55 protein-coding genes (2 of these 55 cut by a window edge) are annotated in these 57671 nt (G+C 45.3%); 22 read left to right on the forward strand and 33 right to left on the reverse strand.

The window, feature by feature from the left end:
- The 4 genes from BLQ53_RS03550 to BLQ53_RS03565 all read right to left on the reverse strand — a co-directional run.
- Positions 1 to 379: the 5' portion of a DUF1796 family putative cysteine peptidase gene (locus tag BLQ53_RS03550; protein WP_093725926.1), read on the reverse strand. Its footprint begins 245 nt before the window's first position; 379 of the gene's 624 nt are visible here — the first part of the coding sequence; its start codon is at positions 377 to 379; its stop codon lies off the left edge, out of view.
- 90 nt (positions 380 to 469) lie between these two features.
- A complete protein-coding gene (locus BLQ53_RS03555) occupies positions 470 to 1375 on the reverse strand; it encodes an NAD-dependent epimerase/dehydratase family protein (protein WP_342005073.1) in 906 nt (301 codons plus the stop codon).
- Between the two features lie 12 nt (positions 1376 to 1387).
- Entirely contained in the window at positions 1388 to 2599 is a 1212-nt protein-coding gene (locus BLQ53_RS03560; RefSeq protein WP_093725928.1) for a glycosyltransferase family 4 protein, read from the reverse strand.
- A 116-nt stretch (positions 2600 to 2715) separates the two neighbouring features.
- Entirely contained in the window at positions 2716 to 3360 is a 645-nt protein-coding gene (locus tag BLQ53_RS03565; RefSeq protein ID WP_139180839.1) for a hypothetical protein, read from the reverse strand.
- 169 nt (positions 3361 to 3529) lie between these two features.
- Here BLQ53_RS03565 and wecB point away from each other — a divergent pair, with 169 nt between their 5' ends.
- The 3 genes from wecB to BLQ53_RS03580 are packed head-to-tail and all read left to right on the forward strand — an operon-like array spanning position 3530 to position 6427.
- Positions 3530 to 4618, forward strand: coding sequence for a non-hydrolyzing UDP-N-acetylglucosamine 2-epimerase (wecB, locus tag BLQ53_RS03570; RefSeq protein WP_093725930.1), 1089 nt, complete (start codon positions 3530 to 3532; stop codon positions 4616 to 4618).
- The gene (locus BLQ53_RS03575; protein ID WP_093725931.1) at positions 4611 to 5597 is read left to right on the forward strand and encodes a polysaccharide biosynthesis protein; all 987 of its coding nucleotides are present in this window, start codon (positions 4611 to 4613) and stop codon (positions 5595 to 5597) included. The genes wecB and BLQ53_RS03575 overlap by 8 nt, the downstream gene beginning before the upstream one ends.
- On the forward strand, positions 5597 to 6427 hold the full coding sequence (locus BLQ53_RS03580; protein WP_093725932.1) for a dTDP-4-dehydrorhamnose reductase family protein: 831 nt from the start codon (positions 5597 to 5599) through the stop codon (positions 6425 to 6427). The genes BLQ53_RS03575 and BLQ53_RS03580 overlap by 1 nt, the downstream gene beginning before the upstream one ends.
- Here BLQ53_RS03580 and BLQ53_RS03585 read toward each other — a convergent pair.
- A complete protein-coding gene (locus tag BLQ53_RS03585) occupies positions 6406 to 7494 on the reverse strand; it encodes a glycosyltransferase family 4 protein (RefSeq protein ID WP_093725933.1) in 1089 nt (362 codons plus the stop codon). The genes BLQ53_RS03580 and BLQ53_RS03585 overlap by 22 nt on opposite strands.
- Positions 7495 to 7580: 86 nt before the next feature.
- Between BLQ53_RS03585 and BLQ53_RS03590 the strand changes: the two genes are divergently transcribed.
- The 4 genes from BLQ53_RS03590 (at position 7581) to BLQ53_RS03610 (ending at position 10918) form a co-directional block, all read left to right on the forward strand.
- Positions 7581 to 8309, forward strand: a complete 729-nt coding sequence (locus BLQ53_RS03590) for a glycosyltransferase (protein ID WP_093725934.1) — start codon at positions 7581 to 7583, stop codon at positions 8307 to 8309.
- Positions 8310 to 8442: 133 nt separating this feature from the next.
- Positions 8443 to 9669, forward strand: coding sequence for a glycosyltransferase family 4 protein (locus BLQ53_RS03595; RefSeq protein WP_093725935.1), 1227 nt, complete (start codon positions 8443 to 8445; stop codon positions 9667 to 9669).
- 86 nt (positions 9670 to 9755) lie between these two features.
- A complete protein-coding gene (locus BLQ53_RS03600; RefSeq protein WP_093725936.1) occupies positions 9756 to 10187 on the forward strand; it encodes a hypothetical protein in 432 nt (143 codons plus the stop codon).
- 404 nt (positions 10188 to 10591) lie between these two features.
- Positions 10592 to 10918: a four-helix bundle copper-binding protein gene (locus BLQ53_RS03610; RefSeq protein WP_093725938.1), complete on the forward strand. Its 327-nt coding sequence runs from the start codon at positions 10592 to 10594 to the stop codon at positions 10916 to 10918.
- A 51-nt stretch (positions 10919 to 10969) separates the two neighbouring features.
- On the opposite strand, the gene BLQ53_RS03615 is transcribed toward BLQ53_RS03610, so the two are convergent.
- On the reverse strand, positions 10970 to 11269 hold the full coding sequence (locus BLQ53_RS03615; protein ID WP_244499234.1) for a hypothetical protein: 300 nt from the start codon (positions 11267 to 11269) through the stop codon (positions 10970 to 10972).
- A gap of 166 nt (positions 11270 to 11435) precedes the next feature.
- Here BLQ53_RS03615 and BLQ53_RS03620 point away from each other — a divergent pair, with 166 nt between their 5' ends.
- Genes BLQ53_RS03620 through BLQ53_RS03635 form a run of 4 tightly spaced genes read left to right on the forward strand, consistent with a single transcriptional unit; the run spans position 11436 to position 15195 of the window.
- Entirely contained in the window at positions 11436 to 12533 is a 1098-nt protein-coding gene (locus BLQ53_RS03620) for an ABC transporter ATP-binding protein (RefSeq protein WP_093725939.1), read from the forward strand.
- Entirely contained in the window at positions 12523 to 13332 is an 810-nt protein-coding gene (locus BLQ53_RS03625) for an ABC transporter permease (protein WP_093725940.1), read from the forward strand. The genes BLQ53_RS03620 and BLQ53_RS03625 overlap by 11 nt, the downstream gene beginning before the upstream one ends.
- The gene (locus BLQ53_RS03630) at positions 13325 to 14131 is read left to right on the forward strand and encodes an ABC transporter permease (RefSeq protein ID WP_093725941.1); all 807 of its coding nucleotides are present in this window, start codon (positions 13325 to 13327) and stop codon (positions 14129 to 14131) included. The genes BLQ53_RS03625 and BLQ53_RS03630 overlap by 8 nt, the downstream gene beginning before the upstream one ends.
- On the forward strand, positions 14128 to 15195 hold the full coding sequence (locus BLQ53_RS03635; protein WP_093725942.1) for an ABC transporter substrate-binding protein: 1068 nt from the start codon (positions 14128 to 14130) through the stop codon (positions 15193 to 15195). Before BLQ53_RS03630 ends, BLQ53_RS03635 begins: the two co-directional genes overlap by 4 nt.
- A gap of 43 nt (positions 15196 to 15238) precedes the next feature.
- Here the strand turns inward: BLQ53_RS03635 and BLQ53_RS03640 are convergent, their stop codons facing one another.
- Both BLQ53_RS03640 and BLQ53_RS03645 read right to left on the reverse strand, forming a co-directional pair.
- Positions 15239 to 16678, reverse strand: a complete 1440-nt coding sequence (locus BLQ53_RS03640; protein WP_093725943.1) for a glycoside hydrolase family 1 protein — start codon at positions 16676 to 16678, stop codon at positions 15239 to 15241.
- Positions 16679 to 16700: 22 nt separating this feature from the next.
- A complete protein-coding gene (locus BLQ53_RS03645; RefSeq protein WP_093725944.1) occupies positions 16701 to 18596 on the reverse strand; it encodes a beta-glucoside-specific PTS transporter subunit IIABC in 1896 nt (631 codons plus the stop codon).
- A gap of 422 nt (positions 18597 to 19018) precedes the next feature.
- On the opposite strand from BLQ53_RS03645, the gene BLQ53_RS03650 reads away from it, so the two are divergent.
- A complete protein-coding gene (locus BLQ53_RS03650) occupies positions 19019 to 20431 on the forward strand; it encodes a hypothetical protein (RefSeq protein WP_244499235.1) in 1413 nt (470 codons plus the stop codon).
- A gap of 170 nt (positions 20432 to 20601) precedes the next feature.
- Here BLQ53_RS03650 and BLQ53_RS03655 read toward each other — a convergent pair whose 3' ends face one another.
- A complete protein-coding gene (locus tag BLQ53_RS03655) occupies positions 20602 to 21525 on the reverse strand; it encodes an alpha/beta hydrolase (protein WP_093725945.1) in 924 nt (307 codons plus the stop codon).
- Positions 21526 to 21653: 128 nt separating this feature from the next.
- Here BLQ53_RS03655 and BLQ53_RS03660 point away from each other — a divergent pair, with 128 nt between their 5' ends.
- A complete protein-coding gene (locus BLQ53_RS03660) occupies positions 21654 to 22835 on the forward strand; it encodes an MFS transporter (RefSeq protein ID WP_244499236.1) in 1182 nt (393 codons plus the stop codon).
- Positions 22836 to 23070: 235 nt separating this feature from the next.
- On the opposite strand, the gene BLQ53_RS03665 is transcribed toward BLQ53_RS03660, so the two are convergent.
- The 11 genes from BLQ53_RS03665 to BLQ53_RS03715 all read right to left on the reverse strand — a co-directional run bounded on the left by BLQ53_RS03665 (position 23071) and on the right by BLQ53_RS03715 (position 37203).
- Complete coding sequence (locus BLQ53_RS03665; protein ID WP_093725947.1) at positions 23071 to 23781, reverse strand: FadR/GntR family transcriptional regulator; 711 nt, start codon at positions 23779 to 23781, stop codon at positions 23071 to 23073.
- A gap of 107 nt (positions 23782 to 23888) precedes the next feature.
- Positions 23889 to 25253, reverse strand: coding sequence for a glucarate dehydratase (gudD, locus tag BLQ53_RS03670; RefSeq protein ID WP_170829567.1), 1365 nt, complete (start codon positions 25251 to 25253; stop codon positions 23889 to 23891).
- Positions 25254 to 25270: 17 nt separating this feature from the next.
- Positions 25271 to 26590 (reverse strand): MFS transporter, encoded by a 1320-nt coding sequence (locus tag BLQ53_RS03675; protein ID WP_093726382.1) that lies wholly within the window; start codon positions 26588 to 26590, stop codon positions 25271 to 25273.
- A 109-nt stretch (positions 26591 to 26699) separates the two neighbouring features.
- Positions 26700 to 28166 (reverse strand): alpha-ketoglutaric semialdehyde dehydrogenase GucD, encoded by a 1467-nt coding sequence (gene gucD / locus BLQ53_RS03680; RefSeq protein WP_093725948.1) that lies wholly within the window; start codon positions 28164 to 28166, stop codon positions 26700 to 26702.
- Between the two features lie 14 nt (positions 28167 to 28180).
- On the reverse strand, positions 28181 to 29110 hold the full coding sequence (gene kdgD, locus BLQ53_RS03685; protein WP_093725949.1) for a 5-dehydro-4-deoxyglucarate dehydratase: 930 nt from the start codon (positions 29108 to 29110) through the stop codon (positions 28181 to 28183).
- A 510-nt stretch (positions 29111 to 29620) separates the two neighbouring features.
- Positions 29621 to 30487 (reverse strand): SDR family oxidoreductase, encoded by an 867-nt coding sequence (locus BLQ53_RS03690; RefSeq protein ID WP_093725950.1) that lies wholly within the window; start codon positions 30485 to 30487, stop codon positions 29621 to 29623.
- 87 nt (positions 30488 to 30574) lie between these two features.
- Positions 30575 to 32629, reverse strand: coding sequence for a beta-galactosidase (locus BLQ53_RS03695; protein WP_093725951.1), 2055 nt, complete (start codon positions 32627 to 32629; stop codon positions 30575 to 30577).
- Positions 32630 to 32650: 21 nt separating this feature from the next.
- Complete coding sequence (ganQ, locus tag BLQ53_RS03700) at positions 32651 to 33493, reverse strand: galactooligosaccharide ABC transporter permease GanQ (RefSeq protein WP_093725952.1); 843 nt, start codon at positions 33491 to 33493, stop codon at positions 32651 to 32653.
- 3 nt (positions 33494 to 33496) lie between these two features.
- Positions 33497 to 34753 carry a carbohydrate ABC transporter permease gene (gene ganP / locus BLQ53_RS03705; RefSeq protein WP_093725953.1) on the reverse strand — a complete coding sequence of 419 codons (1257 nt, stop codon included), beginning with the start codon at positions 34751 to 34753 and terminating at the stop codon, positions 33497 to 33499.
- A 57-nt stretch (positions 34754 to 34810) separates the two neighbouring features.
- Complete coding sequence (ganS, locus tag BLQ53_RS03710) at positions 34811 to 36079, reverse strand: galactooligosaccharide ABC transporter substrate-binding protein GanS (RefSeq protein ID WP_483162412.1); 1269 nt, start codon at positions 36077 to 36079, stop codon at positions 34811 to 34813.
- 119 nt (positions 36080 to 36198) lie between these two features.
- Positions 36199 to 37203, reverse strand: coding sequence for a LacI family DNA-binding transcriptional regulator (locus BLQ53_RS03715; protein WP_093725954.1), 1005 nt, complete (start codon positions 37201 to 37203; stop codon positions 36199 to 36201).
- A gap of 177 nt (positions 37204 to 37380) precedes the next feature.
- Here BLQ53_RS03715 and BLQ53_RS03720 point away from each other — a divergent pair, with 177 nt between their 5' ends.
- Genes BLQ53_RS03720 through BLQ53_RS03730 form a run of 3 tightly spaced genes read left to right on the forward strand, consistent with a single transcriptional unit; the run spans position 37381 to position 41089 of the window.
- Complete coding sequence (locus tag BLQ53_RS03720; RefSeq protein ID WP_093725955.1) at positions 37381 to 38553, forward strand: galactokinase; 1173 nt, start codon at positions 37381 to 37383, stop codon at positions 38551 to 38553.
- A gap of 14 nt (positions 38554 to 38567) precedes the next feature.
- On the forward strand, positions 38568 to 40061 hold the full coding sequence (gene galT / locus BLQ53_RS03725) for a UDP-glucose--hexose-1-phosphate uridylyltransferase (protein ID WP_093725956.1): 1494 nt from the start codon (positions 38568 to 38570) through the stop codon (positions 40059 to 40061).
- Positions 40058 to 41089 carry an aldose epimerase family protein gene (locus BLQ53_RS03730; protein ID WP_093725957.1) on the forward strand — a complete coding sequence of 344 codons (1032 nt, stop codon included), beginning with the start codon at positions 40058 to 40060 and terminating at the stop codon, positions 41087 to 41089. The genes galT and BLQ53_RS03730 overlap by 4 nt, the downstream gene beginning before the upstream one ends.
- Before the next feature lie 38 nt (positions 41090 to 41127).
- On the opposite strand, the gene BLQ53_RS03735 is transcribed toward BLQ53_RS03730, so the two are convergent.
- From BLQ53_RS03735 to maa, 5 genes are all read right to left on the reverse strand, one after another.
- A complete protein-coding gene (locus tag BLQ53_RS03735) occupies positions 41128 to 42267 on the reverse strand; it encodes an ROK family transcriptional regulator (protein ID WP_093725958.1) in 1140 nt (379 codons plus the stop codon).
- A 42-nt stretch (positions 42268 to 42309) separates the two neighbouring features.
- The gene (locus BLQ53_RS03740) at positions 42310 to 43017 is read right to left on the reverse strand and encodes a DUF1266 domain-containing protein (protein ID WP_093725959.1); all 708 of its coding nucleotides are present in this window, start codon (positions 43015 to 43017) and stop codon (positions 42310 to 42312) included.
- Positions 43014 to 44378 carry a tetratricopeptide repeat protein gene (locus BLQ53_RS03745; RefSeq protein WP_093725960.1) on the reverse strand — a complete coding sequence of 455 codons (1365 nt, stop codon included), beginning with the start codon at positions 44376 to 44378 and terminating at the stop codon, positions 43014 to 43016. Before BLQ53_RS03745 ends, BLQ53_RS03740 begins: the two co-directional genes overlap by 4 nt.
- Entirely contained in the window at positions 44375 to 46075 is a 1701-nt protein-coding gene (locus BLQ53_RS03750) for a molecular chaperone HscC (protein WP_093725961.1), read from the reverse strand. Before BLQ53_RS03750 ends, BLQ53_RS03745 begins: the two co-directional genes overlap by 4 nt.
- A gap of 167 nt (positions 46076 to 46242) precedes the next feature.
- Positions 46243 to 46803, reverse strand: a complete 561-nt coding sequence (maa, locus tag BLQ53_RS03755) for a maltose O-acetyltransferase (protein WP_093725962.1) — start codon at positions 46801 to 46803, stop codon at positions 46243 to 46245.
- Positions 46804 to 46907: 104 nt separating this feature from the next.
- Between maa and BLQ53_RS03760 the strand changes: the two genes are divergently transcribed.
- Together BLQ53_RS03760 and BLQ53_RS03765 are read left to right on the forward strand one after the other, a co-directional pair.
- Positions 46908 to 47756 (forward strand): N-acetylmuramoyl-L-alanine amidase, encoded by an 849-nt coding sequence (locus tag BLQ53_RS03760; protein WP_093725963.1) that lies wholly within the window; start codon positions 46908 to 46910, stop codon positions 47754 to 47756.
- A 95-nt stretch (positions 47757 to 47851) separates the two neighbouring features.
- Positions 47852 to 48199 (forward strand): hypothetical protein, encoded by a 348-nt coding sequence (locus BLQ53_RS03765; RefSeq protein WP_093725964.1) that lies wholly within the window; start codon positions 47852 to 47854, stop codon positions 48197 to 48199.
- Positions 48200 to 48265: 66 nt separating this feature from the next.
- On the opposite strand, the gene BLQ53_RS03770 is transcribed toward BLQ53_RS03765, so the two are convergent.
- Together BLQ53_RS03770 and BLQ53_RS03775 are read right to left on the reverse strand one after the other, a co-directional pair.
- Positions 48266 to 49318, reverse strand: a complete 1053-nt coding sequence (locus BLQ53_RS03770; RefSeq protein ID WP_093725965.1) for a tetratricopeptide repeat protein — start codon at positions 49316 to 49318, stop codon at positions 48266 to 48268.
- A 156-nt stretch (positions 49319 to 49474) separates the two neighbouring features.
- Positions 49475 to 49864: a YfmQ family protein gene (locus BLQ53_RS03775; protein ID WP_093725966.1), complete on the reverse strand. Its 390-nt coding sequence runs from the start codon at positions 49862 to 49864 to the stop codon at positions 49475 to 49477.
- 155 nt (positions 49865 to 50019) lie between these two features.
- Here BLQ53_RS03775 and BLQ53_RS18840 point away from each other — a divergent pair, with 155 nt between their 5' ends.
- The gene (locus BLQ53_RS18840; RefSeq protein WP_170829568.1) at positions 50020 to 50166 is read left to right on the forward strand and encodes a hypothetical protein; all 147 of its coding nucleotides are present in this window, start codon (positions 50020 to 50022) and stop codon (positions 50164 to 50166) included.
- A 35-nt stretch (positions 50167 to 50201) separates the two neighbouring features.
- Positions 50202 to 50426, forward strand: a complete 225-nt coding sequence (locus BLQ53_RS03780; RefSeq protein WP_093725967.1) for a hypothetical protein — start codon at positions 50202 to 50204, stop codon at positions 50424 to 50426.
- A gap of 28 nt (positions 50427 to 50454) precedes the next feature.
- On the opposite strand, the gene brnQ is transcribed toward BLQ53_RS03780, so the two are convergent.
- Entirely contained in the window at positions 50455 to 51771 is a 1317-nt protein-coding gene (gene brnQ, locus BLQ53_RS03785; RefSeq protein WP_093725968.1) for a branched-chain amino acid transport system II carrier protein, read from the reverse strand.
- Between the two features lie 261 nt (positions 51772 to 52032).
- Here brnQ and BLQ53_RS03790 point away from each other — a divergent pair, with 261 nt between their 5' ends.
- Positions 52033 to 52320 (forward strand): hypothetical protein, encoded by a 288-nt coding sequence (locus tag BLQ53_RS03790; RefSeq protein ID WP_093725969.1) that lies wholly within the window; start codon positions 52033 to 52035, stop codon positions 52318 to 52320.
- 32 nt (positions 52321 to 52352) lie between these two features.
- On the opposite strand, the gene BLQ53_RS03795 is transcribed toward BLQ53_RS03790, so the two are convergent.
- The gene (locus BLQ53_RS03795) at positions 52353 to 52967 is read right to left on the reverse strand and encodes a LysE/ArgO family amino acid transporter (RefSeq protein WP_093725970.1); all 615 of its coding nucleotides are present in this window, start codon (positions 52965 to 52967) and stop codon (positions 52353 to 52355) included.
- A gap of 112 nt (positions 52968 to 53079) precedes the next feature.
- On the opposite strand from BLQ53_RS03795, the gene BLQ53_RS03800 reads away from it, so the two are divergent.
- Positions 53080 to 54519 (forward strand): aminotransferase-like domain-containing protein, encoded by a 1440-nt coding sequence (locus BLQ53_RS03800; RefSeq protein ID WP_093725971.1) that lies wholly within the window; start codon positions 53080 to 53082, stop codon positions 54517 to 54519.
- 13 nt (positions 54520 to 54532) lie between these two features.
- On the opposite strand, the gene BLQ53_RS03805 is transcribed toward BLQ53_RS03800, so the two are convergent.
- The 4 genes in view from BLQ53_RS03805 to BLQ53_RS03820 are tightly spaced (at most 5 nt apart) and all read right to left on the reverse strand, a layout consistent with a single transcriptional unit that may run on beyond the window.
- Positions 54533 to 55756 carry a M20 family metallopeptidase gene (locus BLQ53_RS03805; protein ID WP_093725972.1) on the reverse strand — a complete coding sequence of 408 codons (1224 nt, stop codon included), beginning with the start codon at positions 55754 to 55756 and terminating at the stop codon, positions 54533 to 54535.
- A gap of 3 nt (positions 55757 to 55759) precedes the next feature.
- Positions 55760 to 56626, reverse strand: a complete 867-nt coding sequence (locus tag BLQ53_RS03810; RefSeq protein ID WP_093725973.1) for a MetQ/NlpA family ABC transporter substrate-binding protein — start codon at positions 56624 to 56626, stop codon at positions 55760 to 55762.
- Between the two features lie 5 nt (positions 56627 to 56631).
- Entirely contained in the window at positions 56632 to 57294 is a 663-nt protein-coding gene (locus BLQ53_RS03815; protein ID WP_093725974.1) for a methionine ABC transporter permease, read from the reverse strand.
- A protein-coding gene (locus BLQ53_RS03820) for a methionine ABC transporter ATP-binding protein (protein WP_093725975.1) crosses the window boundary here: on the reverse strand, positions 57285 to 57671 show its end. Its footprint extends 639 nt past the window's final position; only the last 387 of its 1026 coding nucleotides appear in the window; the start codon falls outside the window, past its right edge; the stop codon is at positions 57285 to 57287. The genes BLQ53_RS03815 and BLQ53_RS03820 overlap by 10 nt, the downstream gene beginning before the upstream one ends.

A 57671-nucleotide genomic window follows, 5' to 3' on the forward strand; every position in this document is an offset into this window, starting at 1 on the left:
GAGCTGTAATCAGTTTTTCCAACAGCCGATCCACTCGGCGATCCAGCCTCTCCTTCACGCTGGGATACGTGGTAAGCTGGTTCAAACTATTATTAGCCGTATCAAAGTCATGATTTGACATGATAAGGTTCCGATCATCCGAGACAAGCAGCATTTCATCTGTAGCGTATCCAACAATGCGTAGATTTTCCAGCAGCATGAAATCGGCGAATCGCTTTTCAAATAGTTGGATAACGCTTGTAAGCAAAGGAGATCCCATCCAATCAATCGGGCCCGAAAATGGCCGGAGATTGTTCTTTTTCATTTGGATCGCCCCAAGACACAAATCCCCCAGACTGAATACTGCATCATATCCGCCTTTAATTAAATCATTTCCCACAACTACAACCCCTTTCGCAATCTCCCCTATTCTTATATAGATTCATTTGCCATTCATTTTGAAAGAGCAAACAGTCTAATTGAAGGAAAATCACGATCGATACCATGTTTTTCGGATACCATCCGAAAGATTGATGAATGGCTTCCAATTTAAATGGTTGATTGCTTTTTCATTGCAAAGACAGCTGTGGGTGATATCTCCACTCCTGCTTGTTGTGAATTGATGAACCAAAGAGGGCTCTAACTGTCTGAAACATTCTACAAGATCCAAGATGGAATTGCTGGTGCCCGTACTTGCATGATAGATGCCGCTCTCCTTTTGATTCATAGCAGCGATATTCACAGACACGATGTCTTCTACAAAAATAAAGTCTCTGGATTGGGTGCCATCTCCGTGAATCATGATTGGTTCTTTGCGCATCAACTTTTCCAAGAAAACTGCCACAACACCACCCTCACCCTTTGGCTTCTGACCGGGACCGTACACATTCCCATAACGAAGGATGGTATAAGGGAGCTTATAAAATTGGTGGAATAGCTGGATGTATTTCTCGGCTGAAAATTTGGACAATCCATAGTAAGAGATGGGGGCAGGTACATCCTCTTCTTTAACGATGTACTTCTGGATATCGCCGTAGACAGCGGAGGTCGACGCGAAAATGAATCTTTTAACACCAGATGTCCGGCTTGCTTCCAGCATATTTATCGTACCACCGATATTTACATCTGCATCCTGTACCGGAGCAAGAATGCTTTTTGTCACATCTGCTTGAGCAGCAAGATGAAATATAACATCCGGCATCTCTTCTATGACTACTCGATATGCATCCGCACTTTTGACATCAAACTGATACAGCTTCACTCCCTGCGGCAAATCAAGTTCATCACCAGCAGAAAGATCATCCAAAACCACTGCCTCATGCCCTTCTTGCACTAACTTTTTTACAAGATGGGAACCAATGAATCCTGCTCCCCCTGTTACCATCACTTTCATCATAGACCTCCCCCATCAGCTGTCCGGTACAAATCGTTTATAGATTTCCAAAAGTCGGTCTACGCCTGCTTCCATCGACCAGTGCTGCATCCCCCATTCTCTTGCCTGCTCTCCCAGAATTTTTCGGTATGCATCATCGTCCAGCAAGGTTTCAATTCCACTCTGTAAGCTTGCTGAATCGGCCTTTGGTACGATCAAACCAGTAACGCCATGATCAACCATCTCCGGCAATCCCCCTGCATCGGACACGATGATAGCCTTACCGCTAATCTGCGCTTCGATTACGCTGAGCGGCTGATTATCCATGAGGCTTGGGAGTACACAAATATCTGCTAGTTTCAAAAGGACAGGGACATCATCGCGCTTACCAAGAAAAAGTACCTTATCATGCAGGCCTGCAGCAGTTACACGGGCTTGAAGGTGCTGTTTCCGATTCCCTTCCCCCAAAATCCAACATATCCAGTCATCGCGATCTTTCATGGAAGCAAGTGACTCAATAAGGTAATCCACGCCTTTCAGTTCAATGAGCCTGCCAGCATACATAATTATCTTCTTATTCGGCGGAGTCTGTATCGTAGTTGATCGAGCTTGCTTTTCCAAGAAAGATTCTATCGAGAATCCATAATGCAGCTTCTCAAATTTATCTTCAGGTACACCGAATTCTTCCTGCAAAATCTGCTGCAGCCAATCATTTGCAGTGATCGTTACATCAGCACTGGATGCACCCAATCTTTCAATCTGATCAAAATAAGCTCGTGCAAGCGCAGAGGTCGGAGACTTGTGGATAGTTTGAAGCTGGTGACGTATCTCATGGGAAACCAACCCATGCAAAGTAGCGATAAGCGGTACTCCTTCAGGACGGGCCCTATCCAATGCCACAGTGGAAATGACATCATGTGTGTGGATAATGTCATATTTGTCGAGCCCGAATTCTGCTGCAGCAAGCTCATAAGTGTAACGCTGCACTTCTGTGTACTCTACCAGATGATTCTGATATACCTTCGGAAAACTATCTTTCTTCAAAATGCTTTGTATATAGGAAGACCAGCGCTCCTTGGGGATCACCTTGTCGCTGCCTGAGAGCTGAATGTAGGTATTCTCTCCGCCATACCCCATAACATCAACAGTATGGCCCAATTCTTCCAATCTGCGCTTCAGCTGGGAAATATAGTTCCATACTCCACCAAGATGCGGAATAGACCAATAAGTAGCCAACAATATTTTCATTCCATAACCTCCAATACCTTATAAAAACGTCCTACCGTAAGCCTTAAATAGTATATGGCAGTTGATGAATCATGTGCTTGCCATAAAAAAGCTTCCTGCTTAACAGGAAGCCTCCATCAATCTGGTATAGCAGCCAGAATGTCCAGGTCCGGTATGGTAATCCTGCTGCCGTTAATCTTTACGTCCCTTGTACCATCCTCATTCACTTCTGTTTTATAGCCATGTACGTGATCAGGCTGAAAAGGAGCTGGTGTTGCAGGAACAAGCGGCGGTGGCGCAACTGTTTCCCGAGCTTCTTTTATTGATTCTGCTGCCTGTATATCTGTACTTTCGACTACTGTTTTATCTGAAATATCCAGCAATGGGGCATCAGTATTTCCGGCTGCTGGTCCAATTGCGGCATCAGTTACAGGCTCGATTACGGGTTCGGTTACAGATTGAATTACAGGATCGATTACAGGTTCAGTTATGGGTTGAATTACGGATTCGAATAAAGGTTCCATTACAGGTTGTGTTACGGGAACACTTACAACCGGGCTGAATGCGGATATTGGATCAACGATAGCTTGCACACCGGCTTCAGGAATTGTTTCTGCAGGCATCGGCATTTCCTTTATCAACTCTGTCTCTGTCTGAACTGAAGAAGGAAATGAGACAGGAAAGCCTCTCCTGGATGAGAATGCTCCTCCCCAGATTGTACCGCCTGCCCGATTGCTTACTGCTGCTCTGCCATATAATCGTGTCGGTATTTTATTCGGCACTTTCATCATCCTTTCCAAAGCCAGTATATGAGGAGCATTCTTCTTTGTTATTCCTTGAAGTAAAAAATGTCATCCTGTGCTTATATCCAATCCCTTTTCTAATGTTTCCATATACTAATCAACGAAAATACGCTTGGAAGAAATATGGCGGTTTTAAAGGAGGTTATTTGTGAAGATTTTAACTGTTTTAGGAACTCGACCTGAAATAATCCGGCTATCCATCATAATTAAAAAGCTAGATTTGCTGGCAGATCATGTACTCGTTCACACTGGCCAAAATTACACCTCCAACTTGAGCGATGTGTTTTTTGAAGAAATGCAGATTAGAAGGCCTGATTACGTCCTGTCCCAAAGCCAGCAGAGTTTAGGGGAACAGTTAGCCACGATGTATAAGGAATTGGAAACTATATTGGAGCAGGAAAAACCCGAAAAAGTACTGGTACTTGGGGATACGAACAGTGCGCTGAGCGCCTTGCTTGCAGAAAGGATGCACATACCTGTCGTGCATATGGAAGCAGGCAATCGCTGTTTCGACTTGGAAGTACCCGAGGAGAAAAACAGGCGCGTAATTGATGCAATTTCCAGCCTTAACCTGCCATACACACCCGGAAGCAGAGAAAACCTACTGCGGGAGGGACTGCCAGCTAATCGTATTGTCGTCTCAGGAAACCCCATATTTGAGGTATTGCATCATTACGACCCCAGCATCCAAAAAAGCCGTATCTTAAAAGACCTTAAGCTGAAGAAACAGCAATACTTGCTGACAACGATACATCGGGCGGAAAATGTCGATCACCCAGACAGGCTGCGAATTATCATGAATGGACTGAGAAACGCTGCAGAAAAACTGAACAAACGGATGATTTGCAGCATCCATCCTCGAACTCAATCGAAAATCCATCAACTAAAAGATGTGACATTAAGTCCGCTTGTGGAATTTCATGAGCCTTTTGGTTTCTTCGATTTTGCGACACTCGAGCAGCATGCCCTGCTTGCACTTACAGATAGCGGAACTGTCCAAGAAGAATGCTGTCTGTTCCATGTTCCGACAGTGACTGTACGCCGGACGACAGAACGGCCCGAAACGGTTGTATGCGGCAGCAATATCATATCGGGGATCGATGCAAAAGCAATCGAACGTTCTGCTGTCATCATGGCATCTACTTCAAAAGATTGGGAGTTTCCTGAAGGATATGCAGACCTATATGTTTCGGACAAAGTGATTAAAATTATTTTAGGAGGTTTGGAGATTGTTTAAGGATAAAACGATTTTCATTACTGGGGGCACAGGTTCATGGGGTTATGAACTTGTCAAACAACTCCTTCTGCATCGACCGAAGGAAATCCGCATCTTCTCCCGTAATGAATCCCATCAATTTACCATGAAGCAGGAATTTGACAATAACCCAAAACTGCATTTCAAAATTGGGGATATACGTGATCGAGAGGCCTTGATTGAAGCAACAGAGGGAGTGGATTATTTATTCCACCTTGCAGCACTTAAGCACGTGCCTGTTTGTGAAGACCAGCCATTGGAAGCTCTTAAAACGAATGTCATAGGAACCCAGCATGTCATTGACGCTGCTATTCATCATAATATCGATAAAGTCATCTATATTTCTACGGATAAAGCATCCGATCCCGCCAACTTCTATGGCCTGTCCAAAGCGATGGGAGAACGGTTGATCACCCATGCCAATAAGCTCCATGCGAATACCACCTTCGTTTGCATCCGTGGCGGTAATGTTCTTGGAACAAATGGCAGTGTCATCCATGTCTTTAAGAAGGCTATCCGGCAAAAAAACAAAATCGGCATCACCGACCCCGAAATGACGCGTTTCTTCCTTACCGTAGAGGATGCCATCAAGCTGGTATTTAAAGCGACATTCGAAGCTGTTGGCGGGGAAATATTCATCATGAAAATGCCGGCAATCAAAATTACCGATCTCGCGAAAGTCCTGACGGAGGCATCGGGGGATTCTGATATAGAATTCGAAACATTGGGTATTCGTCCCGGAGAAAAGATTCACGAGCTGCTCTTGACCATCAACGAGAGCCATTCAGCAATTGTTTATGACGATCGCTACTTTGTCATCCTGCCAGATTTCAAAACAAAAGAAATAACAGAATACTACAAGGACTATAAGAAGGTCGAAATCACTGATTATAATTCCAGCCAGAACCTTCTGTCACTCGAGGAAATCAAAAACATGCTGGCAAAAGGTGGTTTTATTTAATGAAGATACTCATCCTCGGCGGAAAGGGAATGGCAGGGCATGTCATGTACAGGTACCTGCGCAAACAGCCTGATTACGATGTTTATTACACTTCACGAGACCGCAAGGATAAGAGCAGTATCTATCTTGATGCAGTAGATACCTTAGCATTGGAGAAATTGATAAACTCGCTTGAACCAGATATTGTCATAAATTGCATTGGAATCCTTAATGATGCTGCAGAACAGAACCCGCTTCTAGCTTTTCGCGTCAACAGTCTGCTTCCTCACCAGCTGGCGGGATTTATGGAAAGAAAAAATGGACGCTTGATTCAACTCAGTACCGATTGTGTTTTTTCTGGTAAAGACGGTCAATATAAAGAGACTGACTTTCGGGATGGGACTTCTGTATATTCACAATCCAAGCAACTTGGAGAAATAACGATAGAACCACACCTAACCATTCGCACTTCCATCATTGGACCTGAGCTCAAGAATGGTATTGGCCTTTTCCACTGGTTTATGAGTCAAAGCGGTAAAATCAAAGGATTTGAAAAGGTCTATTGGAATGGTGTAACAACACTCGAATTGGCAAAAGCCGCTGATTTCTTCATTCAAAAACAGACTAGCGGCCTCTATCATCTATGCCAAGAGGAAAAAATCAGTAAACACGACCTATTGCAGTTAATCAAGGAGATTTATCAAAAAGACGACATCCAGATTAATCCAGATGCCGCGCTGGTGCTGGACCGGTCGATTGTGAACACAAGACAGTCACCCGCTTATACTGTGCCAAACTTTCGTGACATGCTGGAGGAACAGAAACAAATTTACCCTTTACTACTATCCTGAACACCTAATTTTAACAGCATTTGTTTAAAAGAAGCTGCATATCTTTCATAACTGAATCTTTCCTTTACATGCCGGAGTGCATTCTCGCGGATATAGGTTCGCTGATCCGTATTTGCCATGAACTCCTTCGCCTCTACAAGAGCCGAATCCGGATTGCCTAACTCATAATATTTACCGGTCTGATTATGAATGACAGCCCGACGCACACCATCTGAGTCTGTCGTCAGTACAGGGCAGCCGCAGCTTATAGCTTCAATCACTGCATACCCTGCACTTTCGACTTTGGATGTTGCCAATAAAAATCCTCCAGAATCACCGATCATGGAGAAGTAATAGGGCATATCCGTGTGGGGAACATCGGGGAATATGGACACATGTTCTCTCAGTTGCAGGCTGTCCAACATCTGTTCAAAGGCGATAAGTTCACTAGGTGCAGCCAGAGATGGGTCATGGAACATATAAAATTGTAAATCCGTCCGATATTCTGAAATGAGTTTGTGAGCTATCTGAAGGAATTCACGCCAGTTTTTATTGTCCTCCAATCTGCCCACCCAAGCAATGATTGGTTTTTCCGAGGAGATACCAGGCATATACGCAAATGTATCAGGGTCAAAGCAAATATCAAAACCAAAGGTCGGAGTTGTCGGATAGAAATGCTCATAAATTTCGGCAATATGCTCTGTCATCGGATGCAGCAATGCATTGGCATAATTATTCACAATCGGAGTTGCCATCTGTAATTGTAAATAGGCATTTTCCTTAGGACCGAATCCTTGTGCTTCCAAGATCAGCTTTCCCTTGAAACCTAGTCGCCGAAAACGTGGAAAGCTTAAAAAATCGGAAGTTATGATAGCCGCATCAAAATCGTTATTATCGAATATTTGCTTTATATACGCGTCTTCGTTAGTTATATATAACGGTGCACCGTGATCATTCACTAATTCGCGACGTTTTTCATAATACAAATAATGTGAAGAGATGCCCTCCAATTCCAAGGCAGCTCTTCTCTGCCGATTGAGTGTCTCCACTCCGCCGCTTGGCACATAAAATACAAATAATACTTTCATGTCCTGCCTCCTTTACTAGGCGTGCAATATCCATTTCAAGTATATGCACGCAGGCAGAAAAAATATGTTAATTAGGAGGAGCAGCAATGCTGCCGAAAGTGACGATCATTATTCCTTTTTTCAATGATAAATATGTCCCTATCGCCATACAGAGCGCCTTGGATCAGACTTATCCGAATATAGAAGTAATCGTAGTCGATGATGGTTCCACACAAGAAGTCGATAAAATACAACCCTATCTGGATCATATAACTTATCTGCGGAAAGAAAATGGGGGAACAGCCACTGCGCTTAATCATGGGATAGAACATGCGACCGGGGAATATGTGGCATGGCTGAGCTCTGATGATATGTTCCTTCCGCATAAGATTCAGGCACAAATGGATTATATGATTGCCAGCAATTCGTCAGTCAGTTTTTCCAACTACCATCTGATGGATAAAGATAATCAGGTATTCATTCCTTGGTGCGGCAAACGCTTTAATCCTTATAACAATGCAAAGGAAGTTTATGAATCTTTTCGTGTGGAAAATCCAGTCAATGGCTGCACCACCTTGATCCGAAAAGATATATTCGATAAAGTAGGGGTTTTCAATCCGGGATTTTTGTATACACATGATTACGATATGTGGTTCAGGATACTTCTCAATGGCTTTCATATGCATTATATCGATCAGGCACTGATTCAGTTCCGTTCACACGAGGAATCTGGAACATCAAGATTCCAACCGCAGATACTGCATGAAATGAAAACGATCGAAGAACATTACCGTCCAATTCTACATGATTACTTGGAAAAATATGCTGTATTTTAATAAAAAGGAGCAATTGTCATGAAAGAAAAACAACTTGCTAAATTAATCAAACTTGCCCCGCCTGGTTATCGCATACCAGATGACCGGCTTCTCCCATTAATGGTACGGTACGGCAAAACAAAATAGGAGGCTGATGAATATGAAAGTCCTGCTCGTTTCTTATTATCCGCTTCCGTATGTTGGAGGATTGTGGACAGTTGTTCGTAATCTCCGAAATGAATTGATGAGATTGGGGCATGAAGTCGATATATTAGCCCAGGATGAAACGCTATCTGAATACCGTATCATTGGACAGAATACCCCATTTAAGATGGCCGATGTCCAGCCTCTCATCGAAAATAAATTGGAAACAGCCTATCCGAAGCTGGAATCATATACCTCGGTTTACCTGACGGAAGTCTTGAGGTATTGTTTGGAGCTAACAGCTCTGACGCTCGATCTTTCCAAATACGATATCATCCATGCACAAGACGTCATTGCTGCCTCGGCAATGGATCGTGTGAAGCCTGCCCATATTCCGGTAGTCACAAGTATCCATGGCTATCTGTCGAAGGAGATTTCCTTATCCATCCAAGGGCGTCATCCGAATATATCACCTGAGGAACTTTATGAGAGTTTCGAATATCAGTACAATGTTCATTTGGAACATATCGGATGCCACGTAAGTGAGCTCATCCACATACCTGCAGCCATAACGAAAATAAACCTCGTGCAGCAGCATAATATTCCAGACGCACGATTTGTACAGTTTCCATACGGCATAGATATAGACGCTTTTCATAAAAGTCCGAAAAAGCTCGACAATGTCCCTAGCAAAACAAAGCCGATCATCTTATTTGCTGGGAGACTCGTGCAATTAAAAGGCGTGCACATATTAATAGAAGCCTTAAAACAGCTTAAAGCTTCTACCTTGGACTGGGAATGTTGGATACTCGGCAAAGGGGATGCTGCAAAACAACTCAAGAATCAAATAAAGGAAGCAGACCTCTCATCCGAGATAAAGCTGCTGGGATCTGTACCTAATGTAAAAGATTTTCTTGCGTCATCAGATATCTTTGTACTGCCAAGTTTGCAGGATACACAGCCATATTCTGTCATAGAAGCCCAACTATGCGGCGTGCCAGTAGTCGTCAGCGATGCCGGCGGATTACCTGAAATGGTGCAGGAAGGATTAACAGGTCTGCTCTCCGAGGCAGGCAATCCAACCAGTCTGGCACAACAGCTTTTCCGTTTGCTCCAAGACACTGCGCTCCGTCAGCAGCTGGGCAGCCAAGCTAAGCTCTGGGCAGAACAGCAATGGTCGCTTTCCAATATGGGTATCAATACCATCGAGTTATATAAAAAGGCACTGGTACGATAGTAAATCCCTTTCAAGATGGCCGTCCCTTTCATAGCGATGAAGGATTCATATAATACAGTATCTTCATTCAGAAAGGAGGACATCTCATGACTATACTACTTGATGCAAGGACATCCCAGAATGCCAGTCTTTCCAACTCCATTTCCGCACCAATATTGGTTGGGACACCGCAATTGTTCGGCCAGATCGGTCTCATAACAACCGAAGCAACCAGCCCGATCAGGGTGCAGCTAAGCGGCATCATCACGGTCCAGCTTCCTTTGCTGCCTTTACTGACTAGCATCACTGTTACGATCGTGCGAGGTACACAACCTACAGACCCAGTCGTTTTCTCATCTACTTCCAACTTGGACTTGGAGATTCTCGGGCCTCAGGCGTTTACCTTTGTCGGTTCGGAAATCAACGTCCCTCCACCAGCCAGCGGACAGCTGACATATACAGCGTTTATATCGGCAAGTCTAATCGGGACAGTCCGAGTCGGACCGGAAAGCTTCAATGGCATCGCCTTTGCAGATTAAACTCAGAGGATAAAGCGATTTTCGCTTGTCCTCTCTTTATATCCGCCGTGCCTGTTCCACAGTTTTCTTCATAAGTTGTGGTAGGAAAGGTGGTGAGCATAATGGGTTATTACGAACCTGATTGCCAAAAGAAAACAAAGCGTACGTATAAATGCAAAGAACACGATCCGTGCAAAGAAGAAGAGAAACATGAGAAATGCGAGTGCGAAGATCCGTGCAAAGGCGGAACGCGCTGGGGAGCTTCCTTCTTGACACCTCCATCCCCTCCATTTCCTTATTAGTCCAGACAAAAAGCGACATGCTACAATGTCGCTTTTTCTTATGAAACAATTCACTGTGTTGTTGTAATGTTATAGCTATAATTCATCAGGGTAAAGATTCCACATAAGGAGGAGATTCCAATCATGAACACAGATTACGAAAAATGTATCCAAGCTTGCCTGGAATGTATGGAAGCTTGTAATACATGCTATGATGCCTGCCTGTTGGAAGAGGACGTGAAGATGATGGCGGATTGTATCCGAATGGATCGTGAATGTGCGGATATGTGTGCATGTGCAATCCAGTCGATGCAGCGGATGAGTCCGTTTGCTGAGCAGGTATGCACGTTATGCGCAGTGATTTGCCAAGCTTGCGGAGAAATCTGCAGACAGCATGAAACGAAGCATTGTCAAGAATGTGCAGATGCTTGCTTTGCCTGTGCCGACGTTTGTCGCTCCATGGCCGCATAACAAAAGACTGCCTTTATGAGTGGCAGTCTTTTTGCTTAGGGTATGCTACTATTATCGGCGTTGCAGCCGTCTGGAGAAATACTCTAACAATAAAACAATCGCGGCAGCTGCATGCAGCATCCAGCCGACAAAAGGTATCCATCCAAGACAAGACGCTATAATCCCGACGATGCTGCCGGCAAGCGGTCCCTGAACCTGCACAGCAAGCATAAGGGTAATGATGTGCAAAACTAGCATGATGACCAGAGGCATCCAACCATTCGATAAAATGATGATGGCGCCAAGTACAGGAATAGCCAAGATGGCTTCCAGGACTCCTGTGATCAGTTTCATATTTCTTGTTGTGGACATGGTGCATTCGCCCTTTCTATACGTACTCGATTTCCTACATATACGTATCATACTGTAAAATGTTCCATATGAAAAAAGTTCTATTCAATATGCCTTTTAATGTCGTATAATGATACGTCAAGATTTTTAGACTCAAAAATACGGAAAAGAAACAAGGGAGATGACAATGACAAAGAAACCGATCATTCAATTCCACAATGTAATGAAGCAGTACGATAAAGATACCACTGTTTTGGACAACGTCAGCTTCGAAATCGAGCGCGGCAAATTCTATACCCTTCTTGGACCTTCCGGGTGCGGAAAAACGACGATACTACGTCTGATCGCAGGGTTTACAGAACCGACTTCCGGCGAGATGCTATTCGATGGGAAACCACTGAATAAAATTCCTGCCAATAAAAGATCTGTAAACACTGTATTCCAGGATTATGCCCTGTTCCCTCATCTGAATGTCTACGAAAACGTAGCCTTTGGTCTGCGCATCAAAAAGATGCCTCAGAAGCAGATCGACGAGAAAGTGACAGAGGCATTGCGTTTTGTCAACCTGGCAGGTTATGAGAAGCGGGAAATCAGCGAAATGTCCGGCGGGCAGCGTCAGCGTGTCGCCATTGCGCGTGCAGTCGTGAACGAACCGGAAGTGATTTTGCTGGATGAACCATTATCCGCACTTGACCTGAAATTGCGTACAGAGATGCAGTACGAATTACGCGAGATGCAGCAGCGTCTCGGTATCACATTCATCTTCGTAACACATGACCAGGAAGAAGCGCTTGCTCTCTCGGATGAGATTTTCGTCCTGAACAGCGGAAAAATAGAACAAAGCGGTACACCAACTGACATATACGATGAGCCGATCAACCGTTTTGTGGCTGACTTTATCGGAGAATCCAACATTGTTGATGGCCGAATGATCCGGGATTATGAGGTGGAGTTCACCGGCAAACGTTTCGCCTGTGTAGACCAAGGTCTGCAGCCGAATGAACCCGTTGAAATTGTCATTCGCCCCGAAGACTTGCATATAACAAGCGCAGAAGCAGGAAACCTGCGCGTCAGGGTGGATTCCCAGCTATTCCGCGGGGTCCATTACGAAATCTCCAGCTACGATGAAGCTGGTAACGAATGGCTCGTTCATTCTACCAAGAAAGCAGTCGTCGGAGAGGAAATCGGTCTTGACTTCGAGCCGGAAGCCATTCACGTCATGCGTCTGAATGAGACGGAGGAAGAATTCGATAAACGACTAGAGGCATATGACGATGGAGAATAAGACGACCCGCAATCTGTATACGATTCCTTATGTCATCTGGATTGCCTTTTTTGTCATCGCTCCGATCCTGTTAGTACTGTACTATTCTTTTCAGGATATCAACGGTGACTTTTCACTGACCAATTACCGTAATTTCTTTACACCAATCTATCTGGAAATGACATTGAGCTCCTTCTGGTATGCATTCCTGATTACACTGATTGCCCTGCTGTTTGCTTACCCGACAGCTTACTTGCTGACAAAATTGAAGCATAAGCAATTGTGGCTCTTATTGATCATCGTACCAAGCTGGATCAACTTGCTATTGAAAGCTTATGCTTTCCTCGGCATCTTTGGCACATACGGAATGGCGAATACATTCCTGGAAACAATCGGAATTGGATCGAAGCAGCTTCTGTTCACCGATTTCAGCTTTGTCTTTGTCTCTGTTTATATTTTCATCCCATTCATGATCCTGCCGATTTTCAATGCATTGGATAAGCTGAATCCAACTTATCTGGACGCAGCAAATGATTTGGGGGCTTCACGCTGGACGACATTCCGCAGAATCGTCTTTCCTTTGACGATTGATGGTGTGAAAGCAGGCTGTCAGATTACGTTCATTCCAGCTCTGTCACTGTTCATGCTGACACGCCTTATCGCGGGCAGCCAAGTGATTACACTCGGCACGGCAATCGAACAGCAATTCCTTGTCACACAGAATTGGGGGATGGGATCGACGATTGCTGTCTTCCTGATCATTTTCATGTTCATCATCATGTTCGCAACGGGAACGAAAAGGAGGAGAGCACGTGGATAAGAGAATTTCTCCCCTATCACGAATTTTTCTGATTGTCATGTTTGGGCTGTTGTATTTGCCTATCTTTTACTTGATATTTTATTCCTTCAACAGCGGCGGCAATATGTACGATTTTGAGAACTTTACATTCGATTGGTACAAAGAACTGTTCCAAGATACACGGCTATTGATCATTGTTTTGAATACGATTGTAATTGCCTTGCTCTCTGCTTTGATTTCAACGATCATCGGCGTGCTTGGTGCGATGATGATCTATAAAGTACGCGCCAGTCGGACAAAGGACGCCTTGCTGTCCTTGAACAATATCTTGATAGTGAGTCCGGATGTGATCATTGGTGCTTCTTTCCTGATCCTGTTCACGATTGCCGGTATCCAGCTTGGGTTCTATTCGGTGCTGCTGTCGCATATCGCCTTCAGTATCCCAATCGTCGTCTTGATGGTATTGCCGAAGCTTTCCGAGATGAGCCCATCCCTTCTTGATGCAGCAAGGGATCTCGGGGCATCACGCTGGGAAGTCATCACGAAAGTAGTGATTCCATATATCGCTCCTGGTATATTCGCTGGCTTTTTCATGGCGCTTACCTACTCCCTGGATGACTTTGCTGTTACGTTCTTTGTAACAGGGAATGGTTTCACAACATTGTCCGTCGAAATTTATTCTCTAGCAAGACAAGGCATTTCCTTGTCCATCAACGCCCTATCGACGATCATTTTCCTTGTTACGATGCTGGTTGTCGTCATTTATTATCTGATAACCCGCCGCAATAGGAAATCGCCTGATCTGGAGGTGCTCAAATGAAACAACTTATGCGCCTGGCCGTTGTGATCATCGCTGTGAGCGCTATACTGCTTGTCACCATTTCACGCCTTAATGTCTCCCAGGGCTACTCAGGCGGCAATACGCTAACCGTGTATAACTGGGGCGACTATATCGATCCTGCGGTCATCGATGCATTCGAAAAAGAAACTGGGATTACCGTCATCTACGAGACATTCGATTCAAATGAAGCAATGATGACAAAAATCCAGCAAGGGGGAACAAGCTATGACGTCGCGGTTCCTTCCGAGTATACAATTGAAAAAATGCAGGAAGAAGATTTATTGCTGCCGCTTGATCATAGCAAGTTACCCAACTTGAAGAATATTGATTCCCGATTCATGGATCTGCCGTTCGATCCTGGCAACGAATATTCCGTTCCTTATTTCTGGGGAACTGTCGGTATCGTTTACAACAGCAAACAATTGGACGGTATGACATTCGACAGCTGGGCAGATCTGTGGGACCCTTCCCTTGAAAATAAGATTGTTTTGATCGACGGTGCCCGTGAGATCATGGGCATGGGGCTGAACAGCCTTTATTATTCCCTTAACGATACAGACCCAGATCACTTACAAGAAGCATATGACAAACTGGTGAGCCTAAAGCCTAATGTCAGGGCTTTGCTTGGCGATGAAAACAAGTTGCTGATGGCATCAGGGGAAGTTTCGATTGGAATAACATGGTCTGGGGATGCCTCCGAGATCATGTCGGAAAATGAGGATCTCGACTATGTCGTGCCAGAAGAAGGTTCCAATTTATGGTTCGATAACATGGTCATTCCAAAAACAGCGAAGAATGTCGACGCTGCTCATAAATTTATCAATTTCATGCTTGATCCAAAGATCGCCGCACAAAATACCGAATATGTGAGCTACTCCACGCCGAATAAGGAAGCATTGCAATATATGCCGGAGGAAATGGTGAATGATGAACGCTTCTACCCATCACCGGAATTGACTGATCGTCTGGAAGTCTATGAGAACCTCGGACAGGAAAACCTGGCTCACTATAACGAATTATTCCTCAAATTCAAGATGGAATAGAAATAGACCTTATCCAAGTCAATTGGATAAGGTCTTTTTAGTATTAGAGCTCTGCTCCATTTGTTTCAATAACATTCTGATACCAGTGGAACGATTTCTTCCGGCTCCGCTCCAATGAACCGCTGCCATCGTCATGCTTATCGACATAGATGAAACCATATCGTTTGGAATACTCCCCTGTCGAGGCGCTAACCAAATCGATGCAGCCCCAGCTAGTGTATCCCATCAAGTCCACGCCATCCTCGATGGCTTCTCCCATTGCTTTGATATGATCACGCATATAATCGATACGGTAATCATCGTTGATGCTTCCATCGGCTTCGACTTTATCATACGCACCAAGCCCGTTTTCCACGATGAACAACGGCACTTGGTAACGATCATACATATCGTTCAGCGCGATACGCAGTCCGAGTGGATCGATTTCCCATCCCCAGTCGCTCGCTTTCAGGAATGGGTTCTTCACGCCAGACATGATATTACCCTGCGCCAGCTCTTCCTCACTTTTTTCCGCTTTTTCCGTACGGGACATATAGTAGCTGAAACCGATGTAATCAACTGTTCCCGCTTGGATGGTTTCCAAATCGTTGTCTTCGATTTGCAGTTCCACACCTTGTTCTTTGAAGAAACGTTTTGCGAATGCCGGATAAGCACCGCGAACCATTACATCTCCGCAGTAATTATTGAACATACGAGCTTCCTGATCGGCATAAAAAACATTTTCCGGCTTGCTGTCATAGGAGTAGACAGGTGCATAAATGATCATACAGCCGATTTGTGCATCTGGATTCACTTCATGGCAATACTGGACAGCTTTGGCACTGGCAATGAACTGATGGTGCAATCCTTGGATTACTGATTGATACTTATGTTCCCCAGGCTGAATGGAGAAACCAAGACTCATGATTGGCATGATAAGTCCGCTATTGATTTCATTGAAAGTCATCCAATACTTCACTTTATCTTTGTAGCGGTCCAGCACAGCTTTTGCATAACGCTCGAAGAAAGTGATCACTTCACGGCTCTTCCATCCTCCATATTCTTTTACAAGATTCACCGGCATTTCATAATGGGAAATCGTAACAACTGGCTCGATGCCATGCTTAAGCAGTTCATCAAAAACACGATCATAGAAAGCAAGCCCTTCTTCATTTGGTTCAAGCTCATCACCTTTGGGGAAGATACGCGTCCAGGCAATCGACATCCGGAATACTTTGAAGCCCATTTCCGCAAATAATGCAATATCCTCTTTATAACGATGGTAGAAATCGATTGCTTCGTGGTTCGGGTATGTGTATTTATCTGTATCAATTTCAAAATCAAATCCTGGCTCTGCCAAGATGCGCAGACGTTCTTTTCCGCCCGGAAGAACATCCGCGATATTCAAGCCCTTATTGCCTTCATGGAATCCCCCTTCCATTTGGTTGGCAGCTGTTGCGCCGCCCCATAGGAATCCTTGTGGAAATACTGTTTGGTTTGTCATAATCTCTCTCTCCTTTTACGATTTAAGATGCTTCTTTTGAAGTGGTTGCAGATACCGCCAAATCCAGCACGGCTTCACCGCTGTTCACAGTGCCTTCAGCAAGTGTTGTGACATTCTCATATTCGGCAGTGTTTGTGATGATGATCGGTGTAATAACGTCATATCCTGCAGCTTGAATGGCTTCCATGTCAAAGGTTACGAGCTTCTGCCCTTTTTGGACTTTATCGCCCGATGCGATATGAGCTGTAAAATGTTCACCATTCAATTTCACTGTATCGATACCAACATGTATCAGCACTTCTGCGCCATTTGTACTTTTCAAGCCGATGGCATGTTTTGTGGCAAATAACGTAACTACTTCACCATCAACAGGAGATACAACTTCACCTTTTGACGGTAAAATTGCCATACCTTTTCCCATGATTTCCTGCGCAAATGTCGGGTCACTTACCTCTGCAAGCGGGCGAACCTCTCCTGACAGCGGACTAGCGATGACTTCGGATGCTTTCTCTGCATCTGCTTCTGTTGCTGTATTTACTGTTTTTTCTTCTGTTGTTGTTTCTTCAGCTGATGCCATAACGTCCTCAAAGCCCATGATCCATGTGACAGCTGCTGCTGCAACGAATGCCAGGACGAGACCGAGAATAGCAAAGATGAACTCTGGACCTACGAAAGTCGGGATACCCGGAAGTCCTGCCATACCGGCAACGATATAGGCTTTTACATCTGTGAGCGCATACAGTAATCCACCGGCAGCAGCACCAATCAAGGCTGCGACGAATGGCTTCTTCAAGCGCATATTGACGCCGTACATAGCCGGCTCTGTCACACCCATCGTTGCTGTCAACGCAGTCGTGAAGGACAGCGACTTGAATTTCTTATTTTTAGATCGCATCGCAACTGCGAATGCAGCACCTGCTTGTCCAAAGTTGGCAAGGAACATGGCTGGGATCATATAATCGTAGCCGTTCACGGCAATATTGTTCAGCATGATCGGAACAAGTGCGTAGTGCATACCAGTTATGATGATAAGCGAGAACGTACCAGCAAGCAGGATCATGGCGATAATTCCAGCATTCTGGAATAAGAAGTTCGTTCCTGTGGACAAATAGTTACCGGCTATAGCTCCAAGCGGTCCTACTGTAATCAAGGTAACTGGTACTACAACTAATAAAGTCACCGTCGGGACAACGATCAGCTTCAAGGAAGCATGTGTCACCCGGTCTACCCATTTCTCTACATAAGAAGCAATCCAAATTGCCAGCAAGATTGGTATAACCGTTGATGAATAGGTTGCGACGGTTACCGGCAATCCAACAAAGGAAATGGATCCTCCTTCTGCAAACATAGCCGTCAGCGTCGGATGCAGGATGGCGGCTCCTATCGCAGCGGCCACATACGGGTTAGACCCGAATTTACGTGCTGCACTGATTGCCAGCAGTATCGGCAGGAAGTAGAATGCACCATCTCCGATTACAGTCAGGATTTGATAGGTTTGGGAGGCTTCTTGCAGCCAGCCAAATGTCACCAGCAAAGCCGCAATACCTTTGATCATACCGGCACCAGCGATAGCTGGCAGAATCGGCGTGAATACACCGGAAATGACGTCGAAGATAGAGCTGATCACATTTTTCTTTTGTTTCGTTTCGCCTTCTGCACTCTTCGATTCACTTAAACTGCTATTGGCGATGATCTCCTTATATACTTTCGGGACCTCATTTCCTATGATCAGCTGAAACTGACTTCCGCTAATGTTGGAGCCTAAAACACCATCCACCTGCTCCAAGCTTTTTCGATCTGCTTTACTGTTATCGTACAGATTAAAGCGCAGGCGTGTCATGCAATGAATGACACTTTGAACATTTGATTCTCCGCCTACCAATTGCAAAATCTCTTCTGCTGTTTTACGATGATTCATGATAGACCCTCCATTCGGGGATATTATGATGAGGATAAAGGATGCCGCCTTTATCCTTTTTTTGATAAGCTCTTGGTTTGGGTACACAAAAAAACCCAAACTACACCCCTTGCACAGAGTTGCCTCTGCTCCCGGAATATAATTTAGGTTTTGCCTGCTTATCAGTAACAATCCTAAAGGATAGTTGTATGCTGTTGTACAAACTCAATTTATCATGTAAGCGGATTATTGTCAACGCTTTCAATGCATTTTTTTATTCGTTCCATGTAATAGATTTTCCGGTTGTTTCTTTCGTTCGCTTCCAACATTTCGCATGTAAGCGGGTTCTCACCTTCATTTACACAATTCCATTAAGCAATAGTCACCGGTACCTTCTGTCTTACATAGGCTATGGCACATGATGAGATGAAGGAGGAACCCGCTTGACGGACTTGACAATGGCCCATTGGATCTATCTGGCAGGAACACTTTTGATTATTTTAACGATGCTTGTTCGGCAAAATGTGTTGGTTCCGGCATTATTGATGACCTTCTTGGTAGGCTGGTCGTATACGGGGACACTTGTAAAGGGATTGCAGACAACCTTCAGCGCAAGCCTCACAGCTGCCTCGGAACTATTTAATATCTTCTTGATTATTACCGTTATGACTGCTCTGCTGCAGTCCTTAAAAGCATTGCAGGCTGATAAGCGGATGATTCGCCCTTTTGGTTATATTATGACGAACGGCCATACTTCCTTTTGGGTATTGGCATTTATTACCTACTCTATCTCCCTATTCTTTTGGCCAACACCTGCAGTGCCACTCGTAGGTGCAATCCTGCTCCCTGTTGCAATCAAAGCCGGTCTGCCGCCAGTCGCAACTGGTGTGGCAATGGCGATTGCCGGCCAGGGCATGGCGCTTTCTTCTGATTATGTTATTAAAATTGCACCGATGCTGAGTGCTACAGCAGCTGGTGCAGATACTGCTGCGGTGGCAGACAAAGCGCTTATTTTATCGCTTATTACCGGTATCACAGCCTTGCTGCTGGCGTACTTCCGGATTCGAAAAAAAATCTCCTCTCCTTCCATTGTGCACCTGGAAAGGTGGAACGGGAACGATGCGTCTAGTGAAGCCCATTCAGGTGAAAAAACAAGGTTCAGTATCTTGTTTGCGATTCTGGTGCCCGCAGCCTTTCTTGTTGTGGTGACCTACATGGCCTATGCAGCTTTCAGCAATACTGCTTCGCTTGAGGGCGGAGCAGGAGCTGCTTTAATCGGAGGTGCTGCTATCCTGCTCATGATTGCCGCAGCGATCGCTTACAATTGGAAACGGTCCTTGCATAATGTGAGCGACCACTTGGTAGATGGCTTTACCTTTGCTTTTCGGGCAATGGGGCCTGTTATTCCGATTGCAGGTTTCTTCTTTTTAGGGAGCGGAGAGATTTCTGCCAGGATATTCGGTCTGGAAGATGCTGCACAGGCTCCTTCCTTTCTGTTTGATTTAGTAGAGGCAGGGCAGCACTATATTCCAGAGAATCCAATTTTTGCTGGACTCGGTTTGCTGATAGTCGGCATGGTAACTGGACTGGACGGTTCAGGCTTTTCCGGACTCCCTCTCGTCGGAGCCCTTTCAGGTGCCCTGGCACCTGCTGTCGGTATGGATGCCTCAACGCTTGCTGCAATAGGACAAATGGGAGCAATTTGGGTTGGCGGCGGCACGCTGATTGCCTGGTCTTCTATTGTAGCGATTGCTGGATTTGCACGGGTGCCGGTGATGGAATTGGTGCGGCAATGTTTTATCCCAGTCGTTATCGGGCTTGTACTTTCCACCATCATCGGAATTTGGTTCCTGTAAGAGATAAAAAGTCTTAGACATAGGTGTTTTAGCCAAATCAAAAACCGTACTAAATAAGTTTTTAAGTACGGTTTTTCAATTATGAGATGGAAGTGTTTAGAGTGTATTCGAATGCTAGTGGACGATAAGGAATAATGCAGAACGAGAAGACCAATATTATTACATCACGATCATTGATACAGAGCTTGCCTCAGCTGAGCAGCTCCCTCTGCCACAGCTTGATACGCTTCTTCTACTTCAGCTGTAAAACCAGCAAAGCCATGAATCAGCCCTTCGTAATTTTTCACGAATACATCGACACCTTCCCGTTTTAGCTGTTCAGCATAAGCCTGTGCTTCGTCCCGCAACGGGTCATATTCAGCCGTCAAAATCGCTGCAGGCGGCAATGCATGCAGCAAATCAGAACGAATCGGTGATGCATACGGGTTGAAACGATCTGCTTCTGTCCGGTAATAATGGCTGCGGAACCAATTCATCAAACGTTTGGTCAATAAATAGCCTTCCGCGTTTTCACGTAAAGAAGCTGGCTCTTCTCCGGTATAACCTGTAGATGGGTATAAAAGCAACTGAAATACTGGTTTATGACCAGCTCGTTCTGCTGCCAGCAAGCACACAACCGTTGCGAGATTCCCTCCTGCACTATCTCCTCCCACAGCAATTCTAGCTCCTTCGATTCCTAAACGCTCTGCGTTGGCACTAACCCATTGAAATGCTTCATAGGCATCCTCCACTGCAGCAGGGAATTTATGTTCAGGCGCTAGGCGGTAATCAACCGAGATAACCGTGCATGCTGCCATGTTGGCAATTTCACGGCAAGTTGCATCATGCGAATCGATGCTGCCGACAACCCAGCCGCCGCCGTGATAAAAGACGAGTGCGGGCTGTACCTTATTTTCAGAACGGTAGATACGTATCGGCAATGTCCGATCGTGTAATTCAATCCGGCCGTCTTCCACCTTAGCCACTTCTTGTTTCGGACCATCATCCTGCATTCTTGCCTGATTGCGAAACTGCGCGGGCGAGACCGATTCAAGCGGTAGCGGCTGAGCATTTACTTGTTTCAAAAAAGCCTGTATTTTTGGATTCAATCCCATGACAATTCCCCCTTTTTTATTCTAATTCATTTTTCCACTATCTTACTGCATTTTAAACATGGGTGCATTGCAGCAACACCAGACAAGGTTTACAATAAGATAATTCGATACTGATGGGGGTACAGCATGTGAAAAAAGCAACGTATATCTGGTTAGGCATCGCTTTATTCGTGGCAGCACTTAATTTACGTCCGGCAATCAATTCCATTTCTCCGCTTATTGAAATCATTCAATCTGAATTGCATATGAATGCTTCCAGTGCAAGCCTGCTCACTTCCATACCTGTTTTATGTATGGGCATCTTTTCGCCGGTTGCTGCCAAATTGGCCAATCGTTTTTCGCTTGAATATGTAATTGGCTGGTCTCTAGTTGTCATTGGCATTGGAACCATCATTCGTCTTTTCACTCATACTTCTTTCTTCTTATTGATCACAGCTTTCTTGGCAGGCATCGGTATTGCAGCTGCCGGTCCGCTGCTTTCCGGTTTCATTAAAAAATATTTTCCCGATAATAGTGCAATCATGATCAGTATTTATACCGCCGCTCTGGCTGTTGGAGCTGGTATGGCTTCCGGAGGCGTCGCACCCATTCAGCATGTATTCGAATCCTGGCAGATCGCTCTGGCTGCTTGGTCCTTATTAGCACTGCTTGCCATCATCATTTGGGTCCTCGTCGTGTTGCCTCAAAAAAAGAAAGACAGGACAATTCAAACATTTGGGGGCGCAGACAAATTGCCATGGAACCAATGGAATGCCTGGCTGCTCACCTTCTCTTTCGGCGGGATGGCGTTCATTTTCTATTCTTTGACTGCCTGGCTTCCCCCTATCGTAGAAAACATGGGGTACAGTAAAGTTTATGCAGCCAACCTGCTCGTCCTTTTCATGGTTCTGCAAGTACCAGCTAACTTAGCCATACCTTATCTGCTGAAAAGAATTCCAAGCCGCCTGTTCTGGCTTGTAACGGCTGCCATATTCGAACTGATCGGCTTTGGGATGATTTTCATATCCTTCTTGCCTTGGCTGGCCGCTTGCTTCATCGGCCTTGGTGCTGGCGGTTTGTTCGCCATGAATCTTTTGCTCCCGATTGATGTGACAACTACCCATCAGGCAGCTGCCTCTTGGTCTGCCATGATACAGGCAGTTGGTTATGTCATCGGATCATTTGGTCCAATTATTCTAGGGGCAGTCAATGATATGACCGGAAGCTTCTCTTATTCCATCTTTGTATTGATAGCTGTGAATCTTTTCATGATTGTAATGCAGGTTTTCTCTGTCAAACGGAATTTCAAACAAGAAAAGCTAGCCTCCTGACCAAAAACTGGATGATTAGCAGATTGCTAGATTGGGTATCTTATTACTACAAACCCAATCACAAGGAGGATTCAAATCATGAGTTCATTAACAAAAGATGTTTTCACCACATATGCCGAGGAAGATACATTCGAGCTGGAGCCATACTTAGATCACCTGTTTGAATTGAATGAAGAAGAATCCGATAACGAATAAATGAAAAAGAAGCAGCGGCTGGCGGAACCGCTGCTTCTTCTTACTCGCCTTGTTTTTCCTGCTGCCCTTCGAGAATCTTCTTCTGTACAAAGCGCAGATGATCATACATTGCTGTGTGCGCTTTGTATGCATCTCTTTCCTTCAGAGCCTCATAGATACGTTTATGATAAGCTACCGTCTTTTCTTTTTCCCTGACTATGATATGGTTATTGATTTTCGCATGATAAAGAAGCAGCGAATGGATCATGCCATCAAGTATCAAATTATTGGCACTCAAAGCTATGATCCGGTGGAATCTTTTATCAGCTTGTCCGTAATTATTGTCCTTTGATTCTTCGATCTCCACAATCGTTTCATACAGTTCTTCCAGCTGTTCGTCAGTGATCTTTTCCGTTGCAATTGTAACCAGCCCGAGTTCCAATACGATCCTTGCTTCGATGATTGCCTGGATATTATCGCTCGCCAAGTTAAGCATATCGGAAAAAGGTGCTGCACCGACCTTCAGGTTGAAGTAGGTGCCTTCCCGCGTCTTACGCGTGATGATGCCGAGTGTTTCCAATGCACTCAAGGCTTCACGCAAAACAGTCCGGCTCACTCCGAGGATCGTGATGAATTCCGCTTCTGTGGGCAGCTTATCCCCAGGTTTCAGCTGACCGCTTGATAGCAGATGCAGAATCCGTTCCACCACTTGTTTGGATAATGTTTTTCTGTTGACGTGCTCCACATTCACTTGCAATGGGTCTCTCTCCATCATGTCCAACACCTTTAATATGTGATAAACCTATGATACTGGGAATGAAACGAAATTACAAACGCATACAAAAGAGCCGCCCAGCTGTAGAACGGCTCCCAGATTCATCATCGTACAAGGCACGGTTTCTTATTGTCGAACTTCCAATCCTGAATCAAATATTGCATTGCAACAGCATCATTCCTAGCGCCAAGGCCCATGGATTTATACAGCTGGTGCGCCTTTTCCACTTCCTCCAAATCTATCTCTATACCCAGTCCTGGCTCATCAGGTACCGCAATTTTCCCTTCAGCTATCACATAAGGCTCTTTTGTCAGACGCTGTCCATCCTGCCAGATCCAATGCGTATCGATAGCGGTAATATTCCCAGGAGCTGCCGCGGCAACATGGGTAAACATAGCTAATGAAATGTCAAAATGGTTATTGGAATGCGATCCCCAGGTGAGACCCCATTCGTTACACATCTGGGCGACACGCACAGAGCCTTGCATCGTCCAGAAATGCGGATCGGCAAGCGGAATATCGATTGACTGAGACTGGATGGCATGCCCCATCTGCCGCCAGTCAGTCGCAATCATATTCGTCGCTGTCGGCAGTCCGGTAGCTCTCCGGAATTCCGACATGACCTCCCGGGAAGAGTAGCCATTTTCTGCTCCACATGGATCCTCTGCATATGCCAGGATATCATGCTTGCCTTTGCAAAGACGAATGGCTTCCTCCAGGGACCAAGCTCCATTTGGGTCGAGTGTAATCCGAGCATCCGGAAAGCGTTTTGCCAATGCCTCAATTGCCTGGATTTCTTCTTCTCCAGCCAAAACACCGCCTTTTAGTTTGAAATCCCGGAATCCATACTTTTCATAAGTGGCCTCCGCCAGACGTACGACTGCTTCCGGCGTCAATGCTTCTTCATTTCGCAAACGGAACCAATCCCATTTTGCACCAGATTCTTCTTTGTAGGCCAGATCCGTCTGCTTGCGATTGCCAATGTAGAACAAATAACCGAGCACATCCACTTCACTTCGCTGTTGTCCTTCTCCTAGAAGCGCAGCCACCGGAACTTGCAAAAATTTGCCTAGCAAATCCAGAAGTGCCGCTTCCAGTGCTGTCACAGCATGAATCGTTGTACGCAAATCGAAGGTCTGTTCACCCCGGCCACCTGCATCTTGATGGGCAAATTGCTGTCTTATTTGATTAAGAATAGCCTGATAAGAAGCAATCGACTCGCCTATAACCAATGATTCCGCTTGTTCAAGCGTTTGTCGGATCTTCTCTCCTCCAGGTACCTCTCCGACACCGACTGCTCCGGTCGTGTCTTTAAGAATGACGATATTACGCGTAAAGTACGGGCCATGTGCGCCGCTCAGATTAAGCAGCATGCTGTCCCGCCCGGCAACCGGAATCACTTGCATTTCCGTAATGGACGGCACATGATGCGACTTCCCGGCTCTCACATTCTCTGTCATTTGATTCATCTAGCAATCCCTCCGATTTATTTTGTTGGTGCTTCCAATTCCACCCGTTCTATTTTCCCAACGATGAATAAATAGCTTAGAATGGCAACTAGCGCATTGGCACCGACGAAGATAAGCGCGCCATTGAAGGAACCTGTCGCGTTGACGATATACCCGATGATGATTGGTGTCGTGATGGAAGCGATGTTTCCGAATGTATTGAATAGTCCTCCACTGACACCTGCTGTCTGCTTCGGCGATGTATCGGACACGACTGCCCAGCCCAATGCGCCAAAACCTTTGCCGAAGAAAGCAAGCGACATGATAACCACGACAAGCCATTCAGCATCCACATAGTTACAGATGATCATACTGCAGGAAAGCAGCATCCCAATGATGATCGGTGTTTTCCGTGCGATGGTCAGCGATAGGTTCTTGCGGAGAAGGAAATCCGAGAACATCCCGCCAAGGATTCCGCCAAGGAAACCACATATCGCCGGCAGGGATGCAATGAATCCAGCTTCCAGAATCGACATTCCGCGTCCTTGTACCAGATAGACGGGAAACCAAGTCAAAAAGAAATAAGTCAATGTCGTAATACAATATTGTGCAATGTAAATGCCAATCAACATCCGCTTCTTTAATAGTTGCTTAATGAACGGCCACTGTGACTGCTTCTCCTTTGAACCAGCACCTTCCTTCTTTTGATCCATATCGACGACTCCGCCGCCTGCTTCGATATAGTCGATTTCAGCCCGATTTGCTTTTGGATGTTCTCGTGGATTCCGGATGACTTTCAGCCAAACCAGTGCCAAAACGATACCGATAGCTCCCATTACGTAAAAGACGGATTCCCAGCCGAATCTATATGTCAGCCACCCCATCAGCGGTGAGAAGATAACTAGCGCGAAATACTGTGCTGAATTGAAAATGGCAGATGCCGTTCCGCGTTCCTTGCTGGGGAACCAGGCGGCCACGACCCGGCTGTTCCCCGGAAAAGATGGCGCTTCGGAGAACCCGACCAGGAAACGGAGCGCAAACAAGACAATAATCGCTGTACCGCCAGCAAAGAATCCGATTGCCCCTTGAAGTAAAGTGAAGATCGACCAAAACAGGATACTCATTCCGATAACAAGCTTTGATCCGAACTTATCGAGCAATATCCCGCCTGGTATCTGTCCAATCACATAAGCCCAGCCGAATGCGGAGAATACATACCCCATACTGACAGCATTCAAGCCCAGATCCGATTGCAAGGCATCCCCTGCAATACTGATCGTCGCTCTGTCAGCATAGTTGACAGATGTGACTAGGAACAACATAAAGACGACAAACCAACGAACCTTCGACTTTTTCATCTGAGTATCGTGCAGGTTATCTCTGATTTTATCCATATCGTTCATTCCTCCACCGCTTTTTTGTAAGCGTTGTCATTAATAGGTATGGAAAAGGGCTTGATCTGCCCTTTTACCCTTTAACAAAAACTGTCTTGATGCTGGTGAAGAATTCTTTGGCTGCTTCACCCTGTTCCCTGGAATGGGAGCTTGACTGCTTCATCCCGCCAAATGGAGCTTGCAGTTCCACACCGGCGCTTTCGGCATTCACCCGGATAAGACCTGCTTCCATCTCTTCGGCGAACTGCAGGAAGCGTCCGATATTTTTTGTGAAAATAGAGGCACTCAATCCGAATTTGACATCATTCGCTACATCTATCGCTTGTTCCTCCGAATCTACTTTGATCAATGCGATGACAGGACCGAAAATTTCCTCCTGTGCAATCACCATATCAGTGGTTACGTCTTCAAAAATGGTCGGCTGAACGTAAAATCCCTTCTCGTAGTCCCCATCTGTCAGCTGTTCTCCACCTAGAATAAGCTTTGCACCCTCTTCTATCCCCGTTTGAATATAATGAAGGCAATTTTGCAGCTGGGCTTCGCTTGCAATCGGCCCGAGCCACACCTCCTGCTCAAGGCTGTTCCCGATTGTGATGTCCTTTGTTTTCTCAATCAGCTTTTCACGGAATGCATCATAAATCGACGCCTCCACGATGACCCTGCTTGTTGCCGTGCATTTTTGTCCTGTAGAACGAAAAGCACCGCTGATCGTAGCATCCACTGCTTGTTCGATATCTGCATCAGCGGCAATGATCACCGGATTTTTTCCGCCCATCTCCAGCTGATATTTGGCGCCTCTTTCCAACGCTGTCAAGCCAATACCTTTCCCGACATTATTGGAACCAGTAAACGTAATGCCCTGCACCTTTGGATGTTCGGCCAATCCTTTCCCGATAACGGATCCCGCCCCGGTGACAAGATTGATGACTCCTTTCGGAAAACCGGCCGCCTCAAAACATTCGATTATTTTGATGGCTGTAATCGCTGTTTCAGATGCCGGCTTGAATACAACTGTATTACCATAAACTAACGCAGGGGCCATCTTCCAAATAGGAATGGCAACCGGGAAATTCCAAGGGGCAATGACGCCGACGACACCCAACGGCACACGCGTCGTATACATGAAAGCACTGGCATCAGTGGAAGGAATGACATCACCAGTTTTACGCATCCCTTCACCTGCATAAAATTTCAATATAGCAATTCCACGCTGTGTCTCCCCACGAGCTTCTGGCAAAGTCTTGCCCATTTCTTTCGTAGCTGTCTCTGCAATCTCTTCGGCACGTTCCTCTAATATTGCGGCCGCCCGATAGAGGAAGTCGCCTCTTGCTGCCCCTGATAGGCTCCTCCATTCTTTCCGTGCCGCATCTGCCGCTTCCACAGCTGCTTCCAAATCTGCTGCTGTGGAACTTTGAATCCGCCCGACAGGTGTGCTTGTATCTGCTGGATTGATGACGGTAATCTGTTCTGCTGACTTTGATTCCTGCCATTCACCATTGATGAAGTTTCGGTATACGTTCGTTGTTACATTCATCGACATATATTAGCTCTCCTTTATGGGGTTTTCTGCTTTTGCGGATATTTTTCCAATGCTTTCGCAAGAATCTGTTCCATTTCCTTATAGTGCTCCTTGGTAACAGGTACGACTGGAGGACGCACATATCCCCTTGTGCTCAAACCGATGATCTCCATTCCTGCTTTGATCAAGGCAACTGCATAGCCTTTGCGTTGTTTACGTATGCGGTTGATCGGCAAGATGACATCCGCATATAAATCATCCAATGTACTTTGGTCTCCTGCAAGCAGTGACTCGTAATACAACCTGGAAATATGCGGGATGTAATTCGAGATGGCCGAAGAATATGTTGTTATCCCGAGTGGCAAATAAGCAGGCATTGTCACTTCCGCCATCGGCATGCCATTCAGGAAATCCACTCTTCCTTTGAATTCCTGCGTGAGGCAGATATTCAACTCCATATTCCCGATTCCATCTTTTATCCCCTTCAATTGAGGATAAGCTGTCAGCCGCCTTACTGTGTCGATGGAATAAACAGCATTATCCCTTTGGTAGAGAATCGCATCCAATGTTGGTGCATTATCAAATATTTCCTTTGCGTATTGATAAAGCCCTTCCTGTTCACCATGAATCAGATAAGGCGGAAGCAGCAAATAACCCGCTGCACCCTTCTCGGCTGATACAGCAGCTAGTTCAACAGCAGTCCGAAGATTCCCCCCGACTCCTGTATAAATCGGCACCTTGCCTGCAACTGCTTCAAACGCTGTATCCAGCATCACTTCGTACTCGGCCCGATCCAGGGATTGAAACTCACCCGATCCGCAAGCAATATAAATGGCATCCAAACCTCCCTCTACGAGAAAACGAATATTCTCAAACAATGCTTGCTCATCAAGTCTTCCTGTTTCGGTAAATGGCGCTACCGGAAATCCTAGAATACCTTTGGCTATGCCTGTTGATTGTCCCATTGCGTACCTCCTCAAGTAAGCGATGTCATTCCGTTTGTTTAATTGTATTACAAATAAACAAACGTGCAAATAGTTTTTATGTATGGAATAATTTCAGGCAAAAATAATGATATAAAACAAGTATGGAATCAAACTGCACATTGCCAGACGTACAATAAAATACAGCACAAAAAAAGGGACGTTATCCCTACCGATGTTTACTTTCACCCTATTTCCAATCGATTTAAAGATAACTGTCCCCCTAATACCACGGATACATTTTTATCTAGCCAATGAAATGTCCATTGGTTATTTTTTGCACAAAAAAAGAACCCTAAGGCTTTTTTCTATACGCTGAAATGATGTTGGATGAAACCAAAGGTACTTCATCATGTGAGATTGCCCAAACCTTTTCATCACGACCGCATTCCAAGCCAGGAACCAATCCCGACATGGCCATCCCGCCTTCCCAAAACCGCTGATTGCTGAAGGCAAAACAAAAACCCCATCCAGCGGACGGGGTTCAAGTTTTTAGGAAGATGTATAAGATCCCCCATTGATATGAATTGCTTGACCAGTCATATACGAAGCCTCATCAGAAGCAAGCATCACGTACGGCCATGCATGTTCGGATGGCTGACCTGGACGTCCCATCAAACTATCCTGACCGAATTGTTCAATCTTATCCTCACCGATTGTAGACGGGATGAGCGGCGTCCAAACTGGTCCTGGCGCAACGGAATTGGCGCGGATGCCTTTTTTGATAAGACTTTGGGCGATACTGCGCGTCCAAGCAGTGATAGCACCTTTTGTCGCGGAGTAATCCATGAACATCGGATTGCCTCGGTAAGCATTGATGGAAGATGTACTGATAATCGAGTCTCCTGCTTTCATATGTCGTACAGCGGCTTTGGTAAGATAAAATTGCGAGAAGAAGTTGACACGGAATACTTCCTCAAATTGCTCCGAGGAAATCTCAAGCACATCTTCCCGCACATATTGGATGGCGGCATTGTTGACGAGAATATTGATTTTACCGAATTCCTCCACTGTTTTCTCGACCAAGCTGATGCAATGCTCTTCATCCTTGATGTCGCCCGGCAGCAGCAGACAACGCTTGCCTTCTGCTTCGATAAGACGTTTTGTTTCTTCAGCATCTTCTGTTTCATCAAGGTAGGAAATTGCAACATCTGCCCCTTCCTTCGCATAAAGGACTGCCACAGCTCGCCCGATACCGGAATCACCGCCTGTTATTAGCGCAGCTTTTCCTTCCAATCTGCCGACTCCCTTGTAATCCAGCGGCTGATGCGGTAACGGATCCATTTTCGCTTCAATCCCTGGCTGACGATCTTGCTGATGTTTACTAGTTGTACCTTTCATCATATCTTTCGGTTCCATAGAAATGTCTCCTTTGCATCGTGATTGATACAATACTTTTCCACATTGACACTGCTGTGAAACGTGAAACCGAAAGCTTACAAGGCATCACTTGTCTACGCGAAGCACCTTCACCTCATAAGGATGCAACCGCAGCACACCCGAAAGGGACCCTCCATCCAATACATCCTCATACACTTGATCCAGCTGTATATCTTTTTCTTCCTCATTGAAATTCATGACAAACACGAACACGGATTTTGTATTGCACCGTACTTGGATGGAGACTCCATCCGGCTTTGTAATGCCAACCGGCGGCAAGATTCGTTCCGCTGCCAGCAATTGTCCATAAAAATCCTCCTGGAAAGTATCCTCCAATCTTCCGCCGATGTAATAAGCGATACCTTTTCCGTATGCATGCTTGGTGACAGCCGGGGTTCCCGCATAGAAATCCTCTTCATAGACACCTTTTGTCGTTGCGCCGGCAAGATCAAGTACCGTGGCATAATCCTTCAATTCGTAATGCTTCCCTTCATAAAACACTTTATTGCAATCACGCGGATAAAGGGTATCTGTTTCAGATGGCTGAATGCCGAAAACCTCTGCTAGTTTTTCATGCCATGAACCTTTATGCACAAGATCGTGCTCATTTACAACACCGCTGATATACGTCATGACAAGCTTCCCGCCATTTTTAACAAATGATTCAAGTTTTGCTGCTGTCCGATCTTCCATCATATAAAGCATTGGGACAACCAAAAGCTTATATTGGGAGAAATCATGATCTTTCATGATGACATCCACTGGAATATCACGCTTCCAAAATGGGCGGTAATGCGCATGCATTGTCTGGATGTACTGCTTGGAATCCAGACCATAACCTTGGGCATCTTGCAACGCCCAGTCGTTTTCCCAATCATAGAGCAATGCCACTTCGGCTGTGCGATGAGTTCCCTTAAGCGCGGCGAGTTTCTCCATTTTCTTGCCTAGTTCTGCAACTTCCCGGAATACACGGTTCCCCGGTGAACGGTCGTGATCGACGACCGCCCCATGAAATTTTTCCGTTGACCCCCTAGACTTTCGCCATTGGAAGTAAAGAATGCTATCCGAGCCATGAGCGAGCATCTGCATCGAGGCAAGGATATGCATGCCAGGGCGTTTTGCTTTGTTGACAGGATGCCAGTTGACCATGCTCGGTGTGTTTTCCATCAAGAGGAATGGCTGATTCTTCATCGTCCGGTATAAATCGTCAATGAATCCAACCTTCATTGCAAGCTCTGCTGTTGTTTCCCAATCATTATGCCAAGTCGGATACGCATCCCAGCTGATTACATCGATCTTATCTGCAAAACGATTATAATCCAGTCCCCGGAATGGAATCAGGTCAGGTGTATCCGCCATGAAATTCGTTGTAACCGGAATATCCGGTGTGATTTCGCGGATCGGGACCAATTCATTTTCCATGAAACGGACAGTCTGATCCGTCACGAACCTCCGCCAATCCAAACGCAATCCGTGAACACCATCTTCCCCATTCGGCGACGGAGATTCCACCTGCTCCCATTCTGTGAACGTGTGACTCCAAAATGGTCCCCACCATGCATCATTCAATGCTTCCAGATTTCCGTCATAACGTTCTTTGAGCCATTCCCGAAAAGCAGCCTGGCAGCGTTCGCAATGACAATCACCGCCATATTCATTGGAAATATGCCATAACAGCAAAGCCGGGTGATCTCCATATCTTTCCGCCAGCTTGCGGTTGATAGTTTGGGTCTTATCCAAGTACGTAGGTGAGGAAAAACAATGATTATGTCGGCCTCCATGCAGTTGCTTTACACGCTCAGCATTCACCCGCAAGACATCAGGATATTTCCTGGACATCCATGCAGGACGTGCACCGCTTGGTGTAGCCAAAATCACTTTGCCGCCAAAGGAATGGATATCATCGAAAATCTTATCCAGCCATTCAAAATTGTATACACCTTCTTCCGGCTCCAAAGCACTCCATGCGAAAATGCCGACCGAGAAAGTGTTGGTATGCGCCAATTTCATCAGTTCAATATCTTCTTTCAGGACATCCGGGTATTTCAGCCATTGGTCAGGATTATAGTCTCCTCCATGCAATAAAAATGGTGCTTTCAAGTTGCGCTTCGTCTGACTCATTTTCTTCTCTCCCTTTTTGATTTAACCTTTCGTTCCGCCTGTCGTCAGTCCAGAAACAAAATTCCGCTGCAGCAGCAGGAAGACGATGGCAATCGGTATACTGATCAGGATGGCCCCGGCAGCGAACGTCGTATAGCTGGCACCCATCACCTCATTGACTAAGTTGAATAATCCAATCGGCAGCGTATATGCCTCTGTCGTGCGCAGGATGACAGACGACAGGACAAAATCTCCTAATGGCACCGTGAACCCATTCATGGCGACAACTGCCAGCATCGGCTTCGACAATGGCATGATGATCTGCCAAAACGTACGGGTAAAGCTTGCGCCATCGATTCGTGCACTTTCATCAAGCTCCATCGGAATGGAATCCATATACCCCTTCATCAAATACGTATTCATCGGAATCAAGCCCCCGATATACAACAGGATCAAAAGCCAATGACTATTGATCATATCCAGCATTTGCGCGAGCACAAAGAGAGCGATCAGCGCGGAAAATTGCGGGATCATTTGCAGCAGCAAAAAGATGGTCAGTGTGTTCTTCCTTCCTTTAAAGCGGAAACGCGAGAAGGCATAACCTGTGAACGATACACTGATAATGGCACCGATCATGGTGAAAAAGCTGATTTTGACCGAATTTACATACCACTGCACATAAGGAAGGGACGCAGAGCCCTCGAACAATTCTTTATAGTGAGCCAGCGTCGGATTCTTCGGGATGATGGAGGTACTGATCAAGCTGTTTCCAGGATTAAAGCTGGCGCCGATCGTCCACGCAAGCGGATAAAGGATCAAGATCGACATCACAATCAGTACGCCATAGGAAAGGGTAAGTCGAATCAAACGAGATCGGTTGCGCATGGCTCATGCTCCTTCCTTGAATGTACTGGATTTTCGGAACTGCCATAAAGCAATGGATACGACAACAACAGATAACATAATGGTCAAAGCGGCTGCCAAAGCATATTGGCTGGACTGCATCGTCAGTTTATAGATCCAGGAGACAAGTATATCCGTACCGCCGGCGGTTGAATCTGGAACTGCTGGACCACCCGCATTGAACAGATAAATAATATTGAAGTTATTAAAGTTAAACGTGAACTGTGTGATGATGATTGGTGATATGGATAATAGGATCATAGGCATTGTTATGTGGCGGAACTTAGAGAAAACAGATGCCCCATCTATCGTTGCCGCCTCATACAGATCCTCTGGTATCGATTGCAGCACGCCTGTGGTCACCAGGAAAATATACGGAAAACCAAGCCACCCTTGCATCATAATCAGCGCAAATCGAGACCAGTTCGGATCTGTCAGCCAAGGGATTGCATCTATGCCAAGTGCAGCAAGAATATCATTGTTTACTGCTCCGAAACTGTCATTGAACAATCCCGCAAAGATCAATATGGTGACAAATCCCGGAACTGCCCAAGGCAGGACGAGAATCGTACGGAAGAGTTTTTTGAAACGGATTTCCTTTTGATTGGCGACAACAGCGAGAAAAATCCCTAGTGCTACCTGCAGTGTGGAAGCGACAATCGTCCAAACGATCGTCCATGCAAGAACATCAAAGAAAGTAGAGCGCCATATATCGACGGTGAAGATTTCCTTGAATGTGCTGAAGCCGACCCATTCCACGAGTTTAGCTGGTGGTGAATTATATAAATCATAATTTGTAAAAGCGATGGCGAAGCTGAAAAGAATCGGGAATACGACTGCGAACAATAGGAGCAGGAATGCCGGTCCGCTGATCAAATACGGATAGCCCTTCAGCAGCACGTGCTCATACTGCTGCCGGAGTGTATACAGCGTCTGTTTGTTATCACGCATGACACCCGTCTTATAGGCATCCCGCAAATTCAGATAATAAACAATCAAACCTAGGAAGATGACGATCAATGCGATGAGGCCCTCTGCCAGCAGGAAAATGGAATTGTCTCTCGGAATTTCTGTACCAAGCGTGACAATTCCCCACAACCCCATATTCAATAAATCCTTGAAAGCGATAAAAAATGAAATGGTGATCAGCAAAAACAGTAATCCTTTTAGCCATTGACGATGATAGAACTGCCCGAAACCTGGTACGATCGAGAGCAACAATGCCACTTTGCGATGCTGCACGCCCATTCCTCCTCTTACATAGAAAATACGCACCGGCACAATGCCGGCACGTCTTTATCATTTCCCGCCATGATTTGCCTCGATTTGACCTTTAATCGATTTCACCGCTTGATCAAGTGCTTCCTGCGGCTCAGATTTTCCAGTAGCAATCGTCTGCAGAGCAGCGTCTGTCGGTTTCCATACCTCATTCATTTCCGGAATACCAGGTGTCAGATCGGAGAATTGCGATTGTTCCGCTATCGCTTTGGACGCATCGCTTTCCATCACTTCCTGGTCTTCTGCCAAAGCCTTCACTGCCGGAACTTCTTTTGTCTTTTCATAACGAATTTTCGATACTTCTTCACTACTTAAATATTTAACTAGCTCTTCTGCAAGCTCGGCATTCTTGGAAAAAGTACTTACGTTGTAGCTTTTGACACCGATGAACGCCCGCATATTCTCCCCATTGGATAACTTCGGCAAAGAAGCGATGCCATAGTCGACACCCGCTGTTTCAAATGGTTCCAGATTCCATGGACCCGATATGATGGCGGCCGCTTTTCCTTCCGTAAACAGCGATTCAATGACATTAATCCCCTGCTCACCAACAAGACCGGATGGGAAGAGCCCCTCATCGTAAAAACGTTTGATTTCATTCGCACCCTCCACAGCTCCTTCATTGTTCAAGCCGATATCTTCCGGGTTGAATGTACCGTCACTGTTCTTGCCAAACACATATCCACCATAACCGCTCAGCACACTATTGGCGTAATACGTTTGATCGAACAATGCCAACAATCCGTATTGTTCTCCCTGTCTCACTTCCTTGGAATAATTGAACCACCCTTCCAAATCCTCCGGCAGCTCCTCTTCGGATATAAGTGCTTTGTTGTAGTAAAGCATCGTTGTTTCCACAGCTTTCGGAAGACCATACACTTTCCCTTCCACCATCTGGGATTGCATCGCTGACTCTGTATATACCGATTGCAGTGTTTCATCAACCGCTATTTCTTTGACCAAACCCTCTGCGACAGCAGACCCCATTTGATCTCCCGGCATCGTGAATACATCCGGGCCGGACCCAGCAGGCCCATCCAAACGCAAATCCTCCAATTGCTGTGCATAATTCTTTTCGACTATTTCCACGGTCACATCATGTTCCTTTTCGAACTCGGCTACGGCTTCTTCAATACCAATGGCCTTCTCTTTATCTTCCCAAATGACTAATTTGTCGCTTTTCTCGGACTCACTTCCATCCGATCCGCTCTCTTGCGGTCCACACCCAGTCAGTAAGACTCCCGTCATCAAACCTGATACCAAGCCAAGCAGCAACCTTTTCCTTTTCACTCGATCCACCCCTTCATTGAAAGCGTTTACAATAATAAACATAGCATTAAGTCAATTGGAAGTAAACAACTATTTCACTCATTTAAGTAAAATATTTACGAAAACAAAAAACGACCTTTTTAGTCAGTCGTTTTCGCCACGGTACTCTTTCTTTCGACAATTTCTCCGGTGATCAATACAGTTTTAGATAAAGTCCGTTTTCCAATAATTCGTTCCAGCAGCAAGTCGATAGCAGCCTTGCACACTTCCCCTAAATCGATGTGGAAGGTCGTCAATGGAGGGGAAACATACTTCGCCACACTGATATTATTTATGCCGATAACACTTACTTGCCCAGGAATGCTAATGCCATCTTCATTGAGTGCCTGAAGCATACCAACAGCTATCGGATCCGCAGCAGCTACGAATGCACTCGGCAAAACTGTCAGTTCGTCAATTGCCTTTTTCATCAGACCATACCCATTTTCTACACTGAAACCACGCCCGCAAAAGACCGAACGATCATCAAGCAAACCTTTTTGCTCCATATAGAAACGGAAGGTCTTTTCCCTAAGATCCATCTCATCCCCCATCGTATCAGGGTTTTGATACGTTCCGCCGACAAAGCCGATTTGTCGATGTCCTTGATTCAGCAAATGGTCAATTTGCTTCCTCGTGATCCATTCCAAATCTGGCCGTACAGCATCGTAATGATCCGGATCAGGAGCCGAGTCGATGAAAACCCCATTTCCGCTCAAGGTTTGCAGTTTCTTGTGCTCTGCCTTCGTAAAGGCCCCCACTGCCAGAAAACCTTGAATGGTATCCGGGACAGCCTCTATCCCTTCCTCTTTTTTGTATAATGTCAGTTCGATGTTACGTTCTTTTGCACATTGTTCCAATGCTTTGCGCATTGTCTTAAAGTAGACGTCCTCCAACTCTTCTGTATCCGTCACCCAATAAAGAAAGGCTATTTGCTTGATTCGAATATGGACTTCTTTCTTCCGGTAGTTCAATCTTTCCGCCACAGCAAAAATCTTATCCTTCGTTTCATCCGTCACAGACAGACTTTCATCGTGATTCAGCACTCTGGAGACAGTGGAAACGGAATATCCCACTTCATTCGCAATATCCTTGATTGTTGCCAAAATCCTCACCTCTTCTGTTTTGATTATGACAGAGTAATCCCCGTTAGTAAACTTTTTACTAAAAAAATCATATTCGAACAATGCAGCAAGTATCTCTTGCTTACACTAGGTCCTTGTAGTAAACTACTTGTAAACTTAGTTAATTAAATTAATAAAGTCTATTTAGGAGGCATCATGATGACGATTAATCCGAACCTGACAGCTTCATTTCAAAAAGTCTTCCAAACTGCTGAAACACCACGCCAATTCTTTGCACCTGGCAGAATCAATTTGATCGGTGAACACACGGATTATAATGGCGGACATGTTTTTCCGGCAGCCATTTCCTATGGCACGTATGCTTTGGCAGCAAAACGTCAGGACAATATCATCAGGCTGTACAGCATGAACTTTTCTGAAAGCGGTATCATCGAGCGATCTGTAGAAGATCTTGCCTTTCGAGAAGAAGATGACTGGGCCAATTATCCAAAAGGCGTCCTGCTCTACTTACAGCAAGCATCAGACAAATTAACTTCTGGCATGGATGTTCTCTTCTATGGAGATATACCAAATGGAGCTGGTCTGTCCTCTTCTGCTTCCATCGAGCTGGTCACTGGTGTAATGGCTGACATTATGTATGAACTCAAAATGGATAGGATTCCGCTTGTACAGCTCGGCCAGCGCGTGGAAAACGAATATATCGGCGTTAACAGCGGCATCATGGATCAATTTTCGGTAGGAATGGGAAAGCAAGGACACGCCATCCTGCTTGACTGCAACACATTGACTTACGAGCATGCACCCGTGGATTTGTCTGAGCATGTCATCTTGATCGCCAATACGAATAAAAAGCGCACATTATCTGGCTCTAAATATAATGAACGTCGGTCCGAATGTGAAGCCGCCCTAAAAGATCTGCAGCAGGAGTTGGAGATCAATAGCCTCGGGGAGCTCACACCGGATGCATTCGAACAGTACCATAGACTGATAAACGACCCCATCCATATAAAACGGGCCCGGCATGCAGTTCTTGAGAACAACCGGACGATTGAGGCATTAAGGAAGCTGCAAAAGCATGATTTGGCCGCATTCGGGGAATTGATGAATGATTCGCATCGTTCACTGCGGGATGATTATGAAGTGACCGGAAAGGAACTCGATACGATTGTCGAAGCAGCTTGGGCACAGGATGGAGTCCTTGGAGCAAGGATGACAGGAGCCGGGTTCGGCGGCTGTGCCATTGCACTAGTCGAAAAAGATAAAGTTGATGCTGTCCAAGCAGGTATCCAGCAGCATTACAGAGAAAAAATTGGATATGAGGCAACTTTCTATACCGCGACAATCGGTGATGGTGCAAAGGAATTAGCATAAAAGGAAGTGTTTATATGATTTATTCAGATATCGAGGCTTTATTGGAGCAGAGTTGCAAAGAAGGTTTAATCAAGGAAAGAGATATCATCTATGTACGCAATCAGGTGATGCACCTGCTGAAGATGACAACCTATCCGACACATAAGCTTTTGACGAGCTCGGGTTCAATCCCAGATTTAGTCGATCGAATCATCGATTATGCTGTGAAGGAAGATGTCATCGATAACATTCTGGATGAGAAGGAGATGCTAGCTGCATCACTGATGAATTGTTTCATGCCTCGTCCTTCCACTGTCCAGACATTGTTTGACAACCATTTTAAGCAATCGCCAGAACAGGCAACGGATTACTTTTACAATTTAAGCAAGAATAGCAATTATATCCAAATGAACCGAATCAAAAAGAACATCTCGTATAAAGTACAGACTGAATATGGTGAGATGGACATTACAATCAACCTGTCCAAGCCGGAAAAAGACCCAGAGCAAATCAAGCGTGAGCGGATGATGAAACAGGATGATTCCTATCCTCCTTGTGTCCTATGCAAAGAAAATGAAGGTTACGTTGGCAGGGTTGGTTATCCTGCTCGCTCCAATCACCGAGTAGTCGAATTAACATTGGCAGAGGAGAAATGGTTTTTCCAATACTCCCCTTATGTTTATTACGATGAACACAGCATTCTATTATCAGAAGCGCATCGGGCAATGAAAATAAATGCGGACACATTCCGGAGACTGCTTGAATTCGTGGATAAGTTCCCTCATTACTTCATCGGATCGAACGCCGATTTGCCGATTGTTGGAGGTTCCATTCTCTCCCATGATCATTACCAAGCCGGTCGTTATACATTCGCTATGACCGATGCCGAAGAACACTACACCTTCCCGATTCATGCACATCCGGATGTGAGAGCGGCTGTGCTGAAGTGGCCGATGACTGTGATCCGACTTCAAGCGGACGATCAGCAGAAACTAGCAGCAGCAGCGGATAGCATCCTGGTTTTTTGGCGTGATTATAATGACAAAGAGGCGGCAATTCACTCACATACGGATGATACACCTCATAATACGATCACTCCTATTGCCAGAATACGTGATGGGTTATATGAACTGGATCTTGTTCTTCGTAATAATCGGACAACAGCTACCCATCCATTAGGAATCTTCCATCCGCATGCAGATGTGCACCACATCAAAAAAGAAAATATCGGATTAATCGAAGTGATGGGTCTTGCTGTATTGCCGCCCCGTCTCAAAGAAGAACTGGAGACGATCATCAATTACCTTACCGGTGAAGCAGATGAAGTCGATTCCATTCACGAAGAGTGGGCACTTAAACTTCGGGAAACATATGGATTCCTGCATAACAAACAATATGCAGAAGAAATCGTACAAAAAGAGCTTGGCAAGAAGTTCGTACGTGTGCTGGAGGACTCTGGTGTATTCAAGGATGATACAGCCTTCCAGCGCTTCATTACAAAACTAAACCAGAAAGTGGTGTCTTCATGATCGAAAAGACTGCGCTTCAGGATGGATGGGAATTGTACACGGTCACCAATACCAATGGGATGCGGCTAAAAGTGCTGAACTTCGGCGGCATCATCACTTCTTTAGAAGTCCCTGACAAGCATGGCAATCTGGAAAATGTCGTGTTGGGATATCGCAATTTCAAGGATTATCAAGCGAATCCAAACTACTTCGGTGCTTTAATTGGCCGAGTGGCCGGACGGATACAAAATTCAAGATTCGAATTGGAAGGCAAGACATATCAATTGGAGGCAAATGAAGGAAAACATCATTTGCATGGCGGTCCCAATGGCTTTCACCAAGTCCTGTGGAAAGTAGAACCGTTTGAAGAAAATCAAGCAAGCGGTCTGCGGCTTTCATACACAAGTGAGGATGGCGCGGGCGGCTACCCTGGCAATTTGCAGGTTGTTGTGACTTATACCCTTACAAATGATAATAAGCTTGTGATGCTTTATGAAGCAGCTACTGACAAAGAAACGCCCGTCACACTGACAAATCATTCGTATTTTAATCTGAGCGGCAATTTGAAAAAGACCATTGCTAAGCAGCAAGCAATGGTTAACAGTGACAAGTTTACAGAATTGGATGAAGAACTGATTGCATCAGGCAGATGGCTGGATACTGCTGCCTCCCCATTTGATTTACGGTCTTTCAAACCATTGGAGGATGTATTCAGTGCACCGCATGAACAGCTTCGTATTGCCGGCGAAGGAATCGACCATTATTTCTTATTTTCAGATGAGAAGGGCCCAAAAGCCGGTCTTTATGATCCTGAAAGCGGACGGTTGATGACGATCGAATCCGACCAGCCCGGCCTTGTTTTATACACCGGAAACGGTCTGGACGAAACGTTGGAACTGAAAGAGCGTATGTCAGAAAAGTACCTGGGAATTTGTTTCGAAACACAGGCTTTTCCCGCTGCCTTGCATCATGACGGGTTTCCAAGTCTCATCTTGCGTCCTGATGAAACGTATCGCAGAGAGACCGTCTTAACATTCACAGTGAAATGAAAAGAAAAAAGCAGACACCGCTAAGATGTCTGCTTTTGTTATACCGGGACAAACAAATCAACCAATTGCAATGCCGTTGCACCTAATGCTGTCGCATGCTTTCCATGATTACTTATCATTATCTCAGTCTGGGCTGCTTGATCGGTCAAGGCACGGCTTGCAATCTCTTTCTTAAGCGGAGGGATGATAAAAGCTGCACTTCCCATCACACCCCCGCCAAGGATGATGCGATCCGGATTTAACAGATGTATTAAATTGACCAGACCAATTCCGAGTGTTCGTCCGGCTCTTTCCAGGACGGCCTGAGCTGCTTTATCTCCAGCCAGGGCCGCTTGATGGACAGCTTCCCCGTTTGCCAGTCCCGCTTGCTGCGCAATAGCAGGTCCACTCGCAAGTGTCTGGAGACAGCCGCGATTTCCGCAGGCGCATACTGTTCCGTTTGGATCGATCGACATATGTCCCAACTCTCCAGCAAGTCCAGCTGCCCCATGGAAAAGCTTTCCTTGAATGATGATCCCCGCACCAATTCCCTGGCCGATATTGACGGCGACCATACTATCCTGCAGCTCATAACCGCCGAACCACGCTTCACCGAGTGCCATTGCACGTGCATCATTATCCACTTTCACCGAAATACCGAACCTATCTTCCAGTTCCTGCTTGATCGGGATATTGCGTAATCCTAAGAGAGGTGCTAGGCGGGAATCGCCAGTTTCTGCATCGACCACTCCATGCATCGCTACCCCGATGCCGATGATTTGCTCCCTTTGCAAGGAATGATCATCAAGCAGTTGTTGAATAGCTTGGACAACTTGATCCAAAAATTCCTTATTCGTCTTGACATGAAGCTGATGGGAAACACTTCCTAAAACCTCTCCTGTAAGGGAAGTCAGGATACAGTCGACTGTACCGGGACCAGCATCGACGCCGATGACAAACCACTCATCAGTGCGGATATGAAGCATCGTAGGCTTGCGGCCGCCGCTGGAGGTACCCAGCTTCCTTTCCTCTACCAGCCCTTGTTCAATCAATTCCTTGACGAGGATGCTGACGGTCGGAGGTGTCAAACCTGTCTCTTTTGCGATGTCAGCACGCGAAATCGGCGCCGATATGCGAATTTTATTAAGGATCAGGGATCTATTCACTGTTTTCATCAATTGAAATGTACCACGCTGCATACGAACCGCTCCGTTATCAATATACATTCAGTATATCATGATTCAAACCGAAGCTGATATGCTCATTATTTCTTCTTTGCGCCATGGAAGTTTTGGCAGCTTCGTCTGTGATGACATGAATAGCTTATAAATATGGGTGCGCCCATGATCTTTCAGGGGTCTTGCTTTCGGATCGTCTTCGGGTTTCACGTTAAACGCACTTCCTACAATGTAGGCATCCATGTAGGCATCCCAACTGCTGTACAGTTCCATTGCCCGCTGTGCAGCCTGAAGCATCTTGGCAAATGCTTCTTTTGGTGAAAGGACGTGCAATGCTCTGCCAACACGGCATAAATAGATGAAATTGGCTATTTCATATGCAGTAATACCCGCTTCGGGAAGGACATGCATACTTGATTTGACAACCCAATAGCGGTAGCCATCCCAACCTGTCATCTCCATTTGCTTGACCATGCCATCCCTTTCTGACATGGATAAAGGGGCCAGGATGTTTCGCACTTCCTTGTAATGCATACTCAGCTCCTTCTTTGTGAGCGCATTGATACATTGTTTCAATTCCTCAGGCGACTGTATCCCTCTATCCTTGGTCAGCTTTTTCAGGTTCAATTCACCGGTCAGTTTATCAAGAATCGGCCGGAATTCCCGATGCAGATAGATTTGCACCCCCATCGCTCCAGGATGGCACATAAACGATAAATGTCGTAAGTACTTCTCTATTTCTTTCCTATCGATTTTCGTATTGTTGCTCATCCGGCTGCCTCCTCTTTGCTTTTCTTCTTACCCAGTAGTTTAAATGGCATGGCCAGGAGTTTGAACAGCAGATAAGGTACAATGATCAGCAACCCGATAGCGAAAGAAAAGTCGAGATTAACAATACCCGGCCGCATCCGATTCCCCCACATGATACCAAGAAAAGCGACGATCAATGGAATAGCCAAGACTGCTGTAAGGAGTGCCGGTGGATCGAATAGCCATTCCAGCAAGCAGAATCCCAGTATGTAAATCCACCATGTTTTAATCAAGAATCCAATCCCCCCCAGCAAGGCAAAAACAACTTGGAAGAAATTCTCTTTGAACGAAGACCGGGTCCTTTCCCCGCCAAATAACGGATTGAACAAACAACCCTGAAAAGAGGTCTTAAAGAATCCAATCTCTTCCTTAACAACTCCAGTCTCGGGTTTCAAAGTTTCCACCGCTTCCTTGATTTGTCCAAGCTGCTGCTGGCAGTAGGCTGCCCCTCCCGCTGCAGTCTTAATTGCAGGATCAATCTGATAAACTCGCTTGTAGTCATGGAGCGCCGCCTCATATTGCCCATCATCAACAAGCAGCTGCGCCCGGTCCAGATACATTGCCGTATCCTCTTTCTGTTCCAAAGCCTTCGAAAGTGCCCAGACCGCCCGATCCTTCTCTCCGGCCGCTGTTTCATAAACACTGATAAGACGCAGCAGTTCCGGATCGCTTGTGTACATTTCATATCCTTTGTTTAACATGACAGCAGCCTGATCATAATCCCCTTCGGATAATAGGTCCTTGGCAAATTCCCTCAGCGAATAATACTTTGCATAGTCGAATGCTTCCCCCGCTTCAATTGCCTTAAATTGACGCACACCCAGCAATCGATCCATTAATCCCTGTATTACATTGTCATCATGATAAGCATGGAGTTCTGATTCTCTTTCCTGCCAGTGGAATGCTTGATCTAGCATTTTATATGCTTCTTTCGGCAAATAGGGATGCTGTGACAGAAAATCTATCAGCCGGCGCTGAAGTTCTTCACTCTTCTCTATGTTCCAGACAATATCCTGCTGCAGCCATTGCCGCAAGCGATCAAGGCGATTTGGATCGGAGAAATCATTATATAAATGATAAAAGGCGTTCATAGTCCGATTTACTTCATCCAGCTGCGGAGCCTGCATATCGTCTGGTTCCTGTGGTTCATGATCAATATCATTCGGATCATACCGCAAAGCCTTTTCGTATGCCTCACGTAATTCCTGGTAACCTTCCGGATCGTCATCCGGACGGCAGATTCTTAGTTTACTAGCGTATGCCTTCTTGATTATCTTTTTATCATCTGTCGGTTCCAGCTCTAATACATCCCAAATGCTCATCGGTGCAGCATACCCCCTTCCAGCGCTTCCAGCTGCTCTCTCATAGACGCACTTGCTTCTTCTATCTGCTTTTCATCCTGTGTTTCCAGTATATTCTCATAATGCAGCAGCAGTCTGGATAGATACTGACGTGCATCTCCTGTCAGCTCCTCGTACAAACGTTCTGCTTGTGCCACTAACAAGCGATTTTCCGCTCTTTCCCGAGGGTGGATCTTAAGTGCACGCAGTCGCTGAAGGCTCTCTTCTATCTCCGCTTCAGAAAGATTTCCTGGATTCTTTTCAATCACAATCCGCTTTTTTTCGCCAGTCGATACGCTGATTGCTTCCACTTCCAAGATGCCATTTGTATCATATGTAAAACGTACATCTATCCCTTCCGCTCCGGCTGGCCGAGGTTTGACCTCTATCTGCAGCTCACCTAATCTGACGTTGTTCGCCACTCTCCTACTTTCGCCTTGGTAGATGACGATTTTGACAGCCTTTTGATCATCATAAATCGTATGATACCTATCCACTTTGCTGATCGGAATTGGTGAATTACGCTCAATCAGGGGATCATAATATCCCCCCTCTATACCTGCCCTACCATGTTCAGCAACTTCGATACCCAATGTATAAGGGCATACATCTGTCAGGATAAGCTCATCAAGTGCCTCATCCTTATCCTTCAAAGCTGCTTGTATCGCAGCTCCGATAGCCACGGCTTCATCTGGATTGATCGTCGCATATGGCAAACTCCCGAACATCTTTGCAATCACCGTTTTAATGATGGGCAGTCTGGTAGCACCTCCAATCAGAATCACATTATCGAGATCCCTTGGGGATAGGGAGGCATCACGAAGTGCTCGTTCAATCGGCTGGCGCAACCTCAAGATCAGGTCATATACCATTTTTTCATAAGTGTCCAGGGTTACCTCCGTTTCATAGAGCTGCCCATCGATGAGCAATGACAAATGAAGCTGACCTTTGATTCCCAGACTTCGTTTACCATGCTCTGCTTGTTTATAAAGCAGCGAAGCCTCCTTCATGGCCAGCTGCTCTTGCTGTAAATCGTGCTTCGTCAGGAAATGTTCCACTAAGATAGCCGTGAAATCCTCTCCGCCGAGATAATTGTCACCGGCAATGGATTTGACATCCATTACTCCGTCAAAAAGCTCCAGAATGGAAACATCAAAGGTACCCCCACCTAAATCGAATACAAGAAACTGTGTTTCATCCTTATCTTGATGCAGGCCGTACGCAATTGCAGCCGCGGTTGGCTCGCTGATCAAACGTTCGACTTTAAGTCCAGCCATTTCCGCTGCCTGTTTAGTCGATCGCCGCTGTATATCGTTGAAATACGCCGGCACACTGATGACAGCCTCCGTCACCGCTTGTTCCAAATACATTTCTGCATCTTCCTTCAGCTGCTTTAAGACAAGCGCAGACAATTCCACTGGAGTGAATGTTTGTGTTCCGAGCTTATATTCCTTTTCCGTACCCATATAACGTTTGAAGGCAGCAACTGTTGCAGATGGATGGGTAATGAGCCGTTCTTTGGCGATTTCCCCTATAAGGATGCTATCATCTTTATCTACACTCACTACTGAAGGAGTCAGCCTTTTTCCCAAGGCATTGGGGATGATTTCAGCCTGCTCACCATTCCAATAAGCAGCCAAGCTGTTCGTAGTACCTAAATCAATGCCAATTGTTGTCATAACACTACCTCTTTCACGTCCATTTTTAACACACCAATTATAAACATTGATCATGGAGAAACAAGCGAAACCGCTAAATCGCAACTATAAAACGTTTATATGGGTATTGCGGCAGGGAGGTCATTCGAACTAAAAAAGAGACCCTGTCAGGGCCTCCATGTGTTACCTTATATCTCGATTTGTTTCATGACCTTTGCTGGGTTGCCGCCGACGACTGTATTTGCCGGAACATCTTTTGTGACCACTGCACCTGAACCGATGACCGCATTATCGCCGATTGTAACACCAGGATTGATGATTGCTCGTCCGCCAATCCAAACATTATCCCCAATCGTCACCGGTTTGCCTAATTCATACCCCGAATTACGCTCGACCGGATGAAGCGGATGTGTTGCGGTATAAATATGTACCCCGGGGGCAAGCATGCAATTATCCCCGATGCGGATTTCACAGATATCCAGCAAGACACAGTCAAAATTCGCATAGAAGTTTTCCCCTAGATGAATATTGTAGCCATAATCACATCGGAAATTCGGCTCAATATAGACTTTTCCTTTCATTGAGCCTACTATTTGCTTCAATAACAAAGAACGCTCTGCATGCTCATAGCTTGTTGTATCGTTATAATGACGGATCAGCTCCCGAATTTTCAACCGTCTATCCGTCAATTCCTTATCAGCCGGACGATAAAACTCTCCTGCCACCATCTTCTCTCTTTCTGTCTTCATTTTCCTCTCCCCTTTCTGGGAACCTATCATATTATGTATCTATTGTTATAAAACTCGCGATTGCTGACCATACTGATTCTATTATATCGCAAAGGAGAATCACTATGCGTACCGGCCTTAAAGTTGCATTACCTCTATTATTCATACTCGTTGCAATCCTATTGATCCTTCCAGCCCAAGCAGATGCAAGCGTTTCCAACACAGGTCAGACTACTGCCAACCTGAACATCAGGGCGACTCCATCAACGGATGCTGCCATTCTTGGCAGATTCCCTGCAGGGACCCAATTCCAATACATCGACAGAGGGGATGGCTGGGGACAGGTTACCATTCAAGATCAAACAGGTTACCTGAGCTTGGATTATGTAGCGAAAGTGAGTGAAGAGACAGCCACTCCACCTGAATCATCCGCCAAACAGTCCGTGCAAAGAATCATCATTGATCCTGGTCATGGCGGAAAGGACCCTGGTGCAATCGGCAATGATACGATGGAAAAAAGAGTTGCGCTGACTATTTCCGAGAAGCTTCAGCAAAGATTGCTTACTAATGGTTATGACGTAAAGATGACGCGCAGCGATGATATTTTTATTCCTTTATCAGAACGCGCGTCAATATCGAATAACTGGGGGGCAGATTTATTTGTAAGTGTACACGCCAACAGCGCAACGACGCCTTCAGCCAAAGGATTGGAATCCTATTACTATGGTCAAAGCAGCAGCGGGAAAAAACTGGCTTCCAGCATACAAACTGCACTTGCATCCAATACAAATAACGAAAACAGAGGCACACACAGTGCTGATTTCTATGTGTTGCGCCACACTTCGATGCCGGCAGTCCTAGTTGAAACAGGGTTTATCTCTAATCCTGCCGATGCCGCACTGCTGAATGACTCAACTTATCAAAATGACGTTGCGGATTCGATAGCTGAAGGCATCAAAGCATACGCCAGCTAATCCACAAGGCTGCTTATATAGCAGTCTTTTTTACACAACATTCACACTACTCCATCCATATAATCGTATAATTGTAAGGAATAGGGGGTATGAATATGAAATATTTACTAGATTTCATTTTAGCAATCATTTTAACCGGACTTTCGTATTATATCGGCAGTTTATTATTCCGGCATGGAATGCCAATTTGGCAAGCAATGGTCATCGGCTTCTCGGTCGTAGCCCTTGGCGCATTGACAGAGGCACTTGGTGCACCGATCTGGCTGATTGTGCTCGTCCCATTCCCAGTCGGGATGCTTCTTTTGTATCTTTTCCTGCAAGTACCTGTTCCGAATTGGATCATCACTTATGCAACAACCTTGGCATTTTACACGTTGTTACATATACCGATGAGTTATTTCTTCCAATTCCATAGTTTGATTCCAGCTTGGAAACTATCCTAAAAGTCAAAAGGAGATTGCCTTGTGAGCAACCTCCTTTTTTCATTTCCCCCGCGGGGGCGACAATGATTATTTTAAAGTTAAAAGATAATACTTGGATGCATTCTCAAAGTCTTGATTTTCTTTATAGTATTCCGCAAGCTGTTCCGAATAATAACGTACATTAGGTCCATCATGAATGGATTGAAAGTATTTGATTCCTTCCTGCCATACTCCTTCAAAGCTGTCCTTATCAATATATTGCTTATGAAGCATGGCAAACATCCACTTATACGCATCCTCATCGCGCTCTTTACTCAATGCAAATCCTTCCGCAAAATAATCCATGGCTTGTTCCTTACGCCCAAGGAGGAAACAGCATTCCGTAACATAATAGAGACTCTTCAAATAATATTCCGGATGCTGATTCTGCATGGATCGATCAAAGTACCATAGCGCTTTTTCAAGCTGATTTTGCTTAAAATACAGTACACCAAGATTATGATGGATATATATAGGAAGCTGCAATTCAGATTCAGTTGCACCATCCTCCAAAGCAGCCAGGAATAACTGCTCCGCCTTGCGAAAGTCCGCCTTTTCCAAATAATTCAGCCCTTGCAGCAGGCGGCATTTGGCCAGCTGCAATTCCTGATTGTAGCTTATAGCCGCTTCAATTGCTTTATCCGCATTCAAAATAGAAAAAACAGTCATACCCATATAATAGTACGTATTAGCCAATTTGTAATAGAAATCGGAGACCTCCCGCTGGTCGATTTGTACCGTCAAAAACGATTCTGCACGTTCATATTCGACAATTGCTTCCTGGAGCTTGTCCTGCCTGTACAGCAGCAGCCCCTTGAAGAAATGATAATAGTATAGATTTCCGCCGGTGAGCACGAATGCTTCTGCCGCCCCTTCAAGCAGCTTTTCTCCCTTATCCAGATTACCTTTTAGCATCTCCAACCGTGCTTCATACAGCATACTTCTTGCCAGTAGCTTTTCATCACGGATTGCAGCTTCCAATTCAGCTATTTCATGGCGGATCTTCCCAGCAGCGCGGATTTGTTCCGTTTTGATATTATCGTATAACCTATCTAGCTGCTCGGTAAATATGTCGGTATTCTTTTGATCAGTCTGGTACATCGGCTCACCCTCTTTCCATTCATATCAGAATCATCGGTTAAAATTTACGCATTGTTTAGATGATCAGAAAGAAAAAGATCCACCAATGGTGAATCGTACTCTTTCAGCTTACCAACTTCTTGATTTCTGTTCCTATTCTATATAGTGGAAACGATATCAGTGTGTGGCCTGACCTTGCAACGTTTGAGAGCGCAAACTGTAGGAGAAGACCTTCTTTTTTGTATATTTGAACACGTCCACCCGATCTGGGTAAGGATAGATGAGATATTTGTCATTTTTAACTTCAATCTCATAAGGTATCCCCTCTGGGGCGGGCGGATAGTAATATTTTTCGAGGAAGTTAGCTTGGTTGAATTCATCCACAAAATGCCGCCGCTTTTCTTCAGATAGCGATTTTCCATTCTGTTTCACTTTTACATCATAAGATAATGTCGGATGAAGCTGAAATATCTTACCTATTTTTTCAACTACAGCACTCGGTGCAGAAGCAGCCGCGATTTTAAACAGACTAAAAACAATCAATAAGACAATAAATACCCACGACAAAGTTCTCGCCTCGATTCCAGTAAAATCGTTCTAATGATAACACATACCAGTCAAACCTACTTCCTTATTTTTGACAAGAAAATGACAGATACGCCTTCGGTCCTATTCCCTGACAGTTTCATGGAACCTATACTGGAAAAAGGAGGTAACAACTCATGAAAACACCAAAAATCTTAACGATGATCTCTTTTGTTTTATTGGTCTTGTTGTTTTTCGGCGGCTTGCTGTTCACACTAACCTTGCCGCAAAATCAATCCATGGTACAGGCTGTGACTACATTCATTAATATCAAAAAACATTAGCCGCGGGTGAGATTCCTTCCCTGTCTCCGGAAGAAATGGCTGCTGAAACAATGCCCACCTTGCAAGTACTCTTTGTCATTCCAACTGTGTATATCGCAATCATTGCCATCATCGTATTCATCGGCCTAATGATCATCCAGAAAAGACCAAAAGGTGCTGCAATGACGTTATTCAGCGCAGCAATCTTATCCCTCGCAACTGTTATCGTTCCCGTGTTCCTATTCATTGCAGGGGGAATGATCAGGCAGCGCGCTAAATAAAAAATATCCTCCAATGGGAGGATATTTTTTATTTCCTTCTTACTATAGATACAAGCAAGCCAAGCAGGCCTCCAACCAACGAAGGTACTATCCAGCCAAGTCCGACCTCATAAAACGGCAAAACCTTGTGGAACAGATCATTGACAGCCGTTATTTTCAATCCAGCCTCATTGAAGCCATCAAAAATACTCACACAGAAGGTCAACACAAGGCTTCCGATATAAACCTCCCGTTTTCCACTAAATAATGGATGAAGGAATGTAAGAAATACGAGACTGATTGTAATAGGATATATCGCCATTAATACCGGAACAGAGATGGATATTAATTCAGTGAGTCCGATGTTCGCTATTACCGCGCTGAAGATGGACAGCACAATGGCGAATGTTTTATAAGAAATACGCGGCATCAGTTCATGGAAGAACGTCGAACAAGATGTAATCAAACCAACACTCGTTGTAAGACAGGCAACGGTAATCATCAAACCAAGGAAGACCATTCCCCATCGACCAAAATAGTGATCGGAAACATCGGCAAGTATCTCGGCACCATTACTTAAATAACCAAGCTCACTGACACTCGATGCACCCATGAAAGAAAGAGCTGTATAAATCACCACCAGCACAACCGCTGCAAGCCCAGTAGCCAATAAGCAAACCTTCATGATGGAGCCTTTGTTTGTGATTCCTTTATCCTTTAAGGCATTGACGATAATGATTCCGAACACACAGGCAACAAGGACATCCAATGTCAAATAGCCTTCCTGGAAACCTTTGAAGAAAGCATCTGTCGTATATTCGCTTTGCGGTGATTGGAATTTTCCAATCGGGAACGCGATTGCGACGATAACTAGCAACCCGATGAAAGTCAGCTTGATAGGTGTCAGGAATTTACCGATGACATCGATGATCTTGGAAGGATTCAACGACAATAGACAAGTGATTGCAAAGAAAATGACTGTGAACAAAATCAGGGGAACAGGCCCCGCATCAGCTGGCAAGAATGGTTTCAAACCTATTTCATAGGACACATTCCCGGCACGCGGTATCGCGAAGAACGGACCAATTGCAAGATACAGAATAACCGCATAAACAATTCCGAATACTGGGTGCACCCTGCTGGATAGGGATACAAGATCCTTTTCACCCGAAAAAACGAAAGCGATAATTGCAATCAGCGGGAGGCCAACACCTGTTACAAGGAATCCCGCATTGGCAATCCATATATTTTCACCAGCTTGCTGCCCTAGCATTGGCGGGAAAATCAAGTTCCCTGCTCCGAAGAACAAAGCAAAGAGCATCAGACCTAGAATGATCGTAAATGAACCTGGTACTTTCTTTGACACAAAAAAACCTCCACTAACTACTATTGGAATAGTCTGATAAATAACAAAATATTGAGTTTATTATAATTTTCGTCAGATTTTCTGACAAACATACAGGCTAGTATAATACTGAATTGCGCAACATTCAAGAAGTTTTTGTAAGGAATGTTCTGTAAATATATGTATGACAAAATTATTCAATCGAGCTGAAGCATCATCAGCCAGCGTTTGTGCATAATTCCATTGATCTTTTCCAATAATAAGTAAAAAAGGAATCTTAACATGGACTTTCCAAATATCCAGACAAACTTCTGGGATTCTTTTATTGGGATTCCAGTAACACTTACCCTTACTCAAATCACCAAACTGTTTTTACCAATCCCCAAGCAGTATGTTCCTGCTATCGCTGTCTTAATCGGATTGGTCCTCTCGATTTTTTACAGTCATCCGCGCGATTTGATTGCTGGTATTTTCATGGGATATTTCTATGGCTATGCCGCAATAGGCAGTTACGCCGCGACAAAGACGTCATGGAGAGCTTACCGAAAGGAAAAACGAGACTACTCATAATAAATACCCCTTGCCATATGGCAGGGGTATTTTTACAGAAATCGGCTCAGTTGAATTAACATAAGACCTGCCATGCTCCATATTAGCAGAGCAGATAATCGGTTCAGGATCAGAAGCATCTTACCATGTGTATCCAAACTTCCGACCAACCTCCCCGCCGTTGCCAGGCCGAAGAACCAAACCCAAGAAACGGCTATGCAGGCCATCGTAAAGCTCCATTTTTCCGTACCCGAATACGCTAGGGAGCTTGTCCCGATAACTCCGACAATATCCAGTATGGCATGTGGATTCAGCAAGGATACAGACGCTGCAAAAATGATTTGCTTTCGTGGAGTAAAGCCTTCCACACTCGATTGCAGTGTATCGGAGGTTGATTTCCAAAGGTTCCATCCTATATAAATCAAGAAACAGAACCCGATTCCGTAAAGCATGACTTGAATCCAGGGTATCGTCCACACAATGACCGAAATACCAGTTACAGATATGGAAATCATGAGTGTATCAGCCATTCCCGCTGTAATTACTGCTGGGAGTGCATGGATTATCTTTTTATGAATGATACCTTGATTGAACAAGAAAACATTTTGGACTCCAAGGGGCAAAATAAGTCCAATTGCAAGAATGATCCCGTGAATAATCGGCTCCATCTTCTCCCTCCTCTCCTGCCCAATCATATCGAGTTTTAAATAGAATGTCCTCCTCCAATTGGTTGGTTATTTAACCAACCAATTTTGTATAATGAAAAGCAGGAGGGATAGAATGGCAGAGATCGATTGGAAACCAAATCGTGATTTGGATATATCCATCCAAGTCCAAATCATCCAATACATAAAGAGCAAAATAAATAACGGGGAATGGACTGTCGGAACCAAGCTTCCCCCGCAACGCGAGCTTGCTGCCCTCTTTGAGGTGAACCGCAGCACAGTCGTTTCTGCATTGGAAGAATTGATTGCAGATGGACTTTTGGAAACAAAGATAGGCAGCGGAACGACTGTTTGTAATACAACTTGGAATCTAATCACAAAGCCATCCCCGAATTGGCATGACTATGTCCAAGCTGGCATGCATGAACCAAATGTCAAATTGATACAAGCCATCAATCTTGCAGAAGCAGACCCGTCCATGATTCGGCTTGGTACAGGGGAGCTTGCCCCAGATCTTTTGCCCAGTGCAGAAATCTCGAGTCTGCTGCGAAATGCAGATACACTGCCTTTAAGCTATTCCGAACCAAAAGGAAGCTATGCTCTTCGCATACAGCTAAGTCAATATCTGCAAAAAAGAGACATTAACGTTTCGCCTGCAGCAATACTCATTACATCCGGCAGTCTTCAGGCACTGCAGCTCATTGCCGGTGGATTGCTAAAAAAAGGTTCTACCGTTCTCTATGAATCACCATCCTACATACAATCTGTTCCCGTATTTCAATCAGCGGGAATTAATATTTTCGGATTAACAAAGAAGGACACGGATATCACCCAAAAGATCAGACAGTATATGCGTACAAATGACGCAGCTTTGTTCTATGCAAATCCGACTTTTCACAATCCCACGGGGCGAATATGGGACATAACCGAAAGGCAAAGATTACTGCAAGCATGCCAGCAGCTTTCCCTCCCGATCATCGAGGATGATGCTTATTACGACCTGTGGCTGGATACTCCGCCACCGCCGCCCTTGAAAGCAATGGATACGCAAGGAACTGTATTATATACAGGCAGCTTTTCCAAATCGATTAGCCCCGGCTTACGCATCGGTTGGATTGCAGGACCAGAGCCCGTTATTGACAGACTTGCTGATAGTAAGATGCAGACTGATTACGGCGCAAGCAGTTTATCACAATTTGCAGTCGAGCGTTGGCTGGCTACCGATTTTCACTCGGGAGCAATTGAAAAAACCCGCACCGCCTTAAGAGCACGGCGGGATGTAGTCTTAAAGCTTTTGCAGGAAAATTTCAAAGATATTGCAGACTGGGTTAAGCCACTGGGAGGCTTTTATATATGGCTCAGATTACATCAATCTGTTCCGATTCACACACTTTTTGAAAAAGCAATCCAACGCGGAATTCTGCTTAACCCTGGTCAAATATACGAAAGAAACGACACACAGCATCTCCGATTATCTTATGCCTATGCCTCAATCGACCAGTTTGAATATGCGCTGAAGCAGCTGGCATATTTAATCAGGAATATGAAAAAATGATAAACCCGTCAGATTAGACGGGTTTATCATTTTTTCCCATTAGTTTTCGTGCCTTATTCTCTTTAAATGCGGCTTTTGCCTGCTGTAGTAGTTCTTTGTCCGTCAGCAACCGGTAACCTGTATGTGCTAAAGCTTTGGCTCCTTTCAATACAGCCGCGTCACCTCGCACTGAGCGAGCTGCTTCCCGGAATTCTTCCGTATGGCCGATGAGATCTTCCGGCCCGATTTGGATATAAGGATGTGCGGTCGGAACCTCATAACTAATATTACCTGTATCCGTGGAGCCGCGTCCCTTGCCTTTTTTCAAATGAACATATTCACCTACATATTCCAGTTCTTCTTTCAGCACTTGATCCAATACTGGATTCAAAACAAAATCTTTCACTTCATTTTGAAATCGTTCCATTTTCACAGTAGCTCCGGTGGCTAATGCAGCACCTTGGGCAATATTTTTCACTTTTTCAGACACTGCTTGTGCCTTGCTCCAAGTTTCTGCCCGGATGAAAAAGCGTGCGGACGCATATTCAGGAACGATATTCGGCGCATCCCCACCGTTCGGGATGATGCCATGCACGCGTACATCCTGCGGGAGATGCTGCCGCAATGCATTAATGCCATTGAATAGCAGGATGACAGCATCTAAAGCGTTGATGCCTTTTTCTGGTGAGCCAGAGGCATGCGCTGCTTTACCGTAGAAATGAAAATCAAGCGGATCTACCGCAAGAAACTCTCCAGTGACACTTGTTCGGCCCGAAGGATGGATAATCAACGCAGCATCGATATCCTTCAGCAGACCATGCTTGACAAAACTGCCCTTGGCACTGCCATTCGGGCCGCCTTCCTCAGCTGGGGTGCCGAGCACCGCTACACTCCCGCCTGTTTGATCCAATATATCCGCCAAAGCAATTCCAGCTGCCGTACTTGTGGTGCCGATGATATTATGACCGCAAGCATGCCCGATTCCAGGCAGCGCATCATACTCTGCCAGAAAAGCGATTCTTGGACCCGCCTTCCCGCTATCTTTCAGCGCATAAAATGCAGTTTCATGTCCGGCCACTTTCTTCTCCACTTGAAATCCGGCCTCTTCCAGCAAACCTGCAAGCGTTTCACTGGCAAAAAATTCTTGGTTGCCGATCTCTGGATTTGCATGGATTGCCTGACTTGTCTGGATATACTTCTCTCCATTTTCTTCAAGATGCAAGGCAATTCGGCTTATTTCCGACACAGATTTACTCATAGCTCATTCCTCCTCTTCTTGAAGTCTTTTCAGATGTTTCTGTAGCTCTTCTTTCGGCACATCTACCACGATGGAACCGCCATTCGTATCACTTTCCACCGCTTTCTTCACCGCTTCATCCTGATACAGCTCCACTATTTTTTGGTATGTCTCATTGTTTTCGTCATCTTTATTTACAGCAAACACATTTACAAATGGTGTGATGCTGTCATCATTGGCATTTTCCAGATAAATTGGATCTTCCTTCGGATTCAAGCCTGCTTGACCTGCAACGCCATTATTGATGAAGGATGCAGCTACATCCGGCAATACACGAGGCGTCTGCTGGGCAACAACCGGCACAATTTCAATATTCTTTGGATTCTCCACGATTTTGGAAGGATCACCGAACTGTCCGAAATCGTCTGCCAGTTTAATGACACCTGCAGCTTCCAAAGCCCGCAGCGATCTAGCCTGGTTCGATGGATCATCCGGAATAGCCACTTTATCGCCTTCCTTCAGCTCATCCAGGCTATCGATTTTCTCCGAATAAGCTCCGATCGGGGCTATTACCGTTGAGCCGATCGGCACAATCGTGTCACCGTTTTCTTTGGCATATTGACTTAGGAAAGCGATGTGCTGGAAGGAGTTCATGTCTATTTCTCCGTTAGCCAATGCTTGGTTCGGCAGCGTATAATCCGAGAATTCAACTAGCTCGATATTGATACCCTCTTCCTTCGCTTTTTCCTTCAGGATCGGCCACTGATCTCCGTCCGAACCGGTGACACCTATTTTTACTGTCTGGCTGCCGTCTGCTGAACTGCTGCTGCCGCAAGCTGCAAGAATGAGTACAAAAGCGAAAGAAATAATTCCAAGTAGTGCTTTTTTCATTTTCTTCATCTCCTTAATATTTTTCTTGATAATGTATTGCCGATCCACTGGGCAAGCTGGACAAGCACTATTAAAATAACGACGGTAACAACCATGACGCTTGTATCGAATCTTTGATATCCATACGTCATCGCCACATGTCCAAGGCCTCCTCCGCCAACAGTCCCTGCCATCGCAGAGAAATCAATCAGGCTGATGGTGATGAACGTCAATCCAAGGACGAGCGGACCCAGTGCTTCTGGAATCAGGATGGTATAAATAATCTGAAGCGGGCTGGCACCCATCGCTTTTGCAGCTTCGATGACACCAGGATCGATGCTGATGAAGTTATTTTCCACAACACGTGCGATGCTGAACGCTGCTGCAATGCTCATTGGGAAAATTGCAGCCCATGTACCGATCGTCGTACCAACCACCTCTCTAGTCAACGGACTGATCGCCACTAAAAAGATGATGAATGGAATCGGCCGAATAATATTGATCAAGAAATTGATGATTTGAAACAAAAAGGCATTTTCTAGGATATTCCCTTTCCGTGTAACAAAAAGTAAAAGTCCGATGATGATGCCGAATATAGATCCTATCACCAAGGTGACAGCCACCATCAGGATCGTCTGGCCAGTCGCTTCAACAATACGCGGCCAGAATGTCTGCCAATCTACGCCCATGCCACTTCCACCTCCTCGATTTGAACAATGTCATTCAATTCCTTCACCGCCCTGGCTGTTTTTTCTTCATCGCCTTCAAAGCTCACAAGCAAATTACCGTAGAATTTTGCTTGGATCTCCTGAACGGAACCATATACGATATTCACGTCTATATCATGCTTTCGTGTTACCCGGGATAAGACAGGATCGCTTGCCACCTCTCCTTTGAAAATGATGCGGTACAGCTTTTCTCCTCCTTTATGACGCCACTCCTCCAATAAAGATGGAGACGGCAGATCCTGCTGGATGGAGCGGATGAAACGCTTTGTCGTCGGGTGAACGGGACTTGTGAAGGTGTCAAATACACCGCCCGTTTCAATGACTTCTCCATCTTCCAT

It is taken from the genome of Terribacillus halophilus (assembly GCF_900101385.1).
GTDB lineage: Bacteria > Bacillota > Bacilli > Bacillales > Amphibacillaceae > Terribacillus > Terribacillus halophilus.

What these genes read in the sequence shown, in the direction of transcription:
- maa (WP_093725962.1), bottom strand. Translation starts at nt 46,803, where the DNA reads ATGAAGACAGAAAGAGAGAAGATGGTGGCAGGAGAGTTTTATCGTCCG.
- BLQ53_RS03645 (WP_093725944.1), bottom strand. Translation starts at nt 18,596, where the DNA reads ATGAATCATCGTAAAACAGCAGAAGAGATTTTGCAATTGGTAGGCGGA.
- BLQ53_RS03795 (WP_093725970.1), bottom strand. Translation starts at nt 52,967, where the DNA reads ATGGAGCCGATTATTCACGGGATCATTCTTGCAATTGGACTTATTTTG.
- BLQ53_RS03595 (WP_093725935.1), top strand. Translation starts at nt 8,443, where the DNA reads ATGAATATGAAAGTCCTGCTCGTTTCTTATTATCCGCTTCCGTATGTT.
- BLQ53_RS03610 (WP_093725938.1), top strand. Translation starts at nt 10,592, where the DNA reads ATGAACACAGATTACGAAAAATGTATCCAAGCTTGCCTGGAATGTATG.
- BLQ53_RS03675 (WP_093726382.1), bottom strand. Translation starts at nt 26,590, where the DNA reads ATGAAAAAGTCGAAGGTTCGTTGGTTTGTCGTCTTTATGTTGTTCCTA.
- BLQ53_RS03560 (WP_093725928.1), bottom strand. Translation starts at nt 2,599, where the DNA reads ATGAAAATATTGTTGGCTACTTATTGGTCTATTCCGCATCTTGGTGGA.
- gudD (WP_170829567.1), bottom strand. Translation starts at nt 25,253, where the DNA reads ATGAATCAAATGACAGAGAATGTGAGAGCCGGGAAGTCGCATCATGTG.
- BLQ53_RS03780 (WP_093725967.1), top strand. Translation starts at nt 50,202, where the DNA reads ATGGCTGCTGAAACAATGCCCACCTTGCAAGTACTCTTTGTCATTCCA.
- BLQ53_RS03665 (WP_093725947.1), bottom strand. Translation starts at nt 23,781, where the DNA reads ATGGAGAGAGACCCATTGCAAGTGAATGTGGAGCACGTCAACAGAAAA.
- BLQ53_RS03765 (WP_093725964.1), top strand. Translation starts at nt 47,852, where the DNA reads ATGAAATATTTACTAGATTTCATTTTAGCAATCATTTTAACCGGACTT.
- BLQ53_RS03735 (WP_093725958.1), bottom strand. Translation starts at nt 42,267, where the DNA reads ATGCAGCGTGGTACATTTCAATTGATGAAAACAGTGAATAGATCCCTG.
- galT (WP_093725956.1), top strand. Translation starts at nt 38,568, where the DNA reads ATGATTTATTCAGATATCGAGGCTTTATTGGAGCAGAGTTGCAAAGAA.
- BLQ53_RS03635 (WP_093725942.1), top strand. Translation starts at nt 14,128, where the DNA reads ATGAAACAACTTATGCGCCTGGCCGTTGTGATCATCGCTGTGAGCGCT.
- BLQ53_RS03800 (WP_093725971.1), top strand. Translation starts at nt 53,080, where the DNA reads ATGGCAGAGATCGATTGGAAACCAAATCGTGATTTGGATATATCCATC.
- BLQ53_RS03760 (WP_093725963.1), top strand. Translation starts at nt 46,908, where the DNA reads ATGCGTACCGGCCTTAAAGTTGCATTACCTCTATTATTCATACTCGTT.
- BLQ53_RS03695 (WP_093725951.1), bottom strand. Translation starts at nt 32,629, where the DNA reads ATGAGTCAGACGAAGCGCAACTTGAAAGCACCATTTTTATTGCATGGA.
- BLQ53_RS03555 (WP_342005073.1), bottom strand. Translation starts at nt 1,375, where the DNA reads ATGATGAAAGTGATGGTAACAGGGGGAGCAGGATTCATTGGTTCCCAT.
- BLQ53_RS03620 (WP_093725939.1), top strand. Translation starts at nt 11,436, where the DNA reads ATGACAAAGAAACCGATCATTCAATTCCACAATGTAATGAAGCAGTAC.
- BLQ53_RS03770 (WP_093725965.1), bottom strand. Translation starts at nt 49,318, where the DNA reads ATGTACCAGACTGATCAAAAGAATACCGACATATTTACCGAGCAGCTA.
- BLQ53_RS18840 (WP_170829568.1), top strand. Translation starts at nt 50,020, where the DNA reads ATGAAAACACCAAAAATCTTAACGATGATCTCTTTTGTTTTATTGGTC.
- ganQ (WP_093725952.1), bottom strand. Translation starts at nt 33,493, where the DNA reads ATGCGCAACCGATCTCGTTTGATTCGACTTACCCTTTCCTATGGCGTA.
- BLQ53_RS03810 (WP_093725973.1), bottom strand. Translation starts at nt 56,626, where the DNA reads ATGAAAAAAGCACTACTTGGAATTATTTCTTTCGCTTTTGTACTCATT.
- BLQ53_RS03585 (WP_093725933.1), bottom strand. Translation starts at nt 7,494, where the DNA reads ATGAAAGTATTATTTGTATTTTATGTGCCAAGCGGCGGAGTGGAGACA.
- BLQ53_RS03600 (WP_093725936.1), top strand. Translation starts at nt 9,756, where the DNA reads ATGACTATACTACTTGATGCAAGGACATCCCAGAATGCCAGTCTTTCC.
- BLQ53_RS03690 (WP_093725950.1), bottom strand. Translation starts at nt 30,487, where the DNA reads ATGGAACCGAAAGATATGATGAAAGGTACAACTAGTAAACATCAGCAA.
- gucD (WP_093725948.1), bottom strand. Translation starts at nt 28,166, where the DNA reads ATGTCGATGAATGTAACAACGAACGTATACCGAAACTTCATCAATGGT.
- BLQ53_RS03640 (WP_093725943.1), bottom strand. Translation starts at nt 16,678, where the DNA reads ATGACAAACCAAACAGTATTTCCACAAGGATTCCTATGGGGCGGCGCA.
- BLQ53_RS03720 (WP_093725955.1), top strand. Translation starts at nt 37,381, where the DNA reads ATGACGATTAATCCGAACCTGACAGCTTCATTTCAAAAAGTCTTCCAA.
- BLQ53_RS03625 (WP_093725940.1), top strand. Translation starts at nt 12,523, where the DNA reads ATGGAGAATAAGACGACCCGCAATCTGTATACGATTCCTTATGTCATC.
- BLQ53_RS03740 (WP_093725959.1), bottom strand. Translation starts at nt 43,017, where the DNA reads ATGAGCAACAATACGAAAATCGATAGGAAAGAAATAGAGAAGTACTTA.
- BLQ53_RS03815 (WP_093725974.1), bottom strand. Translation starts at nt 57,294, where the DNA reads ATGGGCGTAGATTGGCAGACATTCTGGCCGCGTATTGTTGAAGCGACT.
- BLQ53_RS03790 (WP_093725969.1), top strand. Translation starts at nt 52,033, where the DNA reads ATGGACTTTCCAAATATCCAGACAAACTTCTGGGATTCTTTTATTGGG.
- BLQ53_RS03655 (WP_093725945.1), bottom strand. Translation starts at nt 21,525, where the DNA reads ATGGGATTGAATCCAAAAATACAGGCTTTTTTGAAACAAGTAAATGCT.
- BLQ53_RS03750 (WP_093725961.1), bottom strand. Translation starts at nt 46,075, where the DNA reads ATGACAACAATTGGCATTGATTTAGGTACTACGAACAGCTTGGCTGCT.
- BLQ53_RS03590 (WP_093725934.1), top strand. Translation starts at nt 7,581, where the DNA reads ATGCTGCCGAAAGTGACGATCATTATTCCTTTTTTCAATGATAAATAT.
- BLQ53_RS03580 (WP_093725932.1), top strand. Translation starts at nt 5,597, where the DNA reads ATGAAGATACTCATCCTCGGCGGAAAGGGAATGGCAGGGCATGTCATG.
- BLQ53_RS03730 (WP_093725957.1), top strand. Translation starts at nt 40,058, where the DNA reads ATGATCGAAAAGACTGCGCTTCAGGATGGATGGGAATTGTACACGGTC.
- BLQ53_RS03615 (WP_244499234.1), bottom strand. Translation starts at nt 11,269, where the DNA reads ATGTCCACAACAAGAAATATGAAACTGATCACAGGAGTCCTGGAAGCC.
- BLQ53_RS03805 (WP_093725972.1), bottom strand. Translation starts at nt 55,756, where the DNA reads ATGAGTAAATCTGTGTCGGAAATAAGCCGAATTGCCTTGCATCTTGAA.
- kdgD (WP_093725949.1), bottom strand. Translation starts at nt 29,110, where the DNA reads ATGGGACAATCAACAGGCATAGCCAAAGGTATTCTAGGATTTCCGGTA.
- BLQ53_RS03745 (WP_093725960.1), bottom strand. Translation starts at nt 44,378, where the DNA reads ATGAGCATTTGGGATGTATTAGAGCTGGAACCGACAGATGATAAAAAG.